Origin of the sequence: Streptomyces sp. NBC_01446, assembly GCF_026340095.1 — a bacterium.
Taxonomy (GTDB): domain Bacteria; phylum Actinomycetota; class Actinomycetes; order Streptomycetales; family Streptomycetaceae; genus Streptomyces; species Streptomyces aureus.
Genome location: NZ_JAPEPO010000001.1, coordinates 4,860,001 through 4,917,671, shown reverse-complemented (window position 1 = coordinate 4,917,671; position 57,671 = coordinate 4,860,001). Strand labels below are relative to the sequence as shown.

The 57,671-nt window shown below is 71.1% G+C and carries 44 protein-coding genes and 2 rRNA genes (2 of these 46 only partly in view); 20 read left to right on the top strand and 26 right to left on the bottom strand.

Annotated features, from left to right (window positions below; translation table 11 throughout):
* The 7 genes from OG456_RS22065 to OG456_RS22035 all read right to left on the bottom strand — a co-directional run.
* Positions 1–2,748: the 5' portion of a bifunctional glycosyltransferase/CDP-glycerol:glycerophosphate glycerophosphotransferase gene (locus OG456_RS22065; RefSeq protein WP_266563604.1), read on the bottom strand. 762 nt of this gene lie to the left of the window's left edge; only the first 2,748 of its 3,510 coding nucleotides appear in the window; the start codon lies at positions 2,746–2,748; the stop codon falls past the left edge of the window.
* Positions 2,749–2,945: 197 nt separating this feature from the next.
* Positions 2,946–3,770, bottom strand: a complete 825-nt coding sequence (locus OG456_RS22060; RefSeq protein WP_266563602.1) for a TylF/MycF/NovP-related O-methyltransferase — start codon at positions 3,768–3,770, stop codon at positions 2,946–2,948.
* A gap of 33 nt (positions 3,771–3,803) precedes the next feature.
* Entirely contained in the window at positions 3,804–4,547 is a 744-nt protein-coding gene (locus OG456_RS22055; RefSeq protein WP_266563600.1) for a methyltransferase domain-containing protein, read from the bottom strand.
* Between the two features lie 64 nt (positions 4,548–4,611).
* Positions 4,612–5,751: an acyltransferase gene (locus OG456_RS22050; RefSeq protein WP_266563598.1), complete on the bottom strand. Its 1,140-nt coding sequence runs from the start codon at positions 5,749–5,751 to the stop codon at positions 4,612–4,614.
* On the bottom strand, positions 5,748–7,484 hold the full coding sequence (locus tag OG456_RS22045) for a hypothetical protein (RefSeq protein ID WP_266563596.1): 1,737 nt from the start codon (positions 7,482–7,484) through the stop codon (positions 5,748–5,750). Before OG456_RS22045 ends, OG456_RS22050 begins: the two co-directional genes overlap by 4 nt.
* The gene (locus OG456_RS22040) at positions 7,481–9,082 is read right to left on the bottom strand and encodes a glycosyltransferase family 39 protein (protein ID WP_266563594.1); all 1,602 of its coding nucleotides are present in this window, start codon (positions 9,080–9,082) and stop codon (positions 7,481–7,483) included. The genes OG456_RS22045 and OG456_RS22040 overlap by 4 nt, the downstream gene beginning before the upstream one ends.
* 192 nt (positions 9,083–9,274) lie before the next feature.
* Positions 9,275–9,688: an organic hydroperoxide resistance protein gene (locus tag OG456_RS22035; RefSeq protein ID WP_116512677.1), complete on the bottom strand. Its 414-nt coding sequence runs from the start codon at positions 9,686–9,688 to the stop codon at positions 9,275–9,277.
* Between the two features lie 138 nt (positions 9,689–9,826).
* Between OG456_RS22035 and OG456_RS22030 the strand changes: the two genes are divergently transcribed.
* The 5 genes from OG456_RS22030 (at position 9,827) to OG456_RS22010 (ending at position 15,166) form a co-directional block, all read left to right on the top strand.
* Positions 9,827–10,300, top strand: a complete 474-nt coding sequence (locus OG456_RS22030; RefSeq protein WP_266563590.1) for a MarR family winged helix-turn-helix transcriptional regulator — start codon at positions 9,827–9,829, stop codon at positions 10,298–10,300.
* A 167-nt stretch (positions 10,301–10,467) separates the two neighbouring features.
* Positions 10,468–11,661 carry a glycosyltransferase family 87 protein gene (locus OG456_RS22025; protein WP_266569378.1) on the top strand — a complete coding sequence of 398 codons (1,194 nt, stop codon included), beginning with the start codon at positions 10,468–10,470 and terminating at the stop codon, positions 11,659–11,661.
* Between the two features lie 57 nt (positions 11,662–11,718).
* Positions 11,719–13,326, top strand: coding sequence for a glycosyltransferase family 2 protein (locus OG456_RS22020; RefSeq protein WP_266569377.1), 1,608 nt, complete (start codon positions 11,719–11,721; stop codon positions 13,324–13,326).
* Between the two features lie 58 nt (positions 13,327–13,384).
* Positions 13,385–14,365, top strand: a complete 981-nt coding sequence (gene galE, locus OG456_RS22015; protein ID WP_266563583.1) for a UDP-glucose 4-epimerase GalE — start codon at positions 13,385–13,387, stop codon at positions 14,363–14,365.
* A 69-nt stretch (positions 14,366–14,434) separates the two neighbouring features.
* Complete coding sequence (locus OG456_RS22010; protein WP_266563581.1) at positions 14,435–15,166, top strand: maleylpyruvate isomerase family mycothiol-dependent enzyme; 732 nt, start codon at positions 14,435–14,437, stop codon at positions 15,164–15,166.
* Positions 15,167–15,806: 640 nt separating this feature from the next.
* Here OG456_RS22010 and OG456_RS22005 read toward each other — a convergent pair.
* The gene (locus OG456_RS22005) at positions 15,807–16,226 is read right to left on the bottom strand and encodes an ATP-binding protein (RefSeq protein ID WP_266563579.1); all 420 of its coding nucleotides are present in this window, start codon (positions 16,224–16,226) and stop codon (positions 15,807–15,809) included.
* A 140-nt stretch (positions 16,227–16,366) separates the two neighbouring features.
* On the opposite strand from OG456_RS22005, the gene OG456_RS22000 reads away from it, so the two are divergent.
* A complete protein-coding gene (locus tag OG456_RS22000) occupies positions 16,367–17,200 on the top strand; it encodes a helix-turn-helix transcriptional regulator (RefSeq protein ID WP_266563577.1) in 834 nt (277 codons plus the stop codon).
* A complete protein-coding gene (locus OG456_RS21995; protein WP_266563575.1) occupies positions 17,197–17,406 on the top strand; it encodes a DUF397 domain-containing protein in 210 nt (69 codons plus the stop codon). The genes OG456_RS22000 and OG456_RS21995 overlap by 4 nt, the downstream gene beginning before the upstream one ends.
* Positions 17,407–17,430: 24 nt before the next feature.
* On the opposite strand, the gene OG456_RS21990 is transcribed toward OG456_RS21995, so the two are convergent.
* Entirely contained in the window at positions 17,431–18,051 is a 621-nt protein-coding gene (locus OG456_RS21990) for a TetR/AcrR family transcriptional regulator (protein ID WP_266563573.1), read from the bottom strand.
* Positions 18,052–18,173: 122 nt separating this feature from the next.
* Here OG456_RS21990 and OG456_RS21985 point away from each other — a divergent pair, with 122 nt between their 5' ends.
* The 4 genes from OG456_RS21985 to OG456_RS21970 all read left to right on the top strand — a co-directional run bounded on the left by OG456_RS21985 (position 18,174) and on the right by OG456_RS21970 (position 23,902).
* Positions 18,174–19,091: an ABC transporter permease gene (locus OG456_RS21985; protein WP_266563571.1), complete on the top strand. Its 918-nt coding sequence runs from the start codon at positions 18,174–18,176 to the stop codon at positions 19,089–19,091.
* Complete coding sequence (locus OG456_RS21980; RefSeq protein WP_266563569.1) at positions 19,084–19,920, top strand: ABC transporter ATP-binding protein; 837 nt, start codon at positions 19,084–19,086, stop codon at positions 19,918–19,920. Before OG456_RS21985 ends, OG456_RS21980 begins: the two co-directional genes overlap by 8 nt.
* A gap of 83 nt (positions 19,921–20,003) precedes the next feature.
* A complete protein-coding gene (locus OG456_RS21975; RefSeq protein ID WP_266563567.1) occupies positions 20,004–22,214 on the top strand; it encodes a CDP-glycerol:glycerophosphate glycerophosphotransferase in 2,211 nt (736 codons plus the stop codon).
* Positions 22,211–23,902 (top strand): glycosyltransferase family 2 protein, encoded by a 1,692-nt coding sequence (locus OG456_RS21970; RefSeq protein ID WP_266563565.1) that lies wholly within the window; start codon positions 22,211–22,213, stop codon positions 23,900–23,902. Before OG456_RS21975 ends, OG456_RS21970 begins: the two co-directional genes overlap by 4 nt.
* Here OG456_RS21970 and OG456_RS21965 read toward each other — a convergent pair.
* From OG456_RS21965 to OG456_RS21945, 5 genes are all read right to left on the bottom strand, one after another.
* Positions 23,899–25,413, bottom strand: coding sequence for a hypothetical protein (locus OG456_RS21965; RefSeq protein WP_266563563.1), 1,515 nt, complete (start codon positions 25,411–25,413; stop codon positions 23,899–23,901). The two genes, OG456_RS21970 and OG456_RS21965, sit on opposite strands and share 4 nt — an antisense overlap.
* Complete coding sequence (locus tag OG456_RS21960) at positions 25,397–25,867, bottom strand: GtrA family protein (RefSeq protein ID WP_266563561.1); 471 nt, start codon at positions 25,865–25,867, stop codon at positions 25,397–25,399. The genes OG456_RS21965 and OG456_RS21960 overlap by 17 nt, the downstream gene beginning before the upstream one ends.
* On the bottom strand, positions 25,864–26,568 hold the full coding sequence (locus OG456_RS21955) for a polyprenol monophosphomannose synthase (RefSeq protein ID WP_266569376.1): 705 nt from the start codon (positions 26,566–26,568) through the stop codon (positions 25,864–25,866). Before OG456_RS21955 ends, OG456_RS21960 begins: the two co-directional genes overlap by 4 nt.
* An 86-nt stretch (positions 26,569–26,654) precedes the next feature.
* Positions 26,655–27,758 (bottom strand): NDP-sugar synthase, encoded by a 1,104-nt coding sequence (locus OG456_RS21950; protein ID WP_266563559.1) that lies wholly within the window; start codon positions 27,756–27,758, stop codon positions 26,655–26,657.
* 268 nt (positions 27,759–28,026) lie between these two features.
* A complete protein-coding gene (locus OG456_RS21945; protein WP_266563557.1) occupies positions 28,027–32,955 on the bottom strand; it encodes an NAD-glutamate dehydrogenase in 4,929 nt (1,642 codons plus the stop codon).
* 479 nt (positions 32,956–33,434) lie between these two features.
* Between OG456_RS21945 and OG456_RS21940 the strand changes: the two genes are divergently transcribed.
* Positions 33,435–34,001, top strand: a complete 567-nt coding sequence (locus OG456_RS21940) for a DJ-1/PfpI family protein (RefSeq protein WP_116512662.1) — start codon at positions 33,435–33,437, stop codon at positions 33,999–34,001.
* A 361-nt stretch (positions 34,002–34,362) separates the two neighbouring features.
* Here OG456_RS21940 and OG456_RS21935 read toward each other — a convergent pair whose 3' ends face one another.
* Together OG456_RS21935 and OG456_RS21930 are read right to left on the bottom strand one after the other, a co-directional pair.
* Positions 34,363–35,037: an HAD family hydrolase gene (locus OG456_RS21935; RefSeq protein WP_266563553.1), complete on the bottom strand. Its 675-nt coding sequence runs from the start codon at positions 35,035–35,037 to the stop codon at positions 34,363–34,365.
* Positions 35,038–35,083: 46 nt separating this feature from the next.
* Complete coding sequence (locus OG456_RS21930) at positions 35,084–35,599, bottom strand: hypothetical protein (protein WP_266563551.1); 516 nt, start codon at positions 35,597–35,599, stop codon at positions 35,084–35,086.
* 289 nt (positions 35,600–35,888) lie between these two features.
* On the opposite strand from OG456_RS21930, the gene OG456_RS21925 reads away from it, so the two are divergent.
* Positions 35,889–36,383 (top strand): Rv3235 family protein, encoded by a 495-nt coding sequence (locus OG456_RS21925; RefSeq protein ID WP_266563549.1) that lies wholly within the window; start codon positions 35,889–35,891, stop codon positions 36,381–36,383.
* A gap of 78 nt (positions 36,384–36,461) precedes the next feature.
* Here OG456_RS21925 and secA read toward each other — a convergent pair whose 3' ends face one another.
* Entirely contained in the window at positions 36,462–39,266 is a 2,805-nt protein-coding gene (secA, locus tag OG456_RS21920; RefSeq protein ID WP_266563547.1) for a preprotein translocase subunit SecA, read from the bottom strand.
* Between the two features lie 243 nt (positions 39,267–39,509).
* On the opposite strand from secA, the gene OG456_RS21915 reads away from it, so the two are divergent.
* Positions 39,510–40,082, top strand: a complete 573-nt coding sequence (locus OG456_RS21915; RefSeq protein WP_266563545.1) for a GNAT family N-acetyltransferase — start codon at positions 39,510–39,512, stop codon at positions 40,080–40,082.
* Positions 40,083–40,202: 120 nt separating this feature from the next.
* A complete protein-coding gene (locus OG456_RS21910; protein WP_266563543.1) occupies positions 40,203–41,381 on the top strand; it encodes a winged helix-turn-helix domain-containing protein in 1,179 nt (392 codons plus the stop codon).
* A 64-nt stretch (positions 41,382–41,445) separates the two neighbouring features.
* Here OG456_RS21910 and OG456_RS21905 read toward each other — a convergent pair whose 3' ends face one another.
* The 7 genes from OG456_RS21905 to mtnA form a co-directional block, all read right to left on the bottom strand.
* On the bottom strand, positions 41,446–42,201 hold the full coding sequence (locus OG456_RS21905) for a response regulator transcription factor (protein ID WP_266563541.1): 756 nt from the start codon (positions 42,199–42,201) through the stop codon (positions 41,446–41,448).
* 226 nt (positions 42,202–42,427) lie between these two features.
* A complete protein-coding gene (raiA, locus tag OG456_RS21900; protein ID WP_266563539.1) occupies positions 42,428–43,150 on the bottom strand; it encodes a ribosome-associated translation inhibitor RaiA in 723 nt (240 codons plus the stop codon).
* A 286-nt stretch (positions 43,151–43,436) separates the two neighbouring features.
* Entirely contained in the window at positions 43,437–44,561 is a 1,125-nt protein-coding gene (locus tag OG456_RS21895; protein ID WP_266563537.1) for a ComF family protein, read from the bottom strand.
* A 164-nt stretch (positions 44,562–44,725) separates the two neighbouring features.
* Positions 44,726–46,603 carry an LpqB family beta-propeller domain-containing protein gene (locus OG456_RS21890; RefSeq protein WP_266563535.1) on the bottom strand — a complete coding sequence of 626 codons (1,878 nt, stop codon included), beginning with the start codon at positions 46,601–46,603 and terminating at the stop codon, positions 44,726–44,728.
* Positions 46,604–46,619: 16 nt separating this feature from the next.
* Complete coding sequence (gene mtrB / locus OG456_RS21885) at positions 46,620–48,701, bottom strand: MtrAB system histidine kinase MtrB (RefSeq protein WP_266563533.1); 2,082 nt, start codon at positions 48,699–48,701, stop codon at positions 46,620–46,622.
* 1 nt (position 48,702) lies between these two features.
* Entirely contained in the window at positions 48,703–49,392 is a 690-nt protein-coding gene (gene mtrA, locus OG456_RS21880) for a two-component system response regulator MtrA (protein WP_323136345.1), read from the bottom strand.
* A 4-nt stretch (positions 49,393–49,396) separates the two neighbouring features.
* Entirely contained in the window at positions 49,397–50,545 is a 1,149-nt protein-coding gene (gene mtnA, locus OG456_RS21875; protein WP_266563530.1) for an S-methyl-5-thioribose-1-phosphate isomerase, read from the bottom strand.
* 140 nt (positions 50,546–50,685) lie between these two features.
* Between mtnA and OG456_RS21870 the strand changes: the two genes are divergently transcribed.
* From OG456_RS21870 to OG456_RS21850, 5 genes are read left to right on the top strand one after another with little or no spacing between them, the layout of a single operon-like run.
* Positions 50,686–52,011 carry a glycerophosphoryl diester phosphodiesterase membrane domain-containing protein gene (locus OG456_RS21870; RefSeq protein ID WP_266563528.1) on the top strand — a complete coding sequence of 442 codons (1,326 nt, stop codon included), beginning with the start codon at positions 50,686–50,688 and terminating at the stop codon, positions 52,009–52,011.
* Positions 52,012–52,015: 4 nt separating this feature from the next.
* Complete coding sequence (locus OG456_RS21865; protein WP_266563526.1) at positions 52,016–52,714, top strand: DUF4129 domain-containing protein; 699 nt, start codon at positions 52,016–52,018, stop codon at positions 52,712–52,714.
* On the top strand, positions 52,711–53,970 hold the full coding sequence (locus tag OG456_RS21860) for a DUF4350 domain-containing protein (RefSeq protein WP_266563524.1): 1,260 nt from the start codon (positions 52,711–52,713) through the stop codon (positions 53,968–53,970). Before OG456_RS21865 ends, OG456_RS21860 begins: the two co-directional genes overlap by 4 nt.
* On the top strand, positions 53,967–54,959 hold the full coding sequence (locus OG456_RS21855) for a MoxR family ATPase (protein ID WP_266563522.1): 993 nt from the start codon (positions 53,967–53,969) through the stop codon (positions 54,957–54,959). Before OG456_RS21860 ends, OG456_RS21855 begins: the two co-directional genes overlap by 4 nt.
* A gap of 17 nt (positions 54,960–54,976) precedes the next feature.
* Positions 54,977–56,287 (top strand): DUF58 domain-containing protein, encoded by a 1,311-nt coding sequence (locus tag OG456_RS21850; RefSeq protein ID WP_266563520.1) that lies wholly within the window; start codon positions 54,977–54,979, stop codon positions 56,285–56,287.
* 129 nt (positions 56,288–56,416) lie between these two features.
* Here the strand turns inward: OG456_RS21850 and rrf are convergent.
* Together rrf and OG456_RS21840 are read right to left on the bottom strand one after the other, a co-directional pair.
* A 5S ribosomal RNA gene (rrf, locus tag OG456_RS21845) occupies positions 56,417–56,533 on the bottom strand.
* An 89-nt stretch (positions 56,534–56,622) separates the two neighbouring features.
* Positions 56,623–57,671, bottom strand: a 23S ribosomal RNA gene (locus OG456_RS21840) (it continues 2,074 nt past the right edge of the window).

The window sequence follows — 57,671 nt, the reverse complement described above, 5'->3', positions numbered from 1 at the left end:
CCCGGACGGGCTGTCCGCCAGGTCGCGGCCGATGCGCTTGAGCGGGGTGCCGTGCCAGGTCTGTACGACGTACTGGTCCTCGGCGCGCTCGAACCAGTCGGGCAGCTGCGTGTTGGTGACGACGTAGCGGCTGCGGGCCAGCGCCTCGTACCACTCGGTGCTCCACAGGGCCACGGGCCGGCCGCTCGCGGGCACCGTGACCTGCTGGTCGCGCACGACCCACAGGTGCTCCAGGGGTTCGCCGCGGGCGACGAGCTCCTCGTGCACGGCGCGCGGCGAGTCCGAGCACTGGCGGCCGTCGAAGCTGGAGTACAGGACCGTGTCGGTGCGGGGCTCGACGCGCAGGGACGCGTAGCGGGTGCGCAACGCGCCCTGCTGGGCGCCGCCGCGCTCCGTGACGGCGAGGACGGACCCCGACTCGATGACGAGGCGGTCGTAGTAGCGGCGCCCGACGGTGAAGTCCCGGCCCCTCAGGGCGCGTACGAGGGGCAGGCTCTCGTGTCGGGCGGGCGCGACATGGACCTGGCGGTACCGGCCGGGGTCGGTACCGCCGGGCTCGCGCAGGAACAGGTACCAGCGGCCTTCGGCGAGCGGCAGGACTCCGGCGGGGCCCGCGACCGCGTCCGGACACAGCGCCGCGCCGAACCGCCCGTCGGCCACCTCGACCGGAAGGACGGCCATCTCGTCGTGGCCGCTGTGCTGGAGCAGCAGCTCCCACGCGGTGTCGGACTCGTCGGGGAAGCTGCCCCCGACGGCGAGCCGCCCGTCCTCGTCCCAGGTCAGGGTGTCGACGAGGGGCCGTACGGTCTGGTTGCGCAGCTCCACGTTCCCGGCGGCGTTGGCGAGGACGAGCAGTTCGCGCCCGGCGCCGAGGGGGTGGCGGCCCGCCGGGGTGTCGGGGCGGACCGCGAGGGCCGACCACTCGTCGTCCCCGCGCACGAGACCGACACCCCACGGGTCGGTCTTGCGGGGCGCACCGGAGTCGTCGGTTCCGGCGCCCGCGATCAGTTCCAGGCGCAGTTCGGCGGCGAAGGCGCGCCCGGAGCGCTCGACAGCGAGGTCGTACGCCTCCTTGGTGTGCCAGTTCTCGACCCGCAGCGCCTTGAGGTCGGCGGGCGCACCGGGGGCGAGTTCACCCTCCAGCCTGAGGGTGCCGCCCAACTCCTCGTGCCGCACCAGCCGGGCCTTCACACGCTCGGCCCGCAGCCGGAGCCGGCCCGCGCTGAGCCGGGGCGCGATGCGCAGGAAGTCGTCCAGATAGCGCACGGGCAGCTCGGCGAGGCCGCCCATCCGCACGGGCCCGGTGCGCAGCAGGCCGCCCCCGAAGGCGGCCATCTCGACGTTCCAGGTGGTGCTCGGCCGCTTGGTGACGAGCCGGGCCGGGTCGATGACCGTCTCGAACCCGGACCGGTCGTAACTGTGCAGCCCCTGTTTGGAGCGGTAGGTGGCCTCGCGGGAGCGGACGGTACGGACCTTCAGGGGCACCGCGCGCCGCTTGCCCGCCCGCAGCCACGCGAACTTGGCGTGCGCCCCGACCCGGCCCGCCGGCAGGTTCCGTACATAGGCGAACCCCTTGAGCCGCAGCCGTCCGTCCTCGTCCCAGGACGCCTCGGTGATGTGCGACTTCAGCGGCAGATCGGCCCGCCGGAGGGCGGTCACGCCACGCGGCAGGGGCCCGGTGACGGGCGGGAACTGCGCCCGGCTCCTGCGCGGCCCGCGCGCCAGGAATGTCGTGCCGTGGCTCTTCTCGTACGTCATGAACGCGAGCAGCTCGGTCAGGCGGCGCTCCTGGATGAGCTGCCACTTGACGCGCAGGGCCAACGGAAGGCCCGTGAGGACGGCCGGGTCGACGGTGTCCGCGAAGGAGTTGGCGTGGTCGAGGAAGGCCTCGTGGTACTCGGCGTCGCCGAGCGGCAGCGCCTCCATGAACAGCCACAGGTCCCCGGCGAGCACCATCGCGTCGTAACGCCGCTTGCCCTCCGCCCAGCCGGCGGCCTGAGGGGTGCCGGCCGTCTCGCGCGCCCTGTCCCCGAGGAAGCCGCTGGCCGAGCGGACGGCGGCGGTGCGGTCGGCGACGGCCCGCGGCCTGGCCCGCCGGTTGGTGATGGAGCCGTCGCGGTCGCGCCACAGATAGACGGGCCCGGACAGGACGTCGACGCTGCGGGCGAGGAAGTGCGCGGGCACCACGACCGGGGTGTCCTCGAAGAGCACGCCCACGGGGAACGCGAACGCGTGGCGGTCCCAGAAGTCCTTGCGGAACACCTTGTTGCAGGCGATGCGGTCCCCGAGCAGGTCCCATTGCCGGGTGACGTGGGTGGCGGCGCGGTCCTTGCCCATCACCTTGCGGAACATGGCGGACTGCTCGGTCGTCCCGTCGACGCGCAGCCGGTGCACATTGCCGGTGGCGAAGTCGGAGCCCGACTCCTCCAGGGCGTCGAGCATGCGCTCGTACGCGTCGTGCGGCACCACGTCGTCGCTGTCCACGAAGGCGAGATGCGCACCCGTGGCCCGCGCCGCACCCGCGTTGCGCGCCGCTCCGAGGCCCGCGTTCTCCTGCCCGACGTAACTGAAGCGCGGGTCGCGCCCGGCCATGGCGCGGGCGATCTCCGAACTCCCGTCGGTGGAACCGTCGTCGACCATCACGACTTCGAGGTCGGGCATGGTCTGCGCGGCCAGCGACTCCAGGCAGGCGTCGAGGTACGCCTCGACGTTGTAGATGGGGACGACGACCGTGAGTCGGGGTGTCATGCGCTGCGCACATTCCTTCCGGAGTACTGACGGGCACGGCTGCGCGACCCGCGAGGGACTACTGGTTAACAACCGGCCCTGTGAATCCGGGTCACCACGCCTGAGCCATTCGGGTGATCACGCAGACGATCCCGCGCAGCGGGCCGGCGGGCGGCCGCGCTGCGCGGGATCGGACGGGTCGGGGGTCGCGGGCCGGGTCAGGGCTTGACGGCGATGCGCCCCTCGTCCATGCGCAGGAGCAGCAGCCGCTCGCCGGTCTTCTCCAGGAACTCGTCGACGGCCTGCCGGGAGCCTTGCCAGTAGCCGTAGTCGTCGACGAGGAGGACGCCGCCGGGCACCAACCGGTCGTATAGATGGTCGAGTTCGTGCTTGGTGGAGGCGTACCAGTCGGTGTCGAGACGCAGGATCGAGATCTGCTCCGGGGCCTGCCCAGGGACGGTGTCCTCGACCTTGCCCTGCACGAAGTGGAGGCGGTTCTCGGGGTAAGGCACGGCCCGGAAGCCGGACTTGACGTCGTCGAGGGTGGCGACGGCCCAGATCGGGCGGTCCTTGCCCTGGGCGGCGAGCAGTTCCTCGGCGGACTTCCCGTCGCGCCTGAGGTCCTCCTCGGTGGGCGGCGTCATGCCCTCGTACGTGTCGAAGAGGTAGAGGTCGCGTCCCGTGTCGCCCTGCGCGACAAGGGCCTTGGCGCAGGCCTGCATCGAACCGCCACGCCACACACCGCACTCGACGATGTCGCCGGGGATGTCGTGCTTGACGATGTGGCGGGTGGCGAGGATGAAGGCGTTGAGCCGCTCCGGGGACGTCATCGTGTACGGCTTGACCGCGCGGATGATGTCCTTCGCCTCGTCGTCGTAGTCCTCGGGGAGGACCAGGCCCTTGGGTTTCGGCTTGGACGCCGGGGCCGGTGGCACCGACTCGAGCGCGCGGGCGGCCTGCCGGGGAGCGGGCACCGGTACGCGGGTCAGGTGGTAACCGGTGAGCTGCTTGATGACGCCATTCACGTCGCTTCGCCATGCCATGCACGGCACCTTACGTCCGTGATATTCCGCATGTCACTTTTCGTCAACCGCCGGAATTTTCCGACCATTTGATACGCCCGCGGGCCTCGGAATGGCCGACGGGCGACCGCACTGCTCCCGTCCGGCGAGCGGCGCGGGCAGCGGCACCCCGTCGACACCGCCGACACGGTTGGCCCACCAGCGCGTGGTCGAGCGCACGAACGCCATGGTCAGACGCGGGTACTTGGCCGGCTTGCGGAAGACGGCGACGGTGTCGCCCCAGTAGGCGTGCTTGGCGTCGATGCTGCCGTAGGCATGCCGGATGCCTTTCATCGGCGGGAAGTCGGTGTACACCTCCCGCAGTTCGAGACGCGTGTACGCGGCCAGGGCGCGCATCCCGTCCGGGTAGTAGCGCCAGCAGTCCTGCGCGTCGTGCACATGGCCGCGCGAGGGGGCGGTGATGAACGCCGTACCCTCCGGTTTGAGGACGCGGGCGATCTCCAGCATCGACGCCCAGAAGAACGGGATGTGCTCGAAGGCCTGGCCGGAGATGAGGAAGTCGGCGCTGTTCGAGCGGAGGGGGATGCGGTACGGCTTCGCCATCACCGCGTCCACGTTGCGCCCCTCCAGCACGTCGACGCCGACGTACTCGGTGTCGTACCCCTCCAGGAGCGACTTGTGTGTGCGCACCTGCCCGTCCGACACCCGCGCCCCGAGATCGACCACCCGCAGCCGCCGCCCGCGCGGCAGGTAGCTCCGGACACAGAGCTCCATCTGTTCGTACGCGGACTGGTGCACGACGGCCTCCATCAAGAGGGTTGGGGTGACTTGATGGCTTTTCAACGCGCATGTCCGCGCGGGGTCACCGTGTGAGGCGGCGCGGCGTGTGCCGGGACCACCACTTTCTGGCCGGTTCCTCGACGTACGTGAACAGCGCCCAGGAAAGCGCGATCACCGCGACAGCGAGTCCGCACAGCGCGAACACGGCGGAGTTGTCGGGCCGCATCCGGCCCCAGGTGTCCTGCACGTACCGGTTCAGCGTCTGATGCAGCAGATAGAACGCGTACGACCACGCGCCGAGCAGCACCATGGGGCGCGAACAGAGCGCTCCGCGGCGCCCGGACAGCTCGCGCTGGGCGTACGCGACGATGAAGAGCGCCGAGAACACGGCGACGAACGGCCTCACCGTCCACTCCAGTTGACCCACCGCGCCTGGCGAGGACCAGTCGGCCCGGTGGCAGTACACGGCCGTGTACGCGGCGAAGGAGGCGAGCAGTACGGCCGGGCGCAGGGCGATCCGGTGGCCGCGGCGCAGGGCGATCGCGCAGACGAGGCCGGCCGCGAACTCGGGCAGACGCGTCACCGGGTGGCGCATGACCCATTCGCGGGCGAAGGGCGAAAGGTGGTCGGCGGCCCACCAGTTGAGGGCCCACATGGCGGCGAGACCGGACGCCGCGAGGAGCGCGAGGGTGCGGGTGCGCAGGCGCAGGGCCGGGCCGATCACCCAGGGGAACAGGAGGTAGAAGAACACCTCGACGCTGAGCGTCCAGGCCACGCCGTTGCCCGGGAACATCGGCACGACGCCGGGGAACCAGGTCTGCACGAGCAGCAGCGACGTGACGAAGCTGAACGCGTCCGTGGGCACGCCACCCCAGAGGTAGAACACCCAGACGCACGGGATCGTGGCGGCAAGATGCGCGGGCCAGATGCGTCCGGCGCGACGCCAGTAGAAGAGACCGCGACGCGTGCCGGGGCGGTGCCCCCAGGCCAGCAGGAACCCGGACAGCACGAAGAAGAACCCGACGCCGTTGACGCCCATGGTCGAGTACGGGAACAGGACCGGCGCCTGAGCCAGGCCGCTGCCCGGGGCGAGCCCGGTGGTGTGGTGCACGAAGACGGCGAGCGCCGCCACGAAGCGCATCCCGGTGAGCGAATCGAGCCGCGGCGCCCGCGCCTCCGCGCTGCGGGACCGGGTGGGCGCGGGGAGAAGGGTGGCCGTCACAGGGCGGCTCCCTGACCCGGGGTGAGAGTGGCGCCGCAGCTGCCGGTGTGGTCCTGGTCCGCGATCAGGTGGTCGAGGCGCGGTGCGGCCCAGGCGCGTACGGCGGCGATGCGGGCCGGATCGTGGACGGCGTCGGCCCGGACGAAGTCACCGCCGTTCTGCTGCCGGTACAGCGGGACGTAGCCGGCGTCCGCCAGGCGGGCGACGGTCAGGCCCGGCTTGTTGACCCAGGCCCCGTGGACGTGCAGGAGTTCGGGGCGCTCGGCGCGCAGGACGTGGTCGCGCAGGGCCCGCATGTCGCCGGAGGCGTACGCGTCCGCGATGCGGCGGTCGGTCAGGCCCGCCAGGTCCAGTACCCGCAGCCGCGTGGTGAGCAGCGTGCCGCCGAGGTCGGGCAGGGCGACGGTGGCGTGCCGCAGGCCGAGGCGCTCTGCGTACGTGTTGAACACCTGGCCGTAGCGTTCGGCGACGAAACACATGGAGAGCGTCGGGTGGGCCTTGAACGAGGCTTCGCGTGCGGCCTGTCCGGTGTGCGCGAGGACGAGCGCGCCGGACAGCGCCATGACGAGGACGGCCCGGCCACGAACTCCCTCCGCCTCCCACAGCACTACGGCCGACAGCGCGGCGACAGCCGCCGCGAGAACCCACACCGGGGTCGCGAACCGGTACAGGGCCATCCAGTCCCGGCCGAGCACCCCGTACGCGAGCAGCGACAGGAGCAGCGGCACGAGCAGCGCCACCAGGGCACGGCGCGCCGTGCCGGGCCGGGCGAGCACGGCACCGGCGCACAGCGCGCCGATCAGCGCGAAGGCCCAGCCCGCGTACGTCAACAGAGCGCCCGTCTTGGCGAGTTGGGCGAGCTCGGGGGTCTGCTGCGCCTTGGCGACCGCGGTGTTGGGCACCCACAGCCCGAAGACGGCGTGCCGCCACAGCAGGAACGCGCCGTAGGGCACGGCGACGACACCGGCGTGCAGGGCCAGCGCGCGGACCGACCGGGCCAGGTCACGGCGCACGGAGAGGGCGAGGACGAGGGGGTAGGCGGCCATGAGTACGGCGCCGTCGGGCCGGGCCAGCGCGGCGAGCAGGGCGATCGCGCCGGCGGTCACGGCGGTGCGGGGGGCCGTGAGGCCACCCCGGGCGACCGCCCGCACCAGCACCGCTCCCGTCCCCGCCGCCGTCAGCCCGTACAGCGGGTTCTCCAGGCCGGAGAAGGACCAGGCCACGTAGGAGAGGTTCGTGGCGAGGGCGGCTCCCGCGAGGAGCGTCACCGCCCACGCGCGGCCGGGCACCACGGCGCGGGCCGCCCACGCGACGCACGCGAGCGTGCCGGCCGTGCACAGCAGGGCGAGTGCCTTCGGGTAGAGCACGAGGTCGCTGACGCCCAGGAACGCGCCGTGGTCGAAGAGGCCGAGCCTGCGCCCGACGGCCATCAGGGCGAGCCAGGCCGGGTTGGAGTAGCCCTCCACCGGTGACGCGCCGGGCAGTTGGACCGGGCCGAGGCCCTCGTCGATGCTGCGCGCGTACGCGAAGGTGACGGCGGCGTCGTCGACGATCCAGCGCCCGAGTCCGGCGGCCCTGACCGCGATCAGCGCAGTGGCGGCGAGGACTGCGGCGGGGTCGGCCCAACGGCGCAGGCGGGACGCGGGTCCGGCGGGCGAGGCGCGGGCGGCGGGCACGGACCGCGCCCGGTCGGGGCGGCGGCTGTCGAGGAGGGCGAGGAGCGTGGCGTTCATGGGGACTCCGGCGTCGGCTCGGTAGGTGTGGCGGTCGCCGCGGCAGGCCCCGCGCCGGCCGCGCAGGTGGGCGCGGGGCCGCCCACCCGCTCGTACAGGCGCAGCAGCCCGCTGCGGCGTCTCGATTCGGTGAGGGGGGTGAAGTCCCGTTCCAGGAGCGCGAGTTTGGCGAGTTCGACGGGATTGCGGGTGTGCCAGCCGGGGCGGCCCGCCTCCGCGTCGAAGAGGACCCAGACGCGGGTCAGGCACGCCATCCGGGCGCGGAGTTCGGCGGGGCTCGCGTCCACGCCGTACAGGGTTCCGGAGCGGGCGCCCGTCGACTTCAGCGCCACGTCACGCACGCCCGCCACCGCGCGCGGATACGTCTCCGTGAGGCGTCGGCCGGTCTTCGGCAGGTAGAGCAGCGCGTCGCCGGGCCGCAGATCCCGCTCCGCCATCCGCGCGACCGCCCCGAAGTCGTCCCTGCGGCTCTCGGGCGACCGCTCGCGCAGCTGCGCCGGGAACTGCGCCCAGAACGCCACCGCGACCAGGGCGGCCCCGGCGGTCACCTGGACGTACGCGGAGGGCCGCACCCGTTCCGGCAGGCGCCGCAGGACCGTGTCCGCGCCGGCCGCCACCAGCAGGGGCAGCCCGGCGAACGCGAAGAACGTGTAGCGCGGCGCGTACAGCGGCTGCCACTGCGACACGGTGAGCAGCACCGCGGGCGGCACGACGGCGAGCGGCAGCGCGACCGCGGCGAGCCCGCACGTCCCCCGGCGGACCGAGGGGGCGAGCACGGCGGCCGCGGCGAGCAGGAGCGTGGTGTTGAAGACGGCGCCGGGGTGCCCGGCGGCGAGCCGCAGCAGCGCCTCGGCGTCCCCCCAGCCCGGTCTGCGGATCCACGCCACCTGGAAGCTCTGCTCCCGCGCCTCGTCGGCGAGCGGCAGCACCAGCAGGACGGCGGCAGCGGCGGCGGCCGCCCAGCCCCGCCACAGCACGGGGGCCGCGCGCGACACGAGGAGGGTGACGGCGTGCGCGGCGAGGACGAGCACGGCGAACTCGTGGAGCCACGCGGTCACCGTCACGAGCGCGGCGTAACCGGCCCACGCGGGCCACGACGGATGCCGTACGCAGTGGACGAACATGAGCGTCGCCGCAGCCGCGCCCGCCGCGACGATCGCGTACGAGCGGCCCTCCTGCGCGTAGTAGACGGTGAACGGCGAGGCCGCGTACAGGAGTCCGGCCCACAGGCCGACGCGGGGCCGGGCGAGCCGGATGCCGAGCGCGGCGACGAGGCAGGCCGCCGCGGTCGCGCCGAGCACGGACGGCAGCCGCATCAGGTAGGCGTCCGTCTGCCCGCCGAGCACGAAGTGGATCAGCACGTAGTAGAGGCCGTGTACCGCGTCGATGTTGCCGAGGAGACGGTGGATCTGGGGCAGGGAGCGGGTGGCGACGAGTATCGTCGCGGCCTCGTCGCGCCAGATCGTGCCGCGGTCGAGCCCCCAGAGCCCGAGGCCCAGTATCACCACGCCCGGCAGCAGGACCGCGGTCACGGCGGGTGCAGCGGCGGGAAGGGCCCTGGGGGTGCGGCCGCGCGGACCGTCCGAAGAGATGCGCACGCGCCGATCCTGTCCCAATTGATCGGATTTGTGACGCAGCCTTGCCGTCAGGGGCGCATGGGGCGAACGGCGGCAACCAGCAATCACGGGCGCTTCGCGCGCACGGGCGGGGTGCTCGCACGGGTCAACGGGGGTTCCCCTGGGGAACGTTGACACCCCGGGAGCAGGACGAGCACCCCGCGAGCAGGGCGACTACTCGACGACGAGCTCGACGTCGATGTTGCCGCGGGTCGCGTTCGAGTACGGGCAGACCTGGTGGGCCTGCTCGACCAGCTTGCGACCGGTCTCGGCGTCGACCGTCTCCGGCAGCTCCACGCGCAGCGTCACCGCGAGCCCGAAGCCCTCGCCCTGCTTGCCGATGCCCACCTCGGCGGTCACCGCGGCGTCGCTGATGTCGACCTTCGCGGCGCGGCCGACCAGGCCGAGCGCGCTGGCGAAACAGGCGGAGTACCCGGCGGCGAAGAGCTGCTCGGGGTTGGTGCCCTGGCCGTTGCCGCCCATCTCCGTGGGGATGCCCAGCTGGAGGTCGAGGCGGCCGTCGGAGCTGACGGCGCGGCCGTCACGGCCGTGGGTGGCGGTGGCTACGGCGGTGTAGATCGCTTCCATGAAAAACATCCTCCTGAGATGGGGTCCGCGGTGACGCCCGCGGTGGAGTACGTGCTGCCCTGACGGACACAAGTAGAGCACGCAATTCAATTGCGGGCAACTGAATGACACACCAGAGGTCCCGGTTACCCTGGACCCATGACCACCGAGACGACCGAGACACCCGGCGACGAGGAATTCCTGCGACTCGACCGGCAGATCTGCTTCTCCCTGAACGCCGCGTCGCGCGCGTTCGGCGGCGTCTACCGCACACTCCTCAAGGACCTGGGCCTGACCTACCCCCAGTACCTGGTCATGCTGGTGCTCTGGGAGGACGGCGAGCTGCCTGTGAAGCGGCTCGGGGAGCGGCTGCGGCTGGACTCGGGCACGCTGTCCCCGCTGCTCAAGCGGCTGGAGGCGGCCGGTCTCGTCCAGCGGGAGCGCAGCGCGCGCGACGAGCGCTCGGTGAACGTCCGGCCGACCCCCGCGGGCACCGAGCTGCGGGAGCGCGCGGCGCTGGTGCCGCGCCGGATCGCGGCGGCCACGGGGTTCGACCTGGCGGAGATCGAGGACATGCGCGCCCGCCTCGACCGCCTGACGACGGCACTGGACGGGGCGGCGCTCGACGCGTGACCGGCCACCCGCGCCGGACGCGTGGCGCCCCCGCCCGGCAGAGCCGTTCCCCGTCCGACACGAAAGCCCCATTCGGCTGATTATCACCGCATATGCGGCCATACGCTCGTACGCTCGCGCAGGTGACGCTCGACACTCAGCCACCCACCGCCGCAGCACCCGTCCATATGACCTGGGTCCACCCCGGCCCCCTCGCGCGGGCGGCACTTCCGCTCACCTGGCTGGCCACCCGCGCCGCGATGCTCGCCCTGCTCCTCACGGACGAGCGCGCCCCGCTCGGCGTCGGAGGGGTCGCACGAGAGGTGCACACGCTGTACGCCGGCTGGTACGCCACCCTCGCCGGCGGCGCCTTCCCGGCCGGCGACCCGATGTGGCAGTACCCGCCGGGCGCGGGCCCCGTCCTCCTGGCGCCCGGTCTGATCTCCGGCCTCACCTACTTCCAGGCCTTCGTCGCGCTCACCCTCGCCACGGACGCCCTGGTCACGCTCGCCCTCGCCCGGACCGGCGCGCGGCCACGGCGCAGCACGGGAGGCGCCTGGCTGTGGGTGGCCGGGCTGCCGCTCCTGCTCCACGTCCCGCTGGCCCGCTACGACATCGAGGTCACCGCGCTCGCCGTGTTCGCGCTGCTGCTCATGGGGCGGTTCCCGCGCGCGGGCGGCGTCCTCGCGGCGTGCGGCGCGCTGGTGAAGGTGTGGCCCGCGCTCGCCCTGCTCGGCACACCCCGGGGACGTACGAGCCGGGAGGCGTGGACGGCGGCGCTCACGTCCGGCGCCGCGATCCTGCTGGTCCTCGCGGTCGCGTTCCGCTCACCGTTCTCGTTCCTGCGCCAGCAGGGCGAGCGGGGCGTGCAGATCGAGTCGCTGGGCGGCACGGTGCTGGCCTTCGCGCGGCGGGCGGGCTGGTCGGGGCACATCCGTTACCGGTTCGGGGCGATGGAGTACGTCGGCCCGCACGTCGGCGTGGTGGCCGCGGCCTCCCTGGTGCTCACCGCCGTCGCGGCGGCACTGCTGCTGTTCTGGCGGCTACGGGCACTGAACTGGAGCCCCGCGACGCCGTACGACGCCGCGCTCTGCGCCGTCCTGCTCTTCACCGTCACCAGCCGCGTGATCAGCCCGCAGTACCTGATCTGGCTGCTCGGACTCGCCGCCGTCTGCCTCACCTCGCGCCACACCACCCAGCGCCCCGTCGCCCTGCTCGTCGTGGCGGCGGCCGGCCTGAGCGCGCTCGCGTACCCGGTCCTGTACCGCGACGTCGAGGCGGCCACGTGGACGGGCTCGCTGCTGATGCTGGCGCGCAACGGCCTGCTCCTCGGAGGAGCCGTCGTCTCGTTCCGCTCCCTCTGGAAGGGAACCAAGGCGTAGGAATTTTACTTACCGGACAATTACCGCAAAGACCTAGGATTTCCTTCTGTGGAAGCCATGCAGTCCCAGCAGCCCTCGCAACAGCGCTCACAGGTCTCGGTCGTCGTCATCGGCTACAACGACGCCGCACAGGTCACCGACGCCGTACGCTCCGCCCTCTCCCAGGGCCCCGCCGTCCGTGAGGTGATCGCCGTCGACGACTGTTCGACGGACAGCAGCGGCGAGCTCCTCCAGCGCACGGCGGACGAAGAGCCACGCCTGAAGGTGGTGCGCCGCGCCACGAACAGCGGCGGCTGCGGCACCCCGCGCAACGACGGCATCGACAGAGCCTCGGCCCCGTACGTCATGTTCCTGGACAGCGACGACGTGCTGCCGCCCGGCGCCGTCGACGCCCTGCTCGGCGCGGCGCTCACCCACCGCGCCGAGGTCGCCGCCGGCCTCTGCGTGCGCCGCGAGCTCCCCTCGGGCCGCGACATCCCGTGGCAGCCCGAGCTGTACGCCGAGGCCGCCGTGATCCCCCACCCGGAGCGCCGCCCCCGCCTCGTCCACGACACGCTCTGCGTCAACAAGCTCTACCGCGCGGACTTCCTGCGCGAGCACGGGATCCGCTTCCCCGGCGGCCACTTCCTCTACGAGGACTTCGTCTTCACCGCGCGCGTGCTCGCCGCCGCACCGCGCATCGCGCTCGTCCCCGACACGGTCTACATCTGGAACGTGCGCCGCGACGCCGGCCGCCTGTCGCTCTCCCTCGACCGGGCCGGACTCGACAACTGGACCGCCCGCATCGAGGCGCACCGCCAGTCCGTCGACATCCTCCTGACCGCCTCGCACAAGCGCCTCGCACGCGCGGCCCGCACCCGGTTCCTCGACCACAGCCTGCGCATGTACGCCCGCGAGCTCGACCTGCGCAGCCCCGAGTACCGCGCCGAGTGGTGGGACCGCACCCGCGCCTACCTCGCCACGTTCGACACGGCCGACATCGACGCGGCGCCCGCCCCCGGCCGTGTCGTCGCCCGCGTGATCCTCGCCTCCGACCACCCGCGCGACCTGCCCCGTCTCAAGGAGGTCGCGGCCCGCCCCGCCCGCCTGCGCCCGCCCTACGCACGCGCCGCAGACGGCACACCCATCTGGTCCGACGACCTCCCCCAGGTGACCCTTGAGCACCTCCTCGTACGCCCTATGGACCTGCTCCCCATCGCCATAGAGGCGGAACTGCGGCCACGCGCGCGTGGCTCACGGCTGCGGCTGCGCCTGCACGACCTGTACGGGCGCGTCGCCGAGGCGGGCCCCGCCACCGTCGACATCGAGGTCGTCGACCGCCTGCGCCACCGCCCCGCCAGACGCCGCACAGTGACCTTCGTGCCCGGGTCCGACGCCGGGACCTGGGAGGCCGAGGCGTCCCTCGACCTGTCGGCGCTCGCCACCGGCACCTGGGACCTGCGCCTCCACGTGAACTTCGCCGACGGCACCAGCCGCGACGCCAGCGCCCACGCCGCCACCGGCCCCGGCCTCCTGCGCCGCACCGCCCTGCCGAGCCTGAGCCACGGCATGCTGCTCGCCCATCCGTACGCGACCCACTCCGGCGCCCTCGCCGTACGCCTCGCGCCCGGCGTACGCGGAGCCCTGGCGGTGGCACGCGGCCGCCTCAACCGCCTGGTTCACTAGAACGCCGACCGCACGCGCACGACGAGACACGACACGACCGAGGGGACCCTGAACCGACATGACCTGGCTGATCACCGGCGGTGCCGGATACATCGGGGCGCACGTCGTCCGCGCCATGCAGGAGGCGGGCGAGCGGACCGTGGTCTACGACGACCTGTCCACCGGCATCGCCGCGCGCGTCCCGGACGGCGTACCCCTGGTCGTCGCCTCGACCCTGGACGCCGACGCCGTGGCGCGCACCATCGCCGAGCACGGCATCACCGGCGTCGTCCACCTCGCCGCGAAGAAGCAGGTCGCCGAGTCGGTGGAGCTGCCGCTGCACTACTACCGCGAGAACGTCGAGGGCCTGCGCGTCCTCCTGGAGGCGGTCACCGCGAGCGGCGTCCCGTCGTTCGTCTTCTCCTCGTCCGCCGCCGTGTACGGCATGCCCGACGTCGACCTCGTCACCGAGGACACCCCGTGCCTGCCGATGAGCCCCTACGGCGAGACGAAACTCGCCGGCGAGTGGCTGGTCCGCGCGACGGGCCGGGCCCACCGCCTGGCCACGGCCTCCCTGCGCTACTTCAACGTGGCGGGCGCGGCCACCCCCGAACTGGCCGACACCGGCGTCTTCAACCTCGTGCCGATGGTCTTCGAGAAGCTCACCGACGGCGAGGCCCCACGGATCTTCGGCGCGGACTACCCGACACCCGACGGGACCTGCGTACGCGACTACATCCACGTCGTCGATCTCGCCGAGGCCCACGTGGCCGCCGCCCGCCGCCTCTCCGCCGCCGCCCCCGGCACGGACCTCACCCTCAACATCGGCCGCGGCGAAGGCGTCTCGGTCCTGGAGATGGTCGAGCTGATCAACGCGACGACCGGCCACGGCACCGACCCCGTCGTCACCCCGCGCCGCCCCGGCGACCCGGCCCGCGTCGTCGCCTCCGCGGACCGCATCGCGACGGAGCTCGGCTGGACGGCGAAGCGCGACGTACGCGACATGGTCGAGTCGGCATGGCAGGGCTGGGTCCGGGTCCACGGGACCGCCGTGAGGTGAGTCCCCCGTTCAAAAACCGCTGTCCGATGGCCGGAGCTCGGTGATAAAGAGTCAGCGTGACAACGACACTTGAGTTCGCCGACCTCCGCAGCTGACCGACGAACGTTCGCCGCGGTCGCCTCCGCGCCCAGCCTCGACGTGCACGTGCCGACCTGCCCCGACTGGACGCTGTCCGATCTGGTCCAGCACCTGGGCGAGCGGCGCCACTTCTGGGCCGCCACCGTCGCCGCGGGGCCTGCCGACGCTCCCCCGGCCGAGACGGGCGCCCAGGTTGCGCCCCGGGACCGCGAGACCATGCTTGCCCGGCTGGCCGAGTCCACGGAGCAATTGCTGGGCGCGCTGCGGGCGTCCGGCCCGGATCGCGGTTGCTGGACGTGGTGGGGTGCGTCGCAGTCGCCGCAGGCGTCCGGTGCCGTCGCCCGGCACCAGCTCCAGGAGATCGCGATGCACACCTACGACGCCCAGCTCACCGTGGGCGCCCCGCAGCCACTGCCGGACGAGGTGGCACTCGACGGTGTCGACGAGTTCCTGTCCACCTGCTGCGCGACGACGAGCCCCTGGCCGCACAAGCCCGCTGCCGTCGACTTCCACACCACCGAGGGCCGCTCCTGGCGCCTCTCGCTCTCCGCCGACGGCGCACGGGCTACGGGTCTCCCCGCACCCGCCACCGCGGCCGACGCCTCCGCCCGGGGCACGGCCGGTGAGCTGGTCCTGGGCCTGTACGGCCGAAGCCCGTTGGACTCCCTGAAGCCTGACGGCGACCGAGGGCTCGTCGACCTGCTCCAGGAGCCGGAGGAGTAGGCCGCGACGAAGCGCCCGCCGCCGGCCGCTGACCACGTTCGACGTCCAGGCACCCCTGAGCTCCCCGACGCAGTCCGGCTCGCGGGCGCAGGCGGCGACTTGGCCCCAGCACACATCACCGGCTCCGGATCACTTCATCCGCTCCCCCGGCGTGGCCTCGATCTGCCAATCCCCAGGCGAGGGCCTCGCCACCCCCAAGGCGGGACGGGCCTCACCCGGCCGAAGCCCGCCGATGCCGGGGACCATTGGCAGATCTGCGCCATGACGACCCCACCGGCCAAGACCCACCACGGCCGGCCGACTCCCCGGCGAAGGCGACGTCATGGGCAGCCGGAGAGGCCAGGACCTCACCCCTCCCGCCGCTGCCTCGCACCCCCGCCCCCACCTCCTGTCGCTTCCCGCCCCCTCCCCCACCTTCCCCTTACCGCCGCTTCCCTTTCCCGCGGCCCGACCGGGCGCGCTCAGTCCACGGCCCCCGCCCCCGCACCACCCGCAGTTCCTCGAACAACAGCTGCGCATCCCGGACCCCGTACGCACGTCAATCGGGGAAAGCCCGCCCCCACCAGTCCGCAGACAAGCGGAAAACTGATGGAGGCTCCCGCAACCACCCACCCACACCAGCCACGCAATCCGCTTTTGATCAGTTCACCCGGGGCACGGACAACTCCGCCCACGTCGTCTTCCTCGGCGCCGGGCCGGGCGTCACGCCCCAGCGCGCCGCCAGCGCCTCCACCAGTTGCAGGCCCCGTCCGGTCTCTTCCTCGCCGCCGGGATGACGCAACTGCGGGACCCGCTCCCCGCGCGTATCCGTGACCTCGATTCGGATCACCCCGTGAGTCGCCAGGAGCGTGAACCGGAAGTCCCGGCCGGGCACCCGCCCATGCGTCACGGCATTCGCCGCCAGCTCCGCCACGACGTGCGCTGCCGCTTCGAACGGGAGTCCCCAGGCGCGGAGTTGCTCCGTCGTGAGCAGTCTGGCCAGGCGCGCTCCGCGTGGCGTGGCCGAGAGCAGCACGGTGAACTGGCGTGCGGTTGCGTGGAGTTGAGTTTCTGCTTCCATGTCACTCAGCGTGTCGGAGTGCAGACGCCATGAGCAGTCATGACTCCGGTGCGTACGGGGACTGTCCAGCCGTTGTCCAGTTCTGTCTCGGCTGTCCCCGATGCCGTGCGGGTACGTGTGGGCGTTGGAGGTGGGTGGGCATGGATGAGCCGGGTTGGGACGTGGATCCCGAGGACGGAATCGCCTCGGCGGTGGAAGTCGTCGGGCAGCAGCTGAGGTTTCTGAGGGAGGCAGCCGGGTTTCACGTCCCTGAATTCGCCGAGCGAATCGGGTACGGGGAGGACCTCGTCCGGAAGATCGAGCGGGGAGCGCGCATTCCTCGGCCGGAGTACCTGGACAAGGTGGACGAGCTCCTCCGCACGGGCGGGCTCGTGACGGCGATGAAACCGAGCATGAGGCGTGCGCGGTACCCGAGAAAGGTCCGTGAACTGGCGGACCTTGAAGCGCGAGCCGTCGAGCTGTCCCACTACAGCAACCACAACGTGCATGGCCTTCTGCAGACAGAGGGGCACATGCGAACGCTGTTCGGCGGATGGCTGCCCGCGTATTCGTCGGACGACCTGGAACGCGTGGTCTCGGCCCGACTGGCCCGACGGGTCGTCTTCGACCGCGATCCAGCCCCGGCGATCAGCTTTATCCAGGAGGAAGCGACGCTCCGGCGTCCGGTCGGAGGCACAATGGTGTGGCGTCGGCAGCTCGAACGGCTGCTGGAAATCGGGCAGTTGCGGAACGTCGCACTTCAAGTCCTGCCGACCAGCTGTGAGGAACATCCCGGAACAGGCGGGCTGATCGAGGTGCTGAAGTTCCCGGACGGCAGCGCGGTGGGGCGCTCCGACGGCGCGTTCAACGGCCGTCCGGTCTCGGACCCCAAGCAGCTCAGGGTGCTTGAGCTGCGCTATGGCATGATCCGGGCCCAGGCTCTGACGCCGAGGGAGTCGCGGGGCCTCATCGAGCAAATGCTGGGAGAACCATGATCCGCAAAGCCACGGCAGTGAACGTTTCCGGCCTGCGCTGGTTCAAGAGCAGCTACAGCAGCAGCGGTGACGGTAACGACTGCATCGAAGTAGCCCCCACCCCCACCACCATCCACATCCGCGACTCCAAGAACCCCGACGGCCCCCGCCTCACCGCCACCCCCACCACCTGGGCCGCCTTCATCACCTACGCAGCCCAGCGCTAGCTACAGCTACAGCTACAGCTACAGCTACAGCGCCTTCAACCCCGCCGCCGTAGCCGACGCCAGTTTCCCCAGGTACCCCTTGGGCAGCGGCGTCCGCACCACCACGGCGCGCCAGTACAGCGGGCCCGAGATCAGGTCGAGGGCGAGGTCCTCGTCGAGGTCCGCCCTGACCTCCCCGCGTGCGGCGGCGCTGCGCACGATGCCGTTCGCCACCCCGTACTGGCCTTCGCGCAGCGCCTTCTGCATGGCCTCCGCGATTTCCGGGTTGCGCGCCGCCTCGGCCTGGAGGTCGGGGATGATCTGGCCCGCGACCGGGTGCCTGAGGGCCCGGGACGTGACCTCGTAGAGGAGGCGCAGGTCGCCCTCCAGAGAACCCGTGTCCGGGGCCGGCAGGCCCTGTACCGCTATGGCGGAGACCAGGTCGAGGACCAGGTGCAGTTTGGAGCGCCAGCGGCGGTAGACGGCGGTTTTGCCGACGCCCGCGCGGCGCGCGATCCCCTCGATGGACATACGGGCGTAGCCCACGGCGGCGAGTTCTTCGAAGACGGCGGAGCGGATGGCTTCCGTCACATCCTCGCGGAGCACTGCCGCGCCTGCGGGGGCTCTTCGACGTGGCGTCGGCTTGGCGGAGTCGGCGTTGGTCATCCGTACAGCATAGGGCGGCACGACGAAACGGTTGCGTTCCGACGTAGCGACGCCCTACGCTCACGTCACGACGATACGGACCCGTTCCGACGTCTCCGACCCCTTGAGCGAAAGCAGCGGATGTGAGTCAGGCAGTCGACACACCTCCCCCGCCGGCGGCCACCGCGCCGGTGGAAGATCCCGCGGAGCTGGCCGCGCGGTACGGCCTCTCGGTCAGCGGCGCGCGGCCGACCCTCGCGGAGTACGTGGGGCAGCTCTGGCAGCGGCGCCACTTCATCACCGCGTTCGCGACGGCCAAGCTCACGGCGCAGTACAGCCAGGCGAAGCTGGGCCAGGTGTGGCAGGTGGCGACCCCGCTCCTGAACGCGGCGGTCTACTACTTCATCTTCGGCGTCCTGATGGGCACGAAGCACAACGTGCCGGACTATGTGCCGTTCCTGGTCACCGGCGTGTTCGTGTGGACGTTCACGCAGAGCTCGATCATGGCGGGCACGCGCGCGATCTCCGGCAACCTCGGTCTCGTACGGGCGCTGCACTTCCCGCGCGCCGCGCTGCCGGTGTCGTTCGCGCTCCAGCAGCTCCAGCAGCTGTTGTTCTCGATGTGCGCGCTGGTGGTGATCCTGCTCTGCTTCGGCGTTCCGCCGGCCCTCTCCTGGTTCCTGGTCCTGCCGGTTCTGCTGCTCCAGTTCGTCTTCAACACCGGCGTGGCCCTCGTCATGGCGAGAATGGGCGCGAGGACGCCGGACATCGCGCAGCTGATGCCGTTCCTGCTGCGTACGTGGATGTACACGTCCGGCGTGATGTGGAGCATCGACAAGGTCCTCAAGAACCAGCACCTGCCGCACGTCGTACACGTGCTGCTGGCCGCGAACCCGGCCGCCGTCTACATCGACCTGATGCGCTTCGCCCTGATCGACAGCTTCCACCGCGGTCAGCTGCCGCCCCATGTGTGGGCGATCGCGGCCGGGTGGGCGCTGGTCGCGGGCGTCGGCGGGTTCATCTACTTCTGGAAGGCAGAGGAGACGTACGGCCGTGGCTGACACCTCTGGGGAGCGGATCCCCACCGTCATCGTCGACAACGTCGACATCGTCTACCGCGTGAACGGCACCGGGGCGGGCCGCGGCACCGCGACCGCCGCGCTCGGCCGCATCATCGGCGGCCGGAAGAAGGCCGAGGCCCGGGCCGGCGTGCGCAAGGTGCACGCGGTGAAGAAGGTCTCGTTCACCGCGTACAAGGGCGAGGCGATCGGCCTGATCGGCACGAACGGGTCGGGCAAGTCGACGCTGCTCAAGGCGGTCGCGGGGCTGCTGCCGACGGAGAACGGCCGGATCTTCACACATGGCCAGCCGTCGCTGCTCGGCGTGAACGCGGCGCTGATGAACGACCTCACGGGCGAGCGCAACGTCCATCTCGGCGGCCTCGCCATGGGCATGAGCCGCGAGGAGGTCCGCGAGCGTTACGAAGACATCGTCGGCTTCTCCGGCATCAACGAGAAGGGCGACTTCATCACGCTGCCCATGCGGACGTACTCCTCGGGCATGGCCGCCCGGCTCCGGTTCTCCATCGCCGCCGCCAAGGACCATGACGTGCTGCTGATCGACGAGGCCCTGGCCACCGGCGACCGGTCCTTCCAGAAGCGCTCGGAGTCCCGGATCCGCGAACTGCGCAAGGAGGCCGGCTCGGTCTTCCTCGTCAGCCACAACAACAAGTCGATCCGCGACACCTGCGACCGGGTCCTGTGGCTGGAGCGCGGCGAGCTGCGCATGGACGGGCCGACGGACGAGGTCCTCAAGGCGTACGAGGCGTTCACCAATCCGGACGGCGGCGGGACGGAACCCAAGAAGGCCAGGGTCGCCGTTTCCGCCTGAGGCTGATTCGGGACCCGCTCCCCTTATCCCTTTTATCCGATTGGTGACACTATGATGCGCCAGGAGAAGAAGGGACGGCGACCGTGCAGGAACTCAGCGTCATCGTGTACGGCCGGGACGTGCAGGGGCACCTCGCCGACTGTCTGGACAGCGTGACCGGCCAGCTGCCCGAGGGGGCGGAGCTTGTCGTCGCCGCCGTGGACGATCCGGCGCCGACCGCCGACGTGCCGGGCCGCGTCACCGTTCTGGCCCTGCCCCGCGCGATCTCCGACGAGGAGGCCCGAGCGGCCGGCGGCGAGCGGGCCTCGGGCGAGTGGCTGCTGTTCGTGCACGCGAAGGACCGGGTGCCCCCCGGCGCGCTGCGGGCCCTGCGGGACCGGGTCGCGGGCCTCCCGGACGGCGCCGAGCGCGTGGATGTCGTACTCGCCGACCAGGTCCGCTCGACCTGGCACGCCGCCGGCGCCCCGGGCCCCGACGCCCGTCTGCTGGCCAGGGCGGGCGACCGCGATCTGACCCTCGCGGACTGCCCCGACCTCCTGCGGGTCACGCCGCTGCTCGGCAACCGCGCCCTGCGCGCCGCGTTCTGGCGGGACCACCGCGACCGACTGGCCGCCACCGACGAGCGCTTCGCGGCGCGCGCCGCCCTCGTCCTCGCCGGCCGCGTCGCCGCTCTGCAGCAGGTGGTGCTCGACGAGCGCAGGCTGCGCGCCGCGAGCCTGCCGCCGCTCACCCCGGAGGAGTACTACGCGCCCGTCGGCGAGTACGAGGACCTCCAGCGGCTGATGGCCGACCGCGGCACGCCGACCGGTCCCCGCGCGGTGCTGTACGACGTGATGGCGACCGAGTGCATGCGGATCGTGGCCCGCGCCGGGATGCCGGAGCCGGTGGGCCGCGAGTTCTTCCGCCGGGCCTCCCGCGCGGCCGTCGCGTGGCGGCCGGAGGGCTACCGCAGGCCCGCGGGGCTCGAAGGCATCCGGCGCCGGCTGCTCGAAGAGGACGCGTACGCCCGTTACCGCGCCTTCCAGAGCGTCAACCACAAGCGGCGCGGTCTGAAGTCCGCGGTCAGGCAGCGCAAGCGGCGGATCGGCGCGAAGGTCCGCGACCACCGCTACCGGCGGGAACTGCGCCGGCCCGTGGACCCGGACCTGGCGGTGTTCTCCGCGTACTGGGACCGGGGGATGGCCTGCAATCCGGCCGCGATCGCCGCGAAGGCCGCCGAACTCGCCCCGCGCATCCACCAGGTGTGGGTCGTCTCGGCGGCCCACGCGCCGCTCCTGCCGCCCGGCACCGACCACGTCGTGCCCGGCTCCCGCCGCTACTGGGAGGTGATGGCCCGCGCCAAGTACCTCGTCAACAACGTCAACTTCCCCAACGCCGTGGTCAAACGCCCCGAAGCCGTCCACGTCATGACCCACCACGGCACGCCCCTCAAGCGCATGGGCCTCGACCAGATGGAGTACCCGACCGCGTCCAAGGGCCTCAACTTCCGCCAGCTCCTGGCCCGCGTCGACAAGTGGGACTACAGCGTCACGTCGAACAGCCACTCCACCCGGATGTGGGAGCGCGCCTATCCCGCGCACTACGTCCCGCTGGAGTACGGCTATCCGCGCAACGACGTCTTCTACCGCGCGACGGCCGCCGACATCCGGGCTGTTCGCGACCGCCTCGGCATCGCGCCGGGCCGGCGGGCCGTCCTGTACGCGCCCACCCACCGCGACTACGAGGCCTCCTGGACCCCGCGCCTCGACCTGGCCACGCTCGCCGACCGCCTGGGCGACGGCACCGTCCTCCTCGTGCGCGGCCACTACTTCTACGGCGGGGCGGCCTCACCGCTCGCGGAGCTGCGCCGTAGCGGCCGGGTCATCGACGTGTCCACGTACGACCCGGTCGAGGACCTCTGCCTCGCCGCGGACGCCCTGGTCACGGACTACTCGTCGATCATGTTCGACTACGCCAATCTGGACCGCCCGATCGTGGTCTACGCGGACGACTGGGAGATGTACGCGAAGACCCGCGGGGTCTACTTCGACCTGATCGCCGAGGCGCCCGGGCCCGTCGCCCGTACACAGGACGAGCTGACGGAGGTCCTCGCGGCGGGCGCGTGGCGCGACGAGGCGTCGGGGAAGGCGCGGGCCGCGTTCCGGCGCCGGTTCTGCGAGTTCGACGACGGCCACGCCGCCGAGCGGGTCGTGCGCCGGGTCTTCCTCGGCGAGAGCGACGCGTCGCTGCCCCCGGTGATCCTCGTCGACGAGCGCATCCCCGCGCCCACCCCCGAGGAGGCAGCCCGCCGATGACCACGCCCACGAGGACGATCACCCCCGACGTCACGGTCACCGTCATCGTCTACAACGACGCCGGGCGGCTGCCGCGCGCCGTCGCCTCGGTCCTGGACCAGACGCACGGCAACATCGAGGTCGTCATCAGCGACGACCACTCGACGGACGCCACCCCCGAGGTGGCGCGCCGCCTCGCCGCCTCGGACCCGCGGGTGCGCTACCTGCGTCTGCCGGAGAACAGCGGCGGGTGCAGCGCGCCCCGCAACCGCGCGCTCGACATCGCCCGCGCCCCGTATCTGATGTTCCTCGACAGCGACGACGAACTCCCCGGGGAATCAGTGGAGTTGCTGCTCGCGGCGCACCGCGAGCGGGAGATCGACTTCGCGATGGGCGCGGTCGAGCGGGTACGCGTCGACACGGGCCGCACGTCGACGTGGATGCCGCACCTGGTCGCGGAGCGCCGCACGGTCGACGGGATCGACGCCGAACCCGGCCTGTTCTTCGAGCACTTGTCGACGAGCAAGATGTACAAGCGGGAGTTCCTCGATCGCCACGAGCTGCGTTTCCCCGAGGGCATCCACTACGAGGACCAGCTGTTCTCGGCGCAGGCGTACTGCCTCGCGAAGTCCTTCACCGTCATCCCCGAGCCGGTCTACCGCTGGTACATCGCGCCGTTCGTCGCCGCGGACGACGCGTCGATCTCCAACCAGCGGCACAAGCTGAGCAACGTCCGCGACCGCGTCCACGTGCAGGAGCTCATCGACGAGTTCCTCGCGGCGGGCGGCCACGCGGGGGTGCGCGAGGACAAGGACTACAAGTTCCTCAAGCACGACTTCCGGATGTACGCGGGCGACCTGCCCTTCCGGGACGACGCGTGGCTGGCCGGGTTCGCCGAGATCGTGAACCCGTATCTGGCGACGCTGTCCCCTGGCGCGTACGCCCGGCTGCCGCGCCCGGAGCGGGTCGTCCTGCAACTGGTGCGCGACGGGCGCCTCGCCGATGCCCGGCTCGCCGCGCGCGGGCTCGGTCACGCGGTGGCCCCGCGCGAGACGGCCACGGACGCGTCCGGCGCCGTGTACTGGGGGTCGGTGGTCCCGGAGTCGGACACTGCGCGTACGGAACTCGATCTGTCCGACCAGGAGTTGTACGCGCGCCCGTTCCCCGGCGCCCAGTTCCGCCACGAGATCACGGCCATCGAGCGCGGCCCCGGTGCCACCGTCGACCTGTCGGTGCGCACGTACGACCCAGGTCTGCGCCTCGCTGTCGGGCCGCACGTCGCCTCGCTGGTCGTGTCGCCGGGGCGTCGCCGTATGACGACACCGCTGCGGCTCGACCCGGTGCGGCCGGGCGTCTTCGAGGGGCGGGTACGGGTCGATCTGGCGGCGGCCCCCCTCCCGGTGCACGGCTTCGACGGCGTACGGCATCCGATGCTCCAGCTCCAGGAACGAAGCCTGCGCAACACGGCGGTCCTGCTGGCGCCGCTGGACTTCCCCACGTTCACCGCCCGCGTCGGCTACCGCTCCGGGGCGGCCCCGCACCAGGTGACGCTGGAGCCGGAGGGGCGGGGCGCGGGGCGCCTCCAGATCCGCTGGCACCCCGCGGGGCTCACGGCCCGGGTGACGCACCCGGTGGCGCACAGGCTGGCCACGGTGTCGGACGGGCGGGTACGGAACGCGGTACGCCTGGTGAAGAGCGCGCTGCGTTAGCCCGGGTCGCCGACGACCTCGTAGAGGGTCTGACCTCCCGGGCCCGTCGTGACCTTGTGCAGTGCCGGGTCGGTCGCGGCGAGGCCGGCGTCGCCGCGGTGGCTCACGATCCACCGCACCTCGTAGCGGCGCAGGACGTCGAGGCGTTCGGCACGCGTGGCGCCGGGCGCGAAGTAGGAGTCCACGGCGCGGGTGCGGGCCGTCTCGTCGGGCAGGAAAAAGTCCGGGTAGCCGGGGGCGACGGTGTAGGCCCCGTACGCGGGGATCTGCCGCGCCGGGAACATCGTGGCGAGGACCACGTCCCCGTACTTCGCCCAGGGCGTCACCCACTGGTAGCCGCGCCACGGCGGGTTGTAGCGGTCGGCGACCGGCGGGGGCAGGGCGTCGCGCGGCAGGACGTAGCCGAGGGTGCCCGACTGGGTCCACGCGCCCACGAGGAGCGCCGCGCCGAGCACCGCGGCGAACGCCGTACGCACCGCCCTGCGCCCCGCCCCGAACACCTCTAGGCCCGCCGCGGCCTGCGCGGGGATCACGGCGGCCGGCAGGACCCGGCCCCACGAGTAGTGGCCGCTCACCCCGCCTGCCACGAACATCAGCGCCCCGAGCGCGAAGAAGACCACCAGCGGATCACGGCGGTCCCTGCGCAGGCGCAGGGCGAGGGCGAACACGCCGGGCAGCAGGAGCCAGTACCGGCCGAGCAGGTTCCCGTACAGGGCCCGGTGGATCTCCTCCAGGCCCTGCGCGTGGAACAGCGAGAAGAACGAGTAGTACGGCCACGCGGCGAGCACGACCGCACCGACGGCGAGCCCGGCCGCGAGCCGTGTCCACACCGCGCGTACCGGCCAGGGCCGCGCCCCGGCCACCATCGCCAGCGCGCCGAACGACGCGACGACGCCCGAGAACTGATGGCTCAGCAGGATCACGGACCAGAGCAGGCCGAGGCCGAGGAACACGGGCAGGCCCGAGCCGCGCGCGAGCGCCCCGCGCAGCAGCGCCCAGAAGTGGAAGGACACGCCGAGCGCGAACGTGCTGGGGTAGGAGACGGTCAGGGCAAGGGAGTTGAGGCCGAGGAACCCGCTCCAGTTGAACAGGCTCGTGCCCCACAGGAGGAGCAGGCACAGGAGGACGAGCACGCTGACCGCCGTGCGCCGGGTGCGGCCCATGGACGCGTCGGTGAAGGTGCCGGTGAACCGCCATACGCCGGTCACGAGCAGCGTCAGCGAGATCAGTGCGGCGATGCGCAGGACGGTGAAGGTGCCGAGGCCGGTGAGGTCGGCGAGGGCGCCGAGGAACACCGTCCACGGCGAGTAGTACGGGCTCGGCGTCTTCTCGTCGACCAGCGGGTTGCCCGGGTCGAGGAGATCGTGGCGCAGGCGCTCGACGGTGGCCGCGTGGATGCCCAGGTCGCCCGCCCATGGGAGCCGAACGGCGACTGCCACGAGCAGGGCGAGGAGCAGCAGGAGGACCAGCGGGGCGGCGGCCCTGAGGGCCGCGTTACTCGCGGCGCGCATCGTGCTGGAAGACCCACGTCCGGTAGACGAGGAAGCGGAACGCCGAGGCCAGGACGATGGACAGCGCCTTGGCGACGTTCGACGCGAGCGGTCCGGTCATCGAGGCGCCCTGGTATCCGGCGTAGAACAGGACGCTCTCCATGAGGACGCCGAGCGCGCTGAAGCCGAAGAACAGCGCGATCTGGCGGCGGGTGCGGGAGGCGCGGTCCCGGTAGGCGAAGAAGCGGAAGCCCAGGTAGTTGGTGCCCATGGCGACGCAGCTGGCCAGGACCGTCGCCGTCATCGGTGCCCGGCCGATGCCGTGCAGCAGGAGGTTGAAGACGAGGAAGTTGACGGCGACTCCGCTCCCGCCGACGACGCCGAACTTGGCGACCTCCATGGACAGGCGGCGCACGCGAACCAGGACGGGTGCGGCAACGGGCGGCGCCTCGCGCACCGCGGTCGGGACCGTCATCGGCGCGCCCTCGCCCGCAGCTTCCACGGCATGGTGACCGATTCGAGCTGCACCATCAGGTTCATCTTGGACTCGCCGATCGTGCGGTCCTCGAAGTGGATGGGGACCTCCATGACGCCGAAGCCGCGGCGCACGGCGCGGTACTTCATCTCGACCTGGAAGCTGTAGCCCGCGCTGTCCACGGACGCCAGGTCGATGGCGCGCAGGGCGTCCTCGCGCCACAGGTTGAAGCCGCCGGTGATGTCGCGGACGCGGGTGCCGAGGATGGTGCCCGCGTAGGCGTTGGCCCAGCGGGACAGGAGCCTGCGGTGCGCGCCCCACGCGTCGGAGAGCGTGCCGCCCTGGACGTAGCGGCTGCCGATGGTGACGGCGGCGCCGGTGGAGAGGGCGGTGCCGAGGAGCGCGGGGACCTTGTCGACGGGGTGGCTGCCGTCGGCGTCCATCTGGAGGACGTAGCGCGCCCCGTCGGCGACGGCCCGTGCCATGCCGTCCGCGTAGGCCCGGCCGAGGCCCTCCTTCCCGGCTCGGTGCAGGACGCTCATCCGGTCGCGCCCGTGCCGTTCGGCGTGCCGCTCGGCGATGTCGCCGGTGCCGTCGGGGCTGGAGTCGTCGACGACGAGAAGGCGCAGGCCCGGGAGCGGGAGCGCCATGAGGGCGTCGGCCATGCCGGGCAGGTTGCCCGCCTCGTTGTACGTCGGCATGACGACGGTGAGGGGGGTGCGGGCCCAGTCGTCGGGCAGCGGTTTCGCGGCGGCCGGTGTGGCCGAGATGTCGGGAGAGTTCTTGTTCACTGTTCGGTCAGCCCTTCTCCGGCGAGGGAGGAGAAGCGGACGGCCCGGTCGGGCAGTACCGCCTCGCACCACACCCGGGTTCCGTTCCGCAGATCGTTGTGGGCGCCGACGCGGGCGCCGTCACCGATGACGCTGCCGTGCAGGACGGAGCGCCGCCCGATCCGCGCACCAGCGCCGACCAGGCTGTTCCTTACATAGGCACCGGCGCCCACGGTCGCGCCGTCGTGCAGCACGGAACCGTGGACGACGGCCCCTGAACCTACCCGGGCGCCCGCCCCGACGACGGTCCCGTCGGCGAGCCAGGCGTCGGAGGCGACCTTGGCGCCGGGCAGTACGAGGGACTCGCCGCGCACTCCGGGCACGGCGGGTGAGTGGACGACCCCGCGCACGAGGTCGGCGGAGGCCTGCACGAAGGTTTCGGGCCGGCCGAGGTCGAGCCAGTAGGAGTCCTCGACCATGCCGTGCAGATAGGCGCCCGCGGCGAGCAGGCCGGGGAACGTCTCGCGCTCGACGGAGACGGGCCGGCCGGCCGGGATGCTGTCGATGACGGACCTGCGGAACACGTAGGAGCCCGCGTTGATCTGGTCCGTGACGATCTCCTCGGGCGTCTGCGGCTTCTCGGTGAAGGCGAGTACGCAGCCGTCGGCGTCGGTGGAGACGAGCCCGAAGGCGCTGGGGTCTTCGACGCGGGAGAGGTGGAGGGTGACGTCGGCTTCGCGTTCGCGGTGCCGGTCGATGAGGGCGCGGGTGTCGAGGCCGGTGAGGATGTCGCCGTTGCAGACGAGGACGGGGTCCTCGGGTGCGCAGATCAGGCGGCGGGCCGCGTGCCGGATCGCTCCGCCGGTCCCCAGCGGCTCGTACTCGGCGGCGTATTCGAGGTGGACGCCGTGCGCCGATCCGTCGCCGAAGTACGGCTCGAAGACTTCGGCGAGATAGCAGGTGGCGAGGACGATGTGGTCGACGCCCGCGGCGGCGAGCCGCGCGATCTGGTGGGCCAGGAAGGGGACCCCGGCCGCCGGCACTATGGGCTTGGGCGTGTTGACCGTGAGCGGCCGCAGCCGGGTGCCCAGCCCGCCGACCAGCAGAATCGCTTCCGTCATGGACCCTTCCCGACCTCTCCGCTCGGTGCTGCCGATCTGACAATCGGGTCCACTTTAGACGCTATGCCCGATTCAATGGCTTATGGCGAACCCCTTGGGGTCGACGCGCCGTCAGGAGCAACCGATCGGGCGCGCGGTCCATCAGTTCAGACCCGGTCAAGAGGCCTGCCGGAGAAAGGGAAGAGAACGGAAAGAGTCCGGGCGGTGAAATGGGGGCGCCCCGCACCGGAGTTCCGGTGCGGGGCGCCCCCGTTCGCTGATGCGGACCCTACGAGTGGGTGCGCAGCAGCGTCCTCATCGTGCGCATCGCGACCGACAGGTTCGCCAGGTCGAAGGCGTCCGAGCTCTGGATCTCCTCCAGGGTCGTCCGCGCGCGGCCCAGGATCGGCGCGTTCTTCTCCTGCCACGCGTCGAAGCGCTGCTCCGGAGTCGACACGCCGTTCCCGACGGTCAGCACATCGGCCGTGAGGGCGGCGTGCGCCGAGTACAGGTCCTCGCGGATCGAGGCGCGGGCCATCGACTGCCAGCGGTCGGACCGCGGCAGCTCGATGATCCGGTCCATCAGCTGCGCGATGGACAGCCGGTCCGCGAGGTCGTAGTACACCTCGGCGACGGCCAGGGGGTCCTTGCCGGTGCGGTCGGCGATCGCCACGATGTCGAGCGTCGGGAAGGCCGAGGAGAACCCGGCGACCCGCTGGGCCAGCTCCTCCGGCACGCCCGCGGCGGTCAGCTCGTCCAGGATCGACTGGTACCACTCGGCGTCCGCGCCGCGCAGCATCTTCGGCATGGCCGACCAGACCTGGGCGACGCCCTCACGGAAGAAGTCGATCGTCTCGGCGAGCTGGAGCGGCTGCGGCCGGTTGTTGAGCAGCCAGCGCGTGCCGCGCTCGACCAGGCGGCGCGAGTGCAGCCTGATCCGGGTCTGGACATCCGCGGCGACGACATTGTCGAGCGCTTCGACCGCGTCCCAGACCTCGCCGAGGCCGAAGATCTCGCGTGCGGCGAGCTGCGCCCGCACGATCTCCTCCAGGGACGCCCCGGTCTCCTCGCGCAGCCGGTGCAGGAACGTCGAACCGCCCGTGTTCACCGTGTCGTTGACCAGCACCGTGGTGATGATCTCGCGGCGCAGCGCGTGCCCGTCGACCGCGTCGGAGTACCGCTCGCGCAGCGCCTGCGGGAAGTAGGCGTGCAGGAGCCTGCGCAAGTACGGGTCGTCCGGCAGCGACGTCTGGATCAGCTCGTGCGCGGCCGTGATCTTCGTGTACGCGAGGAGGACGGCCAGTTCGGGCTGGCTCAGACCGCGCCCGGAGTTCAGCAGTTCCTTGATCTGCCGGTCGGCCGGCAGGAACTCCAGGGCCCGGTCGAGGTTCCCCTCGCGGACCAGGCGGCGCATGAAGCGCTGGTGGGCGTGGAGCAGGTCGGGCGCCTGGGCGACCGCGTTGGCGAGGGCCGTGTTCTGCGCGTAGTTGTTGCGCAGCACCAGGGCGCCGACCTCGTCGGTCATCTCGGCGAGCAGCTTGTTGCGCTGCTTGACGGTCATGTCGCCGTCGGTGACGAGCGCGTTGAGCAGGATCTTGATGTTCACCTCGTGGTCGGAGGTGTCCACGCCCGCGCTGTTGTCGATGGCGTCGGTGTTGACCTTGCCGCCCTTGCGCGCGAACTCGATACGGCCCAGCTGGGTCGCGCCGAGGTTGCCGCCCTCGCCGATCACCTTGGCGCGCACGTCCTTGCCGTCCACGCGGATCGCGTCGTTGGCCTTGTCGCCGACGTCCGCGTTCGACTCGGCGGACGACTTCACGTACGTGCCGATGCCGCCGTTCCACAGCAGGTCGACCGGCGCGTGCAGGATCGTCTTCATCAGGTCGGCCGGCGTCATCTTCGCGGCGCCCGACTCGATGCCGAGTGCCTCGCGGATGTGCGCGTTGAGCTGGATCGCCTTGGCGGAGCGCGGGAAGATGCCGCCGCCCGCGGAGATCAGCTCCTTGTTGTAGTCGGCCCACGAGGAGCGCGGCAGGTCGAACAGGCGCCGGCGCTCGGCGTACGAGGTGGCCGCGTCGGGCCGCGGGTCGATGAAGATGTGCCGGTGGTCGAACGCGGCGACCAGGCGGATGTGCTCGGAGAGCAGCATGCCGTTGCCGAACACGTCACCGGACATGTCGCCGACGCCGACGACCGTGAAGTCCTCGGTCTGCGTGTCGGTGCCCAGCTCGCGGAAGTGCCGCTTCACGGACTCCCAGGCGCCGCGGGCGGTGATGCCCATGCCCTTGTGGTCGTAGCCCGCCGAGCCGCCGGAGGCGAAGGCGTCACCGAGCCAGAAGTTGTACGACTCGGCGACCGCGTTGGCGATGTCGGAGAACGTCGCCGTGCCCTTGTCGGCCGCGACCACGAGGTACGTGTCGTCCTCGTCGTGGCGCACGACGTCCGCCGGGGGCACGACCTCGCCGGCCACCAGGTTGTCGGTGATGTCGAGCAGCGCCGAGATGAAGGTCTTGTACGACGCGACACCCTCGGCCAGCCAGGCGTCACGGTCGACGCTCGGGTCCGGCAGGTTCTTCGCGACGAAGCCGCCCTTGGCGCCGACCGGCACGATGACGGTGTTCTTCACCATCTGCGCCTTGACCAGGCCGAGGACCTCGGTACGGAAGTCCTCACGCCGGTCGGACCAGCGCAGACCGCCGCGCGCGACCTTGCCGAAGCGCAGGTGCACACCCTCGACACGCGGCGAGTACACCCAGATCTCGAAGGCGGGGCGCGGCGCGGGCAGGTCGGGGATGGCCTGCGGGTCGAACTTCATGGAGACGTACGCGTGCGGCTTGCCGTCGTCGGCCTTCTGGAAGAAGTTCGTCCGCAGCGTCGCCTTGATGACGGTCAGGAAGGACCGCAGGATCCGGTCCTCGTCCAGGCTCGCCACCTGGTCGAGCGCCCCGTCGAGCTCCTCCAGGAGCCCGTCGATCAGCTCGGTCCCGGCCCGCTGGCGCTCCGGCGACATGCGCGCCTCGAAGAGGCTCACCAGGAGGCGGGTGGTGTGGACGTTGTTACGGAGGGTGTCCTCCATGTAGTCCTGGCTGAACGTCGCCCCGGCCTGGCGCAGGTACTTGGCGTACGCGCGCAGCACCATCGCCTGCCGCCAGTTCAGACCTGCGCTCAGGACGAGGGAGTTGAAGCCGTCGTTCTCGGCGGCACCGGTCCAGGTCGCCGTGAAGGCCTCCTGGAAACGCTCGCGGCCGTCGTCACCGAGGTAGTCGCCGTTGCCGTTGGACTGGGGCATGCGCAGACCGAAGTCGTAGATCCACGCGGTGGTCCGGTCCGAGCAGCGCAGCTCGTACGGGCGCTCGTCGATGACCTCGACGCCGAGCTGGTTGAGGACCGGCAGGACGGACGAGAGGGAGACCGGGGCGCCGGTGCGGTAGATCTTGAGGCGGCGCTCGCCGGGGGCGGCGCCCACGGGCTCGTACAGCGAGAGCGCGAAGTCCTTCTCGCCGCGCTTGAGGGCCTCCAGGTGGACGAGGTCGGCGACCGCCGCGCGCGGCGAGTGGTCGGCCTTGTAGCCCTCGGGGAAGGCGCCGGAGTAGCGGCGGCCCAGCTCGGCCGCGCGCTCCTCGCCGCACTCCGCGTTCAGCGCCTCGCCGAAGCCGTCGGCCCACGAGCGGGCGGCGTCGACGAGCCGCGCCTCGATGCGCTCGGTGTCGGCCTCGGTCAGCGCGGGCAGCTCGGTGCCCGGCTCGACGCGGATGACGAAGTGCAGCCGGGACAGGATCGACTCGGTGTTCCAGGCCGTGAAGTCGACGCTGGTGCCGTTGAGCTCTTCCTTGAGGATGTCGATGATCCGCAGCCGGACACCGGTGGTGTAGCGGTCGCGCGGCAGGTAGACGAGGGCCGAGTAGTAGCGGCCGTACTCGTCCTGGCGCAGGTAGAGCCGCAGCCGGCGGCGCTCCTGGAGGTAGAGGACGCTGGTGACGATGGCGCGCAGCTCGTCGGCCGGGGTCTGGAACAGCTCGTCGCGCGGGTACGTCTCCAGGATCTGGAGCAGGTCGCGGCCGTCGTGGCTGTTGGGCGAGAACCCGGCGCCCCGCAGCACTTCCTGGACCTTGCGGCGCACGACCGGGACGCGCCGGACGCTCTCCGTGTACGCGGCGCTCGAGAAGAGGCCGAGGAAGCGGCGCTCGCCGATGACGTTGCCCTCGGCGTCGAACTTCTTCACGCCGACGTAGTCGAGGTACGAGGGGCGGTGCACGGTGGCGCGGCTGTTGGCCTTGGTCAGCACGAGGATCTTGTGCTCGCGGGCCTTGGCGCGCGCGTCGGCGGGCAGCCGGCTGAAGGACGGGCTCACCGGGTGGTGGTCGTCGCTGCCGTGCTGCGGGTCGGAGCGCAGGATGCCGAGGCCGGTGCCGGGCACGGCGGACAGCGAGTCGTCCTCGCGCAGCTCGTACTCACGGTAGCCGAGGAACGTGAAGTGGTCGGCGGACAGCCAGCGCAGCAGCTCGCGGGCCTCCTCGACGTCCTGGGCACGCAGGTCGTCGGCGGTGGGCTCGCTGGGCAGGTCGTCGGCGATACGCAGCGCCGAGTCCCGCATCTTCTCCCAGTCCTCGACGGCCTCGCGGACGTCGGACAGGACACGCAGCAGGTCGGAGGTGATCTGCTTCAGATCGGCGCGGTCGGTCTCGCGGTCGATCTCCACGTGGATCCACGACTCGGTGAGCGTGTCGTGGCTGTCGGCGGCGCTGCCCGCGGGCAGGACCTCCAGGAGCTTGCCGGTCAGGTCACGGCGCACGGTGACCTGCGGGTGGATCACGACGTGGATGCCGCGGCCCTGGCGGGACAGCTCGTTGGTGACCGAGTCGACCAGGAACGGCATGTCGTCGGTGACGACCTCGACGACGGAGTGGCTGCAGGTCCAGCCGTTCTCCTCGACCGTCGGCGTGTGGACCTTGACGTTCGCGGTGCCCTGCGGGCGGACCTCCGCGAGCCGGTAGTGGGAGACGGCTGCACCGAAGGCGTCGACCGGGTCACGGTCGGCCAGGTCCTCGGGGGCGGTGTGCAGGTAGTAGCGCTGGAGGAACGCGAGCACGGACTCCTGGTCCGGAGCCCCCTCGCCATTCGTCCCGGCCGGGAGATGCCCCCCTGCCGGGCTGTTCTCAGCTACCCGGGCGGCCCGTGCGAGCAGCTCGGCCTTGGCTTCGTCCAGCTTGGTCTGCATTGTCCTCTGGCTCCTGTCGCGCGCCGTTGCGTGACGTTGAAGAAATTGATGCGGCACAACGCCACGACGCGGGGTCTCCGGTCGATGTCGACGGTATGCCGGGATGAGAGATGAGCGGGCGTTTATCCGCCATTTTTGGCGTATTTCCTGCCCGGAGCCGGGACGGCATCCATGTTCCGTCCCGAAGGGAATGGTCAGCGGAGCACCGGGCACGGATGTAGATCTCCGTGTGCTCCCGGCGCGGGCAGGGGGCGACGATGCCCCCGCGAGATATCGCGCTGATCACGGGTCAAGGCTATCGCCCCTCCCCCGGAAGTCGTCATGAGCCGTATGTGTACAAATACAGCGGTCGAACTTTGACACTCTGCACAGGGACAGCGACGCGGATGGATGCCACGGGGGGTTGCCTAACGGTCCTGCCGGGTCCACGTTGAGGGGAAGACACCCCGGCCCGAAGGCTCCGAGGGGAGCGCACAGCCATGGCACCCAAGATCCTCCTGGTGACCGGCGACGCCGCCGAGTCACTGGAAGTCCTGTACCCCTACCAGCGCCTGCGCGAGGAGGGCTACGACGTCCACATCGCCGCCCCGGAGCGCAAGAAGCTGCAGTTCGTCGTCCACGACTTCGAGCCGGGGTTCGACACGTACACGGAGAAGCCCGGCTACACCTGGCCCGCCGATCTCGCGTTCGCCGAGGTCGAGCCCGAACAGTACGTCGCTGTGGTGATCCCGGGCGGCCGCGCCCCCGAGTATTTGCGCAACGACCCGGAGCTGCGCAAGATTCTGAAGTCTTTTTTCGACGCCGACAAGCCCGTGGCCCAGATCTGCCACGGTCCGCTGCTCACGGCGGCGGTCGACGGGCTGCGCGGGCGCAACGTCACGGCTTATCCGGCGCTGGAGCCCGACATGCAGGCGGCCGGCGCGGCTTTCCGCGACGCGGAAGTGGTGGTCGACGGGACGCTGGTGTCGTCCCGCGCCTGGCCGGACCACTCGGGGTGGATGCGGGAGTTCCTCACGGTGCTGCGCGCCAAGGCGCCGGTGACCTGAGTACCGGAGCACCTGAGAGGTGACGGGCGGCTGTCCTGCCGACGGGGCGGCCGCCACGCACGGCGCTCCTGGGCGACACGACGGAGCTCCGCTGCCACGACAGCCCGCGGAGCTGACCGGATCGGCACCCGGCGCCCTGTCGCGCGGACCACCCGCGGAACGGCACGCCCCGGCCTGTCGTGCGAACGCGACGCCCAACTTGGCCGGGATGTGCTCCACGTGCGCGTCCGCCGTGCGGTTCGAGAACGGCGGCGAGCGTCACCGGGATCGGCTCGGTGCCGCCTTGCCGAATCCGTGCGTTCCCGCCCGTCGACGACCACCACAGCGCACGCAGCCGACCGAGGAGCGTGAGCGCGTTCGCTCACTCCGCCAGGCGCTGCGCCACCCCCACCGCCTCCGCGAGAGTGTCCACGACCGGCGCCCCCACTCCTTCGAGGCTGGCCCTGCTGTGCGATCCGCCGGTGTAGAGCACGGCTCCGGCGCCCGCGTGCAGCGCGGCCACCGCGTCGTCGGCCGCGTCCCCGATGACCACCGTGCGCCCCGGCGCCACCCCCGAAATTGCCAGCGCACCGAGATGACGGACCATGTGCTCGGCCTTGCTGCCACCGGAGGGGCCGGTGCGCCCGTCGACCCGCAGGAAGTGCGACTCGATCCCGAACTCCCGTACCAGCGGGACGAGTTCGTCATGGCCGTACATGCTGAGGATCGACTGGCTGCCGCCCGCGGAGCGCCAGTCGGCGAGCAGGAGCTCCGCGCCCTCGGCGAGCCCGCAGGCCGTGCGGTGGAGCGTGTAGTGCCGCTGGAAGGCGGTGTCCATGCGCTCCCACTCGGCCTCGGTGGGCAGCCGGCCCATCAGCCGCTGGTAGAAGCGGGGTATCGGCACGCAGTACAGCTCCCTGTACCGCTCCAGGGTGATCGGCTCGAGTCCGATCTCCCCGAAGGCGGCGTTGGTCGCGCTGATGACCGCGTCGTTGTCGTGGAACAGTGTCCCGTTCCAGTCCCAGACGATGTGTGCTCCGGCTGCGTGCTTCCCCATGCCGAGAACCTACCCGCAGGGACCGACAATCGTACGTTCGCGCAGGTCAGTCGCCCAGGCCGAGCAGGTTCGGGATCTCCTGCGTGGCGAACCAGAGGAGCTCGTGGTCCTCGGCGCCGTCGACGACGAACTGCGCGTCGTCGTCGCCCTGGTCCGCCGCCCCGAGCGCGGCGGCCGCCGCCGTCACGTCCTTCTCGGCGTCGGCGGAGTCCACGTGCACCGCCGCGGCCTTGGCCAGGGGGACCGCGTTCGCGATCCGCACCTCGCCGAGCGCTCCCGGGTCGAGCCCGCGGTCCGGGTCTGCCACCGCGGCGCCGTCCGGCACGTCGAGCGCGACCACGACCCGCTTACGGGGCGCGTCCGGCTCCCCGGCGATCAGCCGCAATGACGCCACCGCCGCGCGGTTGAGGGCCGCGTACTCCAGCTCCTCGATGTCGTCGGAGACGTACCACTCGCGCAGCGCGGGCGTCACGGCGTACGCGGTGAGCGGTCCGGGTCCCAGTTCGCCCGCCTTGTGCGCCTCGGCGAGACGGGGCAGGGACAGGGGGACGTACACGCGCATGGCGGGCCACTTTCGTCGACGAGAGGGCCTTCAGGATACGTGCGGGAGTCCCCCTTCGGGGTGCCGGTCACCACCCGTCCGCACGTCCACACCGGACCCCTCCGTGACCCTCCCGAGCCCGGTCCCCGCACGCCTCGTCCGCTGTCCGACCACTCGGATAGGTGATCTTTCCGGCCGCCCGCGCCGGGCACCTCGGGCCTTGCGAGCGGCGCCGCCGTCCACGTACAAGATCCCCAAGCAAAGTTACCGATCGGTATCCACCGGTCGGACGCCGAACGGGGACCCAGACATGCACGAGCCCACCGCCCATGAGCCGCTGCGCAAGGTGATGGACCAGCCGCGCCGCCGCCCCAGGACGACCCGACCCCCGGGCGGCCGCCCGCCCGGCAGGCAGGACGCGAGGCGCCCCGGCGCGCGGCCCGTGCGCGTCCCGCCCCAACTGCCGCCCCACCCCGCCGAACTGTTCACCGAGCGCCTTCTGCTGATGCTCAGCGGCCAGCGCCCCGTCCACTGGGCCTCCCGCCACTTCGCCGGATCCCTCTACGACTCCCTGATCCGGCTCGCCGAGAACCGGCCCCTCAACGACCGCGGACGGCAGCCCGTCGTCCGCGGCATCGGCCACTACCAGCCCGAACCCGGCGTCTACGAAGTCTTCGCCCGCATCAGCGCCGGCCCCCGGCTGCACGCCCTCGCCTTCCGCCTGCACCGGGGCGACGACCACCGCTGGCTCTGCACGGCCGTCGAGATGGGCGGGCGCCCGGCGCTCACGCCACAGGATCGGTGAGCCAGGGACGACGGAAGGGGCCGGACACCAGGTGGTGTCCGGCCCCTTCACCCACGCCCGGTCAGAGCGCGCCGCGCACTACTTCTTGCGGCGACGCCCGCCCTTCTGCTGCTTGCGGCGCTCCGCGCGCGTAAGGCCGTCGGCCTCCGAACGCGTCGGGCCGTCCTCGGTGACGTAGTCCATCTCGTCCACGCCGCCCTCGGCGTTCGGCGCCTGGAAGTGCAGGCGGTCCGGACGCTGCGGGGCGTCGAGACCCTTGGCGCGGATCTCGGGACGGCCGACACCGGCCGGCACCGCGTCCTGCTTGTCCAGGGACGGCGCCGCGTCCTGCACCGGGACCTCCTCGACCTGCTGCTCGACCTGGACCTCCAGGTTGAACAGATAGCCGACGGACTCCTCCTTGATGCCCTCCATCATGGCGGTGAACATGTCGAAGCCCTCGCGCTGGTACTCGACCAGCGGGTCCTTCTGCGCCATGGCGCGCAGGCCGATGCCCTCCTGGAGGTAGTCCATCTCGTAGAGGTGCTCACGCCACTTGCGGTCCAGGACGGAGAGGACCACGCGGCGCTCCAGCTCACGCATGATCTCGGAGCCGAGCTGCTCCTCACGCGCCGCGTACTGCGCGTGGATGTCGTCCTTGACGGACTCCCCGATGAACTCGGCCGTCAGACCCGCACGGTCACCCGCGGCCTCCTCCAGCTCTTCGACGGTGACCTTCACCGGGTAGAGCTGCTTGAAGGCGCCCCACAGCCGGTCCAGGTCCCACTCCTCGGCGAAGCCCTCGGCGGTCTCGGCGCCGATGTACTCGTCGATCGTGTCGTCCATGAAGTGCTGGATCTGGTCCTGCAGGTCCTCGCCCTCCAGGACGCGACGCCGCTCGCCGTAGATGACCTCACGCTGCCGGTTGAGGACCTCGTCGTACTTGAGGACGTTCTTCCGGGTCTCGAAGTTCTGCTGCTCGACCTGCGACTGGGCCGACGCGATCGCGCGCGTGACCATCTTGTTCTCGATCGGCACATCGTCCGGGACGTTCGCCATCGACATGACGCGCTCGACCATCTGGGCCTTGAACAGGCGCATCAGGTCGTCACCGAGCGACAGGTAGAAGCGGGACTCGCCCGGGTCACCCTGACGGCCGGAACGGCCACGCAGCTGGTTGTCGATACGGCGCGACTCGTGGCGCTCCGTGCCGAGGACGTAGAGCCCGCCGAGCTCCTTGACCTCCTCGAACTCGGCCTTCACGGCCTTTTCGGCCCTCTCCAGGGCGGCGGGCAGCGCGGCTGCCCACTCCTCGATGTGCTCCTCGGGGTCGAGGCCGCGCTGGCGCAGCTCCGCCTCGGCGAGGTCGTCCGGGTTGCCGCCGAGCTTGATGTCGGTGCCTCGACCGGCCATGTTCGTGGCGACGGTGACGGCGCCCTTGCGGCCGGCCTGGGCGACGATCGTCGCCTCACGGTCGTGCTGCTTCGCGTTCAGCACCTCGTGCTGCACACCGCGCTTGGACAGCTGCTGCGAGAGGTACTCGGACTTCTCGACGGACGTCGTACCGACGAGGATCGGCTGGCCCTGCTCGTGCTTCTCGGCGATGTCGTCGACGACCGCGTCGAACTTGGCGACCTCGGTGCGGTAGATCAGGTCGGCCTGGTCCTTGCGGACCATCGGCTTGTTCGTCGGGATCGGGACGACGCCCAGCTTGTAGATCTGGTGGAACTCGGCGGCCTCGGTCATGGCCGTACCGGTCATGCCGGAAAGCTTGTCGTAGAGACGGAAGAAGTTCTGCAGGGTGATCGTGGCGAGCGTCTGGTTCTCGTCCTTGATGTCCACCCCTTCCTTCGCCTCGATCGCCTGGTGCATGCCCTCGTTGTAGCGGCGGCCGGCGAGGATACGGCCGGTGTGCTCGTCGACGATCATGACTTCGCCGTCGATGACGACGTAGTCCTTGTCCTTCTTGAACAGTTCCTTCGCCTTGATGGCGTTGTTCAGGTAACCGACGAGCGGCGTGTTCACCGACTCGTAGAGGTTGTCGATGCCCAGCCAGTCCTCGACCTTGGCGACGCCGGGCTCGTGGATGGCGACGGTGCGCTTCTTCTCGTCGACCTCGTAGTCGCCGGTCTCCTCGAGGCCCTTCAGCGGGTTACCGGCCTCGCCCTTCTTCAGGCGGGTGACCAGCTTCGCGAAGTCGCCGTACCACTTCGTGGCCTGGTCGGCCGGGCCGGAGATGATCAGCGGCGTACGGGCCTCGTCGACGAGGATCGAGTCGACCTCGTCGACCACGGCGAAGTTGTGACCGCGTTGGACGAGCTCGTCCTGGGACCACGCCATGTTGTCGCGGAGGTAGTCGAAGCCGAACTCGTTGTTCGTGCCGTAGGTGATGTCGCAGTTGTACTGCTCGCGGCGCTGCGCCGGCGTCATGTTCGCCAGGATGCAGCCCACGCTGAGGCCGAGGAACTTGTGGACGCGGCCCATCATCTCGGAGTCGCGCTCGGCCAGGTAGTCGTTCACCGTGATCAGGTGGACGCCCTTGCCGGACAGCGCGTTCAGGTACGTGGGGAGCGTGCCGACCAGGGTCTTGCCCTCACCGGTCTTCATCTCGGCCACGTAGCCGAGGTGGAGCGCGGCGCCGCCCATCAACTGGACGTCGTAGGGGCGCTGGCCGAGGACGCGCCTGGAGGCCTCGCGCACCGTCGCGAAAGCCTCGGGGAGCAGGTCGTCGAGGCTCTCGCCGTCGGCGTACCTCTCCTTGTACTCGTCGGTGAGGGCCCGCAGCTCGGCGTCGGAGAGGCTGACGAAATCCTCTTCGAGGGAGTTGACCTGGTCCGCGATGCGGTGCAGCTTGCGCAGGATCTTGCCTTCGCCTGCACGCATGATCTTCGAGAGGACGGACACGGGGGTTGGTCTCCTTGCCGGTCGGGCCTGGCACGGTCGGGTGTGACGGTATAGAGCAACGGCCATCGTATGCGAGGACCCCGGCGCGCCGGGAGGTCTGCCGTAACCACAGCCACACGGACAACGCACGAGGACCGCTCAAGGTGCCGCACGAAGGTGTGCACCCCGAATACGAAAGGTAACAGCGCGCTCACCCCGCGAATTCTGCTGGCGTCATTGTCGGCCTCCGAGCAGAATCGGCCGATGGAACCCGTCGTACTCACCACCGACCGCCTGCGGCTGCGCACGTTCACCGCCGAGGACACCGACGAGGTGTATCTCGCGGCCCAGGACCCCGACATCCAGCGCTGGACCACGATCCCGTCGCCCTACGCGCGCGTGGACGCCGAGCACTTCGTCGGCCGCATGGTCCCGGACGGCTGGCGGGCCGACACGGAGTACACCTTCGCCGTGCGGCTCCAGGAGGACGGCCCCGTGATCGCCGCCGCGAGCCTGCACCACCCGCGCGCGGGCGCCTGGGAGGTCGGCTTCTGGACCGGCAGGGAGCACCGCGGCCGCGGCTACATGACCGAAGCCGTCCTCGCCCTGGCCCACTGGGCCTTCACCGACCTGGCCTGTACGCGCCTGGAGTGGCGCGCCGAGGTCGGCAACGTCGGCTCGCGCACCGTCGCCGAGAAGGCCGGCTTCACCGTGGAGGGCGTCATGCGGTCGGGCCTGCCCAACAAGGGAGTGCTGCGCGACTGCTGGGTCGCCTCGCTCCTCCCTTCGGACCTCGGCCTCCCGGCGGCGCTGCCCTACCTCCCGGCGCTTGTGTGACGGCGTCTCCGGCGCCGGGATGACACTTCCCGGCCCGGCCTGACGGCTTCCGGCGCCGCCTGTCTTCAGGGCTTTGCGGTCCCGGCCCGACTGTCAGTGCCGCGCCCTATCGTTCGGGGCATGACGACCACGCCGCGCCCCGCCACCGAACTCACCGCCGACGAGGCCCGCCGCATCGCACTGCGGGCCCAGGGGTTCCTCGGCGCGCCGGACCGCAGTGCAGGGGTCCGCGGCGTGCTCCGTCACCTCGGAGCGGTCCAGCTCGACACCATCTCGGTGCTGGCCCGCTCCCACGAACTCATCCCGTACGCACGCCTCGGCGCGGTCGGCCGCAGAACGGTCGAGGACGCGTACTGGACCCCCGGCACGTCGGGCGCGCCGCACGCCTTCGAGTACTGGTCGCACGCCGCGTGCATCCTGCCCGTCGAGGAGTGGCCGCACTTCGCGTTCCGCCGCCGCGCCTACCGCACCCGCCCGCACTGGCACCACGACCTGCCCGACGGCGCGTACGAGCAGGTCATCAAGCAGCTGCACGCCGAAGGCCCGCTCACGGCAACGGAGTTGGGCGGCGCGAAGAACAAGGGCGAATGGTGGGACTGGTCCGCGGCGAAGGTCGCCGTGGAGCGCGCCCTGATGTACGGCGAGGTGGTGTGCACGCAGCGCCGCAGCTGGAAGCGGGTGTACGACCTCGCCGAGCGCGCCGTCCCGGCCGAGCTGCTCCATGACGACCTCGACGACCGGGAGTGCCTGCGCCGCCTGGTCCGCCTGGCCGGACAGTCCCTGGGCGTCGGCACGCGCTCCGACATCGCGGACTACCACCGCCTGAAGAACGAGCAGTTCGACGCGGTGGTCGAGGACTCGGGCCTGGTGCCCGTGACCGTGGAGGGCTGGGGGAAGCCGGCATGGGCGGACCCGGCAGCGCTGGAGACCGTCCCGCGCGGCCGCCACCGTACGACGCTGCTCTCGCCCTTCGACTCCCTGATCTGGGAGCGGGCCCGCACGGAGCGGATCTTCGGCTTCACGCACCGCCTGGAGGCGTACGTCCCCAAGCCGAAGCGGGTGCACGGCTACTTCGCGATGCCGGTCCTTGCGGGCGGGCACCTGGTGGGCCGCGTCGACCCCGCGCGCGACGGGAGCACGCTGGTCGCCAAGCAGGTCTCCCTGGACGGCCCGAAGGCGGTCCCGGCCGTGGCGCAGGCACTGCGGGAGGCGGCGCAGTGGGTGGGCTGTGACACGGTCCGGATCGAGCGCGTCGACCTGCCCGGCCTCAAGCCGGCCCTGGTCACCGCCCTCGACTGACCGCCCCTCGACTGACCGCCCCTCGACCGACCGCTCTCACCCGGCGGCCGTCACCCGGCCGCCGTCACCGGATCTCGAGGATCTTCTCCCGCATCGCGTAGACCACGGCCTCCATCCTGGAGTGCAGCTGCAGCTTCTCCAGGATGTTGCGCACATGGTTCTTCACGGTGTTCTCGGAGATGAACAGTTGCTTCGCGATATCGCGGTTGTTCATGCCCGTGGCGACCAGCTTCAGGACTTCCAGCTCGCGGTCGGTCAGCCGCGGCGCGGGGACGAGGCGCCGCTCGTCCGTTCGCTGGATCATCGACTTGAATTCGGTGAGGAGCTTCGACGCCATCGAGGGGCTGATCTGTGACTGCCCGTCGGCCACAGCGCGAATGGCCGTCGCCACTTCGTCCGTGGAGATCTCCTTGAGCAGATAACCCGTCGCGCCCGCCTTGATCGCGTCGTAGAGATCGGCTTCCTCGTCACTGATGGTGAGCATGATGATCTTGGCGCTGGGGGCCACCTCCTTGATGGAGGTACACGCCTCGATCCCGCCGCGCTTGGGCATCCGCACATCCATCAGGATGATGTCGGGCAGCAGGTCGGCCGCCTTGTCCACGGCCTCGGCGCCGTCACCCGCCTCGCCGACGACCTGGATGTCCTCCTCGGCCGCGAGAACGATCTCCAGCCCGCGCCGGAACAGCGCGTGGTCATCCACCACGAGGACCCGGATCGGCTCCTTGCGCGGCGCGCTCCCGTCCGGGCCCATGCCCTGGACACCGTCACCGGCCGTACCGGCGCCGTCGTCCCGCATCGGTCCGAAGCTGTCCGCCATCGTTCCTCCCCCTGAAGGCCACGGCCCGTCTTCCGGTGCCACGCCAACCCGAGGCAGCGGCACACCGGTTGACCCGGCACGGCCATGATTTCATGCCTTGGCGTCGGTGCGGTGACAGAGCGGTGTGCACGGGGGTCGCACGATGGTGCCCCTGGGGGCGCACGCGCTCCCAGGGGCACCAATTCCGGCTGTCTCCCGAGGGCTCAGCGGTGTTGTTCCGCCTGCCTCAGCCGCCGAGCGCCCCGCCCGCTTCGGACGACTGCGCCTGGGTGACCATCGGGTCGGTGTTGAGGTGGATCACGCCGTAGTCATAGGCGTGGCGCCGGTAGACGACGCTGGGCTCCTTGGTCTCGGAGTCGACGAAGAGGTAGAAGTCGTGCCCGACCAGCTCCATCTCGTAGAGCGCCTGGTCGAGCGACATGGGCGCAGCGACGTGCGTCTTCTCGCGAACGATAAGCGGGCCTTCGCCCTGGACCTCGAGGGAGCCGATCCTCGTGGTCGGCACTCCGCCGGGCTCCTCGTTGTTGACCACTGAGCCGTCCCCGTTCAGAGTCGCCGTGGGGACGACATCGGGGACTTCCGCGGCCGTGAGCCTGCCGCTTCCGCGGCGGGTGGACCGCTTGCTGTGTTCCTTGCGCAGGCGCGCCTCGAGCTTGTCCGTTGCCAGGTCGAGCGCCGCATACGGGTCGCTGGCCGCTGCCTCCGCCCTGATGACCGGGCCACGCGTGCGGAGTGTGATCTCTACGCGGTCGCAGCGGTCGGCCTGTCGGGGGTTGGGCTCCTTGGACACCTCCACGTCGAGGCTGATCACCTTGCCGTCGAACTTCTGGATCTTCTCCAGCTTCAGCTTCTCGGCCACGTGCTTGCGGAACCGCTCGGGCACCTCTGTCTTGCGGCCCTTGACGACGATGTCCACGCAGAACTCCGTTCCCGGATCGCCCCGCTCCATCGGCGGAGCATCTCCCTGTTGCACCAGACTCCGGCCACTTCCGGAGTCTCTGACTCGGCGACTTCCACCTCCTCCTCCCCCATGGACAAGATCTACACCCCATCATCGCGGGTGATTGCCGAAAAACCTACGGCACCCACGACACCGGCATTCCCGATTGCCGAGGACGGCGTCAACCATTCCTCACAACCGAACATATCTCGCCCGGACGGATGTCGTCACCCTCTACTGACGCGTACCTCCATTCAGGTGAATTGACCCTCTCACTACCTGCAACGACGCAGGTTTACGCTCGGTTCCGGTTTATTTCGAAAGAACCCGGAGAGGCGGCGACCACGGCCGCACTGATCGAGTTGCGCGGGGGCAATTCCCGTGCAGTTCCCACCCATCCCGGCGTGAACCCGTCACGCTCATCCTCTGCCGTCCTGACCACTGCCGCACGTATTGCGCGGGCCGCCTCCGCCAATGAGGCGCCCGTGGTCATGACGTCGTCGACCAACACGATCCGGCCACCCGGGGCGAGGAGCGCACGGGCCCCCGCGGGCACCTCCAGAGCACCGGCGAGATTGGCCAGACGCCGCCGCGCGTCGAGCCCGGCCTGATCGGCAACGGCCCGCCTCTGACGCAACGCGGCCAGCACCCTGGCAGGCACCCCCGCCCGACGAAGCTCAGCCGCAGCGGCATACGCGATCCGCCGCGCAGGATCGTGCCCACGCGCCCGAACAGCCTTCCGCGCGGAGGGAACGGGGACCAGGAGGAGGGGGGTGTGGGGTTGGATGCGGACGGCTGGTTGGGCGGGCGCGCGTTCTGGGATTGGCATGCGTGCTGGGGGTCGAGTGCTTGCCGGGACCCGCATGCCTGCCGAGGTTCGCGCGCCTGCTGGAGTTCGAGTGCTTGCCGAGGTCCGCGCGCCTGCTTGGGTGCGGTCGCCTGCCGAGGCTCGCGCGCCTGCTTGGGTGCGGTCGCCTGCTTGGGCCCGCGCACCTGCTTGGCCACGCCCGCCACGTACCTGGGTGTGCATGTCTCGCTGCGTACGCGCGTGTGCCTGTGTACGCCCATCTGCCTGTGTACGCCCGTCTACGGGGCCCCCACCCCCGCCCCCTCCCGCACCCCCCGCTCCTCTCAGCCCCGCCCGCACAGCCCCCGCGAGGGCCGCGCCCAGGGGCTCCGCGAGACCCAGCACCCCCCGCTCCTTGTGCGCGAGCAGTACGGCCCGTACCGCGTCCTGGTACGGAGCGGCCGCGTGCACCACCGGCAGCCCGGGCGGCTCAGGGCTCGGCCGCACCCGGCCCGGCGCACCGCCGCACAGGGCGGCCCCGCAGCGCGCGCAGAGCGCCGTACGCGGCCGACCGCAGCCTCCACACTCGGCCGGCAGCACAAGATCTCCGAGGTCCTGCAACCACCCCCGCATGTCCACCACTGTGCCAAGAGGGGCGCGCGGCGGCCACCCCTGTGGATAACCCCCTGTGGATAACCCCCGGACGGGCACACTCCGTTGCAATCGGAGGACTCAACTCCGTCCGGCGGGAGGGGGAACGGCGTATTTGACGCTGTCCCGCCGCCCCTCAGCCTTCTCTACCCGGGGTAGACCGGCGCCGTCCCGTCCTTGAGCACTGTCTGCCACGGCAGACCCGGCGGCAGCCTGACGATCCCGTCGTCCGAGTGGGCGACGAGTGGCAGGCGGTCGTCCTCGGACGCCGCGATCTCCTTCACGCCCGTCAGGCCGGGCAGCGCCTGCCCCGTCGGCGCCGAACCGTCGCACTGGACGTAACTCAGCTGCTGCACGCCCCCGGACTCGCGTCCGACGACCACGAGTCGGCTTCCGCCGGCCCACGACATGGCCGTGACCTCCTCCATCTGGGGTGCCGCGGCGCGCAGTTCGTCGACCGAGACCGTCACCTTGCCGTCCAGTCCCGAGTCGCGTTCGACGCGCCCGATCCGCAGCGTGGTCTTGCCCTTGTCGGCCACGAGCAGCGCGATCCGCACTCCGTCAGCCGACACCTTCACGGCCTCGATGCGACCGCCGTCGAGACCGGAGACGTCGGCTTCGTGGATCTCGTTCGCCATGCCCCGGCCGAACATCAGCAGCCGTGGCTTCTTCGGGTCGCGGTCGGCCACCCACAGGTCGCCGAGTCCGTCCCAACTGGGTGTCGTCAGACGGTCCTGCTCGGACTTGGCGTTGCTGCGTACGACGGGGTCGCCGAGCGAGGCGCCCGCCACCAACGACCCGACGAACAGGGCGCTGCCGTTGTTCGACACCGCCGCGGCCTGCGTCTCGTCGCGCGAGACGGCGACCGAGCGCATCCGCTGCTCGCCGTCGCCGAGCGGACCCGGCACCCGCTCAGGGTCCTTCGCGGTGCGGGAGGTGCCCGACATCTGTACGAGCCGTCCCTTGTCGTCCAGGAAGTACTGGTCGTCGGAGGGCCCGGAGGTGCTCGGCTCCACGAGGGCCTCGGCGCCGCTCTCGCTCAGGACGCACAGCTGCGACCCGTTCGACCGCTGGAGTTCGATCTGTGACACGTTCGCCGACGTCACATCCCGCAGGGAGAACAGGAGTTGGGCGGCCATCTCCTTGCAGCGGGCCTGCCCGACGTGGTCGGCCTTCGCGTTCAGCGGGACCTTCAGACTGTTCTCGTCGTCGGGCGCGAGCGATTTCACGCCCTTGCGCAGCCGCGTGTCGGAGGGAAACGTCGTGGTCACGACCGGGTTCAGCCAGTGCGTGGGTCCCGCAAGAAGGGCCCGCACCGTCTGCGTGAGGGGGTCTATCCACTGACGGACGTACACGGGGTCGGCGACCAGCCTCTTCTGACGGCTGGTCGAACCCGAACCCGATCCTCCACCGCTCTGCGCGCCGCCGCCGCCGGAGGACTCCTCGTCCAGCGCGAAGTAGTACTTGTTGACGGACTGGTAGATGCGCTGGAAGTCGGACTGCCCGAGGACGACCCCCTGCGGCAGCCCGTCGATGCGCCACTGCTTGCCCTTGGGCCCGTTCTCCTGCACGAGGTGCAGCGTCTTGCTGTACGAGGTGCCGTCGGGCCGGTACGCCTGCTGCTGGTCCACGAACGCGACCTGATGGCCGCTCAGTCTGAACGTACGGCCCTCTTCGCCGGCGCTCGGCCTGCTCGCCGGTCCTGTGCTCGGTCCGTCCGTGAGGACGGTGGTGCGCTCCTCGGGGTGCCAGCCCTTGGCGGCCTTCTCCGTGAGGTACATGCGCGCCATCGTGTACTGCGGATCGTCGCTGGTCAGCGCCTCGAGGAAGCCCTCGACGATGCTGACGGGCCCGGCGTTCTCGCGGGGCGGCATCGCGAAGACGCGCACCTGTGAGTCGGGCCGCTGCGACGCCTCCACGGCCTGGAGTCCGCCGTTGTCCGGCATGGACGCGCAGCCGCTGAGCACCACTGCGCCGCAGCCGAGCAGCACACCTGTACGCAGCCCGCGCCGCCGTCCGGCCATCGGTGGCCGCCCCCGCTCACCGCGCACGCCCGCCCCCACTTCCCTCGCCGCTGCCGCCGGCCCCCTCGGCCGGTCCGGCCTGCTCTTCCCAGGGCCCTTCCGGACCCCTTGTGTTCTGACCGCGTGTCGCCGGTGCGACGGTGTCGCTGCGGGCCACGACCCGCGAGCCGTTCCCGGGCAGCGCCGTGGGATCGACCGTGTACCGGGGTGCGGCCGGTTCCTTCGCCGGTACGGGCGACGGCACGCGGGACGCGCCCGCTGTCTGCGCCGGAACTGTCGCGAGCTTGCCGGCGCCCCCGCCGAGCGGAAGCCCTGCCTCGCTCAGGCCGCGGTTGCGCCGTGAGTCCTCCGGCTCCAGCGGTATCGGGGACCCCCGCAGGGGTTCGTCCGCCGTTCGCGGCAGCGTCAGCCGGAACTGTGAGCCGCCGCCGGGCTCGCCCCACGCCTGGAGCCAGCCGCCGTGCAGCCGGGCGTCCTCGAGGGCGATGGACAGGCCGAGGCCCGTGCCGCCGGTGGTACGCGCGCGTGCCGGGTCGGCGCGCCAGAAGCGGCTGAAGACGCGGGTGGCTTCGCCGGGCTTGAGGCCCACGCCGTAGTCGCGTACGGCGACGGCGACCGCGCCGCCGGCCGCGGCGAGCCGCACCACCACGTCCTTGCCTTCGCCGTGCTCCACGGCGTTGACGACGAGATTGCGCAGGACGCGCTCCACGCGCCGGGCGTCCGCCTCGGCGACCACGGGCTGCTGGTCCCCGACGATCCGCACGTGCGTGCCCTTGTGCTCGGCGAGCGGCTCGGCGCCGCCCACCACACGCCGTACGACTTCCCGCAGGTCTATCGGCTCCGCCTCCAGGGCGGCCGCGCCCGCGTCGAAGCGGCTGATCTCGAGGAGGTCCGAGAGGAGTGACTCGAACCGGTCCAGCTGATCGGCGAGCAGTTCCGCCGACCGCGCGGTGACCGGGTCGAAGTCCACGCGCGCGTCATGGATCACGTCGGCGGCCATGCGCACCGTCGTCAGTGGCGTCCGCAGCTCGTGCGACACGTCGGACACGAAGCGTCGCTGCATCCGCGAGAGATCCTCGAGCTGCTGGATCTTCGTATGCAAGTTCTGCGCCATCTTGTTGAAGGCTTCACCGAGCCGGGCGATGTCGTCCTCGCCGGTGACCTTCATACGTTCCTGGAGGCGTCCCGCGGACAGCCTCTCGGCGACGCCTGCCGCCATCCGTACGGGCGTGACGACCTGCCGTACGACCAGCCAGGCGATGGCGCCGAGCAGCACCACGACGAACAGCCCGGCCGTGGCGAGCGTCCCCTTGACCAGGCCGAGCGACTTCTCCTCCTGGGTGAGCGGGAAGAGGTAGTACAGCTGGTAGGCGTGGCCCTTCGGGTCGGTCATCTGTTTGCCGATGACGAGGCCGGGCTGGGAGTCCTTGCCGTCCTCGTAGACGATGCGCGTGTACTCCTGGGACGCGCCGGTCATCTTCTCGACCCGTTCGCGCAGGTCGTCGGGGACGCTGGGGTCGAGGACGCCGCCGGAGGCCCGCGGTCCGCGCACGCTGTCGCCGCTGTCGGCCCCGGGCGGGCTGAGCGTCACCACGTCGAAGGCGCTCTGGCCGCCGGAGGAGAGCTGGGTGACCAGCTCGCTCATCCAGTTGTTGGTGTTCAGGGGGGCGCGACTGTCCGTCGTCGCCCCGTCGCGTGCCCCGGCCGCGGCTGTGTCGGCCTTGTCCTTGGCGGCCCGGAAGCCGCCCTCGGCCTGGCTCTGCGACGCCTTCACCTTGGCGTCGAGCAGGCCGTTGCGTACGGAGCCGATGACGACGATGCCGAGCAGCAGTACGACGCCGAGCGACATCAGGAGCGTCGTGACGACGATCTTGAGCTGGATGTTGCGCCGCCACAGGCGCATGGCGGGCAGCAGCGGCCGCCGCACCCAGCGTGTGAACAGGCGCAGCACGGGGCTGCCCTTCATTCCGCCCTGGAGCAGCAGACCGCCATCGAGGACCCGGCGCAGCACTGAGCCACGCCCGGCCTTCGGTCCCACAGGCCGCCCCGAGCGGATTCCCGGCCCCCCGGGTGCCGGAGCGGCACTGTCTCGGGACATGTCAGCTCGGTCCGGCCTTGTAACCGACGCCACGGACGGTCACCACGATCTCCGGACGCTCGGGGTCCTTCTCGACCTTCGAGCGCAGCCGCTGCACATGCACGTTCACCAGGCGGGTGTCGGCCGCGTGCCGATAGCCCCACACCTGCTCGAGGAGGACCTCACGCGTGAACACCTGCCACGGCTTGCGGGCGAGCGCCACCAGGAGGTCGAACTCCAGCGGCGTCAGCGCGATCGACTGCCCTTCCCGCTTCACGGAGTGCCCGGCCACGTCGATGACCAGGTCACCGATGGTGAGCTGCTCGGGCGCGGGCTCCTCGGACCTCCGCAGTCGCGCCCGGATACGGGCCACGAGCTCCTTCGGCTTGAACGGCTTCACGATGTAGTCGTCGGCGCCCGATTCGAGGCCCACCACGACGTCCACCGTGTCGCTCTTCGCGGTCAGCATCACGATCGGCACCCCGGACTCCGCCCTGATCAGGCGGCACACCTCGATGCCGTCCCGGCCGGGAAGCATCAGGTCCAGAAGCACCAGATCCGGCTTGGACTCACGGAAAGCGGCCAGCGCCTTGTCGCCGTCAGCTACGAACGACGGCTCAAAACCTTCACCACGCAGCACAATGCCGAGCATCTCGGCCAGTGCGGTGTCGTCGTCGACGACAAGGACTCGTCCCTTCATAGGCCACATCATCCCATTACTTAATCGTTACCTGGCGTGACCTGGCACACAGCTCGCCCAGTCCTTCAGCTGTCACAGGGGAAACCACTCCCCACTCTGTGACGATCGCCGTCACCAACTCGGGCGGCGTCACATCGAATGCGGGGTTGTACGCCTGCGTTCCCAGCGGAGCCACCGGAATCACGACTCCCGCCTCAACCCCGGCCACAGACGCCTGGGGCGCTGTGATCTCTGTCACTTCATGTCCGGCTCGCTGCTCCACCTCGACGGACGCTCCGTCGGGGGTGTCCGGGTCCACCGTCGTCCCCGGCGCCACCACGATGAACGGCACGTGGTGGTACTTGGCAAGAACCGCGAGCGGATAGGTCCCCACCTTGTTCGCGACGGAACCGTCCGCCGCGATCCGGTCGGCCCCGACCAGCACCGCGTCCACCTCACCAGCCGCGAACAGCGACCCCGCCGCATTATCCGTGAGCAGCGTGTACGCCATCCCCGCCCGGGCCGCCTCGTACGCGGTCAGCCGCGCGCCCTGGAGCAGCGGCCGCGTCTCGTCGACCCACAGCCGGGTCAGCCGTCCCACCCGGTGCGCGGCGAGCGCCACCGCGAACGCGGTGCCCTCTCCCCCGGAGACCAGCGCCCCCGAGTTGCAGTGCGTGAGGATCCGATGCTGCCCGCCCGGCATCAGCTCGTCGAGCAGCGCGAGACCGTGCCCGGCCATGGCGGCGCTGGCCTCGGCATCCTCCCGGTGGAGCGCCCGCGCCGCCGCGAGTGCGTCCCGGGCGGCCCGCTCCCGGTCCCCCTCGGCCCCGAGCCCGGCTCGGTACGCCGCATGAGCCCGGCGCACGCCTCTGGCGAGATTCACCGCCGTGGGCCGCGCGCCGGCCAGCGCGTGGGCCGCCTCGTCCACGTCGAACCCCCGTGCCGCGGCCAGGGCGACCCCGTACGCCCCCGCGATGCCGAGGAGCGGCGCTCCCCGCACGGCGAGCGTCCTGATCGCCTGGACGAGCGCCTGCGCGTCGGTGCAGACCAGCTCGACCTCCTCCACGGGCAGTCTGGTCTGGTCGAGCAGGACGAGCGCGGGCCCCTCGGCCGGCTCCTCCCATCGGAGTACGGGTATGTCGGTGGGCCGCTTGTCGTCGCCGGTTTGCGCGTACTGATCAGCCATCCGCCCAGTCTGCCCCGTACCCGGCGGACAATTGAAGGTGTGCAGCCCATACGGCACCCGGTCAACTCCGAGGCACACCGTGGCACGATGGGCGCCAAGCTGCCGCCGCGACCGCGGACGGGCACCGTGAAGGAGCGACGATGAACGACACTCCGGGCTGGGCCTCGCCCGGATCTGCCCCCTCCGACGGCCAGGACGACCAGCCTGCGCAGGACGGCCAGGACGGCCGCACCGGCGACGGCGAGGACGCCGCTCAGGACCCGAAGTGGTCCAAGGAGCAGCCGCCGCCCGCGCAGTGGTCCGCCCCGTCCGGCACCGGCCAGACCCCGCCCCCTCCGTCTCCTCCGGCCCAGGGCTGGGGCGGCGGATCCCCCGGCGGCCCCGCGGGCCCCGGCGGTTACGGCCGTGGTGGCGGGTACGGCGGCCCAGGCGGTGGCTACGGAGCCGGATGGGGCTCCTGGCAGGGCAGGCCCCCGGCCGCCAAGCCCGGCGTCATCCCGCTGCGCCCGCTCGGCGTCGGAGAGATCCTCGACGGCGCCGTGTCGACGATGCGCGCCCACTGGCGCACCGTCCTCGGGATCTCGCTCTCCGTGGCCGTACTCATCGAGATCGTCGTCGTCCTCCTCCAGGGCCTCGTCCTGAACAACTCGACGAACACGGACGCCCTCGACGACCCGAGCGCGACCGCGAGCGAACTGACGCGCGCCGTAGGCGACACCCTGCTGAGCTCGGGCGTCGTCCAGATCGTCTACCTGCTCGGCACCATCGTCGCCACGGCCCTGCTCACGACCGTCACCAGCCGGGCCGTCCTCGGCAAGTCCGTGACGACCGGGGAAGCCTGGAAGGACGCCAAGCCCCAGCTCCTCAAACTGGCCGGCTTGACGCTCCTCCTGCCGCTCATCGCCGCCGCCGTCCTGCTCGTCTGCATGCTGCCCGGCATCCTCGTCGCCGCCCTGAGCTCCTCGGACTCCGGCGCCCCACTCATCGCCCTCGGCGCCCTCGGCGGCGCCGTCCTGGCGATCTGGCTGATGATCCGCTTCTCGCTCGCCTCGCCCGCCCTGATGCTGGAGAAGCAGAGCATCCTGAAGTCGATGAGCCGCTCCGCCAAGCTGGTCCGCGGCTCCTGGTGGCGGGTCTTCGGCATCCAACTGCTGGCCGGGATCATCGCCGGACTCGTCTCGTCGATCATCGTCATCCCGTTCACCTTCCTCGCCGCCGCACTCGGCGGCGAAGGCGTCAGCGGACTCCTCGACGGCGGCACCGGCGACCTCGGCTGGACGTTCCTCATCGTCACCGGAGTCGGCTCCGTGATCGGCTCCATGCTCACGTTCCCGATCACGGCGGGCGTCACCGTGCTCCTCTACATCGACCAGCGCATCCGCCGGGAGGCCCTCGACCTCGAACTCGGCCGCGCGGCAGGCCTCCAGGGCTACGGCGACACCACGAGCCCCACCCCGGGGAGCTGATGCGGTGAGCCCGGCGGGGGGAGTGCTCTGGGCTGCCGCGCTGCGCTCGCGCACGGGCGGCGGCGAACCACCGGTGACGATCGGGCGTAACCCCGCGCGGGAAGCGGCCCGACGCGAGCTGTCCGAGCCCGCGTACCACCAGGACGACACGAGCCTCCTCCAGCGGGGCCTCAACCGCTTCTGGGAATGGCTCGACAAGCTTCTCTCCGCCGCCTCCGGGGCGACCCCCGGCGGCGGATTCGGCCTGCTCGTCATCGTGCTCGCGGTCGTGGCCCTCGCCGTCGCCCTGTGGTGGCGCCTGGGCACCCCGCGCCGCTCCGCCCACTCCACCGCCGCGCTCTTCGACAACCGCCCCCGCACTGCCGCCGAACACCGCGCGGCCGCCGAGGCGCACGCCGCCCAGGCCCACTGGACCCAGGCCGTGCAGGAGCGGATGCGCGCCATCGTCCGCTCCCTGGAGGAACGCGCACTCCTCGACCCGCGCCCCGGCCGCACCGCCGACGAGGCCGCCACCGAAGCCGGCCGCACCCTGCCCGCGCACACGGACCGACTGCGCACCGCGGCCCGCGACTTCGACGACGTCACATACGGCGGCCGCACCGCCACCCCGCAGACGTACGAGCGCCTCACCACGCTCGACTCCGAACTGGACCGCACCACCCCCACGCTCACCGGCAGCGCCCCCCGAGGAGCCGCCGAGTGACCACCCGGCATCCGACAGCTCCCACCGCTGCCCCTCAGAACGCACAGGACTCCACGCCACCGGCGCGCCCGGGCGAGCAGCCACCTGCCACCTCCACGGCCCGCACCCCACGCCAGCTCTGGACCCGCACGCGCGGCCTGCTCATCGCCGCGGCGATCCTGCTGATCGCCGCCGTCGCCATCGCGCTCGTCCGCTCCGAAGCCGCACACGGCCGCCTCGACCCTCGCTCCGCCGACCCGGGCGGCAGCCGCGCCGTCGCCCACCTCCTGGCCGACCGGGGCGTCTCCACGCGCGTGGTCACCACCACCGCCGAGGCCCGCGACGCGGCAGGCCCCGACACCACCGTCCTGGTCGCGTCCCCGGACCTGCTCACCGACCGCCAGCAGGCCCAACTGCACGCCGCCACCACCGATTCCGGCGGCCGCACCGTCCTGATCGCCCCAGGCACCCCCTCGCTCGGCACCCTCGCCCCCCACGTCACCGCGGACCCCGCACCCAGCCTCGACGCACTCGCACGCCCCGGCTGCACCCTGTCCGCCGCCCGCCGCGCCGGCGACGCCGAGACCGGCGGCCGCCGCTACGCCACGTACCCCGCGGACGCCGACACCTGCTACCGCAGCGAAAGCCTCCCCACCCTGCTGCGCCTGCCAGAGGCCAAGGGCGGCGACACCGTCCTGATCGGCGCCCCCGACATCCTCCTCAACGACCGCCTCGACGAGCACGGCAATGCCTCGCTCGCCCTGCAACTCCTCGGTTCCCGCCCCCACTTGGTCTGGTACCTCCCCTCCCTCTCCGACGACGCCCGGGCCACCGACTCCGAGCGCCGCAGCTTCTTCGACCTGCTCCCCTCTGGATGGCTCTGGGGCACCCTGCAACTCTTCGTCGCGGCCGTCCTCGCCGCGTTCTGGCGCGGCCGCCGCCTCGGCCGGCTGGTCCCCGAACGCCTCCCCGTGGCGATCCGCGCCTCCGAAGCCGTCGAAGGACGCGCCCGCCTCTACCGCAAGGCCAACGCCCGCGACCGCGCCGCCTCCGCTCTGCGCACCGCCACCCGCACCCGACTCGCCCCCCTCATCGGCGTACCCCCGTCCCAGGCCCACACGCCCGAGACCCTGCTCCCCGCCCTGACCGCCGCACTCCACACCCCCGGCCAGGACCCACGACCCCTCCTCTTCGGCCCGCCGCCCGCCAACGACGCGGCCCTGACAGCCCTCGCCGACCAACTCGACGCCCTCGAAAGAGAGGTACGCCACTCATGATGGCCCCGACCACTGACAACGCCGGGCCCACCGGAGATCCCCGCAGCTCACGGGCGTCTCTGGAGGCCCTGCGCGCGGAGATCGCCAAGGCCGTCGTCGGCCAGGACCCCGCGGTCACGGGCCTCGTCGTGGCGCTTCTCTGCCGCGGCCACGTCCTCCTCGAAGGCGTCCCCGGAGTGGCCAAGACCCTCCTCGTACGCGCCCTCGCCGCTTCCCTCGAACTCGACACGAAGCGCGTCCAGTTCACCCCCGACCTGATGCCGAGCGACGTCACGGGCTCCCTCGTCTACGACGCCCGCACCGCCGAGTTCTCGTTCCAGCCCGGCCCGGTCTTCACCAACCTGCTCCTCGCGGACGAGATCAACCGCACCCCGCCCAAGACCCAGTCCTCCCTCCTCGAAGCCATGGAGGAACGCCAGGTCACGGTCGACGGCACCCCCCGCCCGCTCCCCGACCCCTTCCTGGTCGCGGCGACGCAGAACCCCGTCGAGTACGAGGGCACGTACCCCCTCCCCGAGGCCCAGCTGGACCGTTTCCTCCTCAAGCTCACAGTCCCCCTCCCCTCCCGTCAGGACGAGATCGACGTCCTGACCCGACACGCCCAGGGCTTCAACCCGCGCGACCTGCGCTCCGCGGGCGTACGCCCCGTAGCCACCGCCGCCGACCTGGAAACCGCCCGGGCAGCCGTGGCGAAGACCGCGATCTCCCCCGAGATCACGGCCTACGTCGTCGACATCTGCCGCGCCACGCGCGAATCCCCGTCCCTCACCCTGGGCGTCTCCCCCCGCGGCGCGACGGCGCTCCTGTCCACGGCCCGCGCCTGGGCCTGGCTGACGGGCCGCGACTACGTCATCCCCGACGACGTGAAGGCCCTCGCCCTGCCCACGCTCCGCCACCGGATCCAGCTCCGCCCCGAGGCCGAGATGGAGGGCGTCACGCCCGACTCGGTCATCAACGCGATCCTGGCCCACGTCCCCGTTCCCCGCTGACGCAAGGCTCTGGACCCATGGCCCTCACCGGACGCACCGCCCTGCTCGCCGCCCTGGGCTCCCTCCCCGTAGGCATCTGGGAGCCCAGCTGGACCGGCATCCTGGCCGTGAACACCCCCCTGGCCCTGGCCTGCGCCTGCGACTTCGCCCTGGCCGCCCCGGTACGCCGACTGCGCCTGACCCGTTCGGGCGACACCGCAGTACGCCTGGGCGACTCGGCCGACGTGACCCTCACCGTCACCAACCCCTCGCGCCGTCCCCTGCGCGCTCAACTACGCGACGCCTGGCCGCCCAGCAGCTGGCTCCCCGGCACCGAGTTCGAGGCGTCCCGCCACCGCGTGACGATCCCCCCGGGCGAACGCCGCCGCATCACCACCCGTCTGCTCCCCACCCGCAGGGGTGACCGGAAGGCCGACCGGGTGACGATCCGCTCGTCCGGCCCGCTGGGCCTCTTCACCCGCCAGGGCAGCCACGACGTCCCCTGGACCGTCCGCGTCCTCCCCCCGTTCCACAGCCGCAAGCACCTGCCCTCGAAACTGGCCCGCCTCCGCGAGCTCGACGGCCGCACCAGCGTCCTGACCCGCGGTGAGGGCACCGAATTCGACAGCTTGCGCGAGTACGTTCCCGGGGACGACACCCGTTCCATCGACTGGCGCGCCACCGCCCGCCAGTCGACACTCGCGGTCCGCACCTGGCGCCCGGAACGCGACCGGCACATCCTTATCGTCCTCGACACGGGACGCACCTCCGCCGGCCGCGTCGGCGACGCACCCCGCCTCGACGCGTCGATGGACGCCGCGCTCCTCCTCGGCGCACTGGCCTCCAGGGCCGGCGACCGGGTCGACCTGCTCGCCTACGACCGCCGCATCCGCGCCCTGGTCCAGGGCCGCGCGGCCGGCGAACTCCTGCCGGCCCTGGTCAACGCCATGGCCCCACTGGAGCCGGAACTCGTAGAAACGGACGCCCGCGGCCTGACCGCGGCGGCCCTGCGCACAGCCCCCCGCCGTTCACTCGTCGTCCTCCTCACGAGCCTCGACGCGGCTCCCGTGGAGGAGGGCCTCCTCCCGGTCCTCTCCCGCCTCACCAAACGCCACACGGTATTGGTGGCGTCGGTGGCGGACCCGACGATCGCGGAAATGGCCGGCTCCCGAGGAAACACAGAAGCGGTCTACGACGCTGCCGCCGCGGCCCAGGCCCAAGCGGAACGCCACCGCACGGCGGAACTACTCATCCGTCGCGGCGTCACGGTCATCGACGCCACCCCGAACGACCTCGCACCAGCACTGGCGGACGCCTACCTCGCTTTGAAAGCAGCAGGCCGACTCTGAATATGAGGAAAAAGGCCGGACCCTGAATAGGGGTCCGGCCGGAAAAGCGCACCCAAGGGGACCGGCCCTGAACGCAGAAAACCCCCGTAACAGGATTCTCATCCGTTACGGGGGTTTTCTTCAAAAATAGTTCGGCGGCGTCCTACTCTCCCACAGGGTCCCCCCTGCAGTACCATCGGCGCTGTGAGGCTTAGCTTCCGGGTTCGGAATGTAACCGGGCGTTTCCCTCACGCTATGACCACCGAAACACTATGAAACTGTCAACCGCACCACGCTCTGTGACAAACGTGGGGTTGTTCGTGGTTTCAGAACCAACACAGTGGACGCGAGCAACTGAGGACAAGCCCTCGGCCTATTAGTACCAGTCACCTCCACCCGTTACCGGGCTTCCAGATCTGGCCTATCAACCCAGTCGTCTACTGGGAGCCTTAACCCCTCAAGGGGGTGGGAATACTCATCTCGAAGCAGGCTTCCCGCTTAGATGCTTTCAGCGGTTATCCTTTCCGAACGTAGCCAACCAGCCATGCCCTTGGCAGGACAACTGGCACACCAGAGGTTCGTCCGTCCCGGTCCTCTCGTACTAGGGACAGCCCTTCTCAATATTCCTGCGCGCGCAGCGGATAGGGACCGAACTGTCTCACGACGTTCTAAACCCAGCTCGCGTACCGCTTTAATGGGCGAACAGCCCAACCCTTGGGACCGACTCCAGCCCCAGGATGCGACGAGCCGACATCGAGGTGCCAAACCATCCCGTCGATATGGACTCTTGGGGAAGATCAGCCTGTTATCCCCGGGGTACCTTTTATCCGTTGAGCGACGGCGCTTCCACAAGCCACCGCCGGATCACTAGTCCCGACTTTCGTCCCTGCTCGACCCGTCGGTCTCACAGTCAAGCTCCCTTGTGCACTTACACTCAACACCTGATTACCAACCAGGCTGAGGGAACCTTTGGGCGCCTCCGTTACTCTTTAGGAGGCAACCGCCCCAGTTAAACTACCCATCAGACACTGTCCCTGATCCGGATCACGGACCCAGGTTAGACATCCAGCACGACCAGAGTGGTATTTCAACGACGACTCCCCCTGAACTGGCGTCCAGAGTTCAAAGTCTCCCACCTATCCTACACAAGCCGAACCGAACACCAATATCAAACTGTAGTAAAGGTCCCGGGGTCTTTCCGTCCTGCTGCGCGAAACGAGCATCTTTACTCGTAGTGCAATTTCACCGGGCCTATGGTTGAGACAGTCGAGAAGTCGTTACGCCATTCGTGCAGGTCGGAACTTACCCGACAAGGAATTTCGCTACCTTAGGATGGTTATAGTTACCACCGCCGTTTACTGGCGCTTAAGTTCTCAGCTTCGCACACCCGAAAGTGCACTAACCG

What these genes read in the sequence shown, in the direction of transcription:
- OG456_RS22060 (WP_266563602.1), bottom strand. Translation starts at nt 3,770, where the DNA reads ATGGCATGGCGAAGCGACGTGAATGGCGTCATCAAGCAGCTCACCGGT.
- OG456_RS22045 (WP_266563596.1), bottom strand. Translation starts at nt 7,484, where the DNA reads ATGAACGCCACGCTCCTCGCCCTCCTCGACAGCCGCCGCCCCGACCGG.
- OG456_RS22035 (WP_116512677.1), bottom strand. Translation starts at nt 9,688, where the DNA reads ATGGAAGCGATCTACACCGCCGTAGCCACCGCCACCCACGGCCGTGAC.
- OG456_RS22030 (WP_266563590.1), top strand. Translation starts at nt 9,827, where the DNA reads ATGACCACCGAGACGACCGAGACACCCGGCGACGAGGAATTCCTGCGA.
- OG456_RS22025 (WP_266569378.1), top strand. Translation starts at nt 10,468, where the DNA reads ATGACCTGGGTCCACCCCGGCCCCCTCGCGCGGGCGGCACTTCCGCTC.
- OG456_RS22020 (WP_266569377.1), top strand. Translation starts at nt 11,719, where the DNA reads ATGCAGTCCCAGCAGCCCTCGCAACAGCGCTCACAGGTCTCGGTCGTC.
- galE (WP_266563583.1), top strand. Translation starts at nt 13,385, where the DNA reads ATGACCTGGCTGATCACCGGCGGTGCCGGATACATCGGGGCGCACGTC.
- OG456_RS22005 (WP_266563579.1), bottom strand. Translation starts at nt 16,226, where the DNA reads ATGGAAGCAGAAACTCAACTCCACGCAACCGCACGCCAGTTCACCGTG.
- OG456_RS22000 (WP_266563577.1), top strand. Translation starts at nt 16,367, where the DNA reads ATGGATGAGCCGGGTTGGGACGTGGATCCCGAGGACGGAATCGCCTCG.
- OG456_RS21995 (WP_266563575.1), top strand. Translation starts at nt 17,197, where the DNA reads ATGATCCGCAAAGCCACGGCAGTGAACGTTTCCGGCCTGCGCTGGTTC.
- OG456_RS21990 (WP_266563573.1), bottom strand. Translation starts at nt 18,051, where the DNA reads ATGACCAACGCCGACTCCGCCAAGCCGACGCCACGTCGAAGAGCCCCC.
- OG456_RS21970 (WP_266563565.1), top strand. Translation starts at nt 22,211, where the DNA reads ATGACCACGCCCACGAGGACGATCACCCCCGACGTCACGGTCACCGTC.
- OG456_RS21965 (WP_266563563.1), bottom strand. Translation starts at nt 25,413, where the DNA reads ATGCGCGCCGCGAGTAACGCGGCCCTCAGGGCCGCCGCCCCGCTGGTC.
- OG456_RS21960 (WP_266563561.1), bottom strand. Translation starts at nt 25,867, where the DNA reads ATGACGGTCCCGACCGCGGTGCGCGAGGCGCCGCCCGTTGCCGCACCC.
- OG456_RS21955 (WP_266569376.1), bottom strand. Translation starts at nt 26,568, where the DNA reads ATGCCGACGTACAACGAGGCGGGCAACCTGCCCGGCATGGCCGACGCC.
- OG456_RS21950 (WP_266563559.1), bottom strand. Translation starts at nt 27,758, where the DNA reads ATGACGGAAGCGATTCTGCTGGTCGGCGGGCTGGGCACCCGGCTGCGG.
- OG456_RS21945 (WP_266563557.1), bottom strand. Translation starts at nt 32,955, where the DNA reads ATGCAGACCAAGCTGGACGAAGCCAAGGCCGAGCTGCTCGCACGGGCC.
- OG456_RS21940 (WP_116512662.1), top strand. Translation starts at nt 33,435, where the DNA reads ATGGCACCCAAGATCCTCCTGGTGACCGGCGACGCCGCCGAGTCACTG.
- OG456_RS21935 (WP_266563553.1), bottom strand. Translation starts at nt 35,037, where the DNA reads ATGGGGAAGCACGCAGCCGGAGCACACATCGTCTGGGACTGGAACGGG.
- OG456_RS21930 (WP_266563551.1), bottom strand. Translation starts at nt 35,599, where the DNA reads ATGCGCGTGTACGTCCCCCTGTCCCTGCCCCGTCTCGCCGAGGCGCAC.
- OG456_RS21925 (WP_266563549.1), top strand. Translation starts at nt 35,889, where the DNA reads ATGCACGAGCCCACCGCCCATGAGCCGCTGCGCAAGGTGATGGACCAG.
- OG456_RS21915 (WP_266563545.1), top strand. Translation starts at nt 39,510, where the DNA reads ATGGAACCCGTCGTACTCACCACCGACCGCCTGCGGCTGCGCACGTTC.
- OG456_RS21910 (WP_266563543.1), top strand. Translation starts at nt 40,203, where the DNA reads ATGACGACCACGCCGCGCCCCGCCACCGAACTCACCGCCGACGAGGCC.
- OG456_RS21905 (WP_266563541.1), bottom strand. Translation starts at nt 42,201, where the DNA reads ATGGCGGACAGCTTCGGACCGATGCGGGACGACGGCGCCGGTACGGCC.
- raiA (WP_266563539.1), bottom strand. Translation starts at nt 43,150, where the DNA reads ATGGAGCGGGGCGATCCGGGAACGGAGTTCTGCGTGGACATCGTCGTC.
- OG456_RS21895 (WP_266563537.1), bottom strand. Translation starts at nt 44,561, where the DNA reads ATGCGGGGGTGGTTGCAGGACCTCGGAGATCTTGTGCTGCCGGCCGAG.
- OG456_RS21890 (WP_266563535.1), bottom strand. Translation starts at nt 46,603, where the DNA reads ATGGCCGGACGGCGGCGCGGGCTGCGTACAGGTGTGCTGCTCGGCTGC.
- mtrB (WP_266563533.1), bottom strand. Translation starts at nt 48,701, where the DNA reads ATGTCCCGAGACAGTGCCGCTCCGGCACCCGGGGGGCCGGGAATCCGC.
- mtrA (WP_323136345.1), bottom strand. Translation starts at nt 49,392, where the DNA reads ATGATGTGGCCTATGAAGGGACGAGTCCTTGTCGTCGACGACGACACC.
- mtnA (WP_266563530.1), bottom strand. Translation starts at nt 50,545, where the DNA reads ATGGCTGATCAGTACGCGCAAACCGGCGACGACAAGCGGCCCACCGAC.
- OG456_RS21870 (WP_266563528.1), top strand. Translation starts at nt 50,686, where the DNA reads ATGAACGACACTCCGGGCTGGGCCTCGCCCGGATCTGCCCCCTCCGAC.
- OG456_RS21855 (WP_266563522.1), top strand. Translation starts at nt 53,967, where the DNA reads ATGATGGCCCCGACCACTGACAACGCCGGGCCCACCGGAGATCCCCGC.
- OG456_RS21850 (WP_266563520.1), top strand. Translation starts at nt 54,977, where the DNA reads ATGGCCCTCACCGGACGCACCGCCCTGCTCGCCGCCCTGGGCTCCCTC.